The organism is Marinobacter sp. CP1 (assembly GCF_001266795.1).
Lineage (GTDB): Bacteria > Pseudomonadota > Gammaproteobacteria > Pseudomonadales > Oleiphilaceae > Marinobacter > Marinobacter flavimaris.
This window is the reverse complement of the sequence record NZ_CP011929.1, coordinates 2,854,457-2,912,127: the sequence shown is the minus strand read 5'-3', so window position 1 is coordinate 2,912,127 and position 57,671 is coordinate 2,854,457. Positions and strand designations below refer to the sequence as shown.

Here is a 57,671-nt window from a genome sequence, read left to right as displayed (position 1 = left end):
CTATTACCAGCATCCGCTCGGCGAATGCCTGTTCACTGCCCTGCCCCCAGCACTCAGACGAGGGCGCATTGCAGAGGAAAAAAAGGATCAGTGGTGGCTGGCAATCGACAGCGGCTCGACGATTCCCGCGAATGCGCATAAACAAAAAGCCCTTTGGGATTGGCTGAACCAGCGATCCAACGGCGCCCCGACAACCGATATTCTGAGGGCGGGATTCAACCGGGCGCAACTCAAGGCACTGCAGGAGAAGCAACTGATCGAGGTTGTCTCGCCAGCCCGACCGGCGGATTTCAATGAAGCCCCCGAGCTGCTGGCCCGCCGACCCAGATTATCCGAGGCGCAGACATCTGCCGCCGAGCAGCTGGCTACCCCGGACGAAGGGTTTTCCGCCTTCCTTCTGTACGGCATCACCGGTAGCGGAAAAACCGAGATCTACCTTCATTACCTGAAAGAACACCTGGGAAATCAGGATCAGGCCCTGGTACTGGTTCCGGAGATCAATCTGACGCCCCAAACGGTCGCCCGATTCCAGCGCTATTTTGGCGCACGGATTGTCGTATGGCACTCAGCGCTGAACGACAGTGAACGTCTGACGACATGGCTGAAAGTGCGGAACGGCGAGCCCGTTATCCTTGTAGGTACGCGATCGGCTGCTTTGCTACCGTTCACCAACCTGCGAACGATCATTGTCGATGAAGAACATGACAGCTCTTACAAGCAGGGTGAAGGTTTTCGGTACTCCGGCCGGGACCTGGCCGTCTACCGCGCGCACCTGAACAAGTGTCCCGTCATTCTGGGATCCGCCACTCCGTCGCTGGAATCCGTTCATAACGCGAAGCAGGCCAAATACCATCTGGTGAAGCTTGAAGAGCGCGCCGGCAATGCTGCGCCTCCGGTCATCAGCTTGCTGGATATCCGGAGTCGCCCATTGGAGGGCGGCCTCTCCCGCCCCGCCTTGAATGCCATCGAACAGATTCTGGCAAAAGGGGAGCAGGCGCTGGTTTTCGTCAATCGGCGAGGATTTGCCCCGGTCATGATGTGCTTTGACTGCGGCCACATGGTTGAATGCCCGCGCTGTGACACTCGCCTAACCTACCACCGCCGGGACCGGGCGATGAGATGCCACCACTGCGACTACCAGACGGCGGCGACCGAGCAGTGCCCAAAGTGCAAGAGTGAGGCCTTCAAACCGGTTGGGCAGGGCACCGAGAGAACGGAGGACATTCTTGCCACGGCTTTCCCGGATACACCAGTGGTGCGAGTGGATCGCGACAGTACGCAGCGCAAAGGCAGCATCCAGGGCATCCTGAACCAGGTAAACACCGGCAAACCGTGCGTGCTTGTGGGCACCCAGATGCTGGCGAAAGGACACGACTTCCCGAATGTCACACTCGTGGTGGTGGTAAACGCGGATGGTGGGCTGTTTAGCGTGGACTTTCGCGCCCCCGAGCAACTCATACAGACTCTTCTGCAGGTCAGTGGCCGTGCCGGACGGGGCACAAAGCCCGGCAAAGTGCTTGTGCAAACCTGCCACAGCGACCACCCGCTGTTAAAGACACTGTGCGAGGGCCACTACCTCGACATCGCCGACCAACTCCTGAAAGAGCGGGAAGAAGGCCAATTCCCGCCATTCCGCGCCATGGCTATCTTCAGGGCAGAAGGCGACACCATGGAGAAAAGCTTGCAAGCGCTGGATACAATTAAGCCCCTCGCGAATACCACAGGCATCGAAACCTGGGGGCCGTTGCCAGCCATGATTGCCCGGCGCGCTGACAAGCACCGTGCGCAACTGATTCTCAACGCCCGCAACCGGAAAAAGCTGAACAGCCTGCTGACCGGAATCTGTCAGGAACTGGACCAGAGAAAGCTGCCTGCCGGGGTCAAATGGATGATTGATGTTGATCCGCAGGAGACAGGATAATTTGAGCCGAGACTGCGGAATCCCGAGCCTTTTGCTTGCAGCCAAACTTTCCGCGATAATAGCCGCCTTCTGTTTTCAACGGGCCTCCTGCCCCGAATCCAATTCTCCTGTAAACCGAGTCATCTGACAGCATGAAAGAGACCGTTTCCGATCTGCTCCAGTCTGCACTGGCAGCACTCCAAGCCGATGGCACGCTGCCTGCGGACCAGTCCTTCACTCCACAGGTGGGCAATACCAAGGACAAGTCCCACGGCGATTATGCCTGCAACATTGCCCTGGTTGCCTCGAAAGCGGCTGGCTGCGCGCCCCGCAAACTGGCGGAGGCTCTGATCGAGAACCTGCCTGAGAGCAGTGCGGTGGAGAAGGTGGAGATTGCCGGGCCCGGTTTTATCAACTTCTTTATGAGCACTGCGAGTGCCTTCGAAGTGGTCAATACCATACTGGATGAAGGCGATCGTTTCGGCCGCAACAATCAGGGCCAGGGCGAAAAAGTTCAGGTGGAGTTTGTCTCGGCCAACCCCACAGGCCCCCTCCACGTTGGCCACGGCCGTGGCGCTGCGATCGGCGACTGCCTTTGCCGGCTGTTGGAAGCAAACGGTTACGATGTAACCCGGGAGTTCTACTACAACGACGCCGGGGCGCAGATTGATAACCTGGCGCTCTCAGTCCAGTCGCGGGTGAAAGGTCTGACGCCGGACGACGAAAGCTGGCCGGCGGACGGCTACCGGGGCGATTACATTGTTGATGTTGCCAAGGCCTACCTTGCCGGCGACACCGTTACTGCAGACGATCGGGAAGTGACCGCCAAGGCGGATCCGGAGGACCGCGATGCCATCCGCGAATTCGCCGTCGCCTACCTGCGGCGGGAGCAGGATCTGGACCTGAAAGCCTTCGGGGTTCAGTTCGATGTCTATTTCCTGGAATCCTCCCTGTACGAAGACGGCAAGGTCGAAGCCACGGTCAAACGCCTGCAGGAAAATGGCTACACCTACGAGCAGGATGGCGCCATGTGGCTGAAGACCACCGAGTTCGGCGATGACAAGGACCGGGTCATGCGCAAGAAGGATGGTGGTTACACCTACTTCCTGCCGGATGTCGCCTATCATCTGGACAAGTGGCAACGGGGCTTCACCACCGTGATTAACGAACAGGGAGCCGACCATCACTCAACCGTTACCCGCGTCCGCGCCGGCTTGCAGGCACTGAATGCTGGCATTCCTCAAGGCTGGCCTGATTACGTGCTGCACCAGATGGTAATGGTGACCCGCTCCGGCCAAGAGGTAAAAATCTCCAAACGCGCGGGCAGCTATGTCACAGTCCGGGACCTGATTGATGAAGTGGGCCGCGATGCCACCCGATTCTTCCTGGCCGCGCGCCGCGTCGATTCACAATTGACCTTCGATATCGATCTGGCTCGCTCCCAGACCAATGAAAACCCGGTCTATTACGTTCAGTATGCCCACGCGCGCATCTGCAGCGTGCTTCGAAAACTGGCCGAGCAAGGTGTAGAGCGCAGTCGCAACGAATGTATTGGCGACCTCTCCCTGCTGACGCTTGACGAGGAAAAGGACTTGGCCAACCAGCTGGCCAAGTATCCGGAGCTCATTGCCAATTCCGCCGCGCAACGTGAGCCGCACCATCTCACGCACTACCTGCGGGACCTGGCGGGCCAGTTCCATACGTATTACAACGCCCATAAGGTATTGATTGAAGATGCCGCCGTTCGTGATGCCAGGATCAGCCTCTACCTTGCCATCCGGCAGGTTATTGCCAACGGCTTGGACCTGTTGGGCGTCAGCGCACCGGAAGAGATGTAACACGAATGTCCCGAGATTACGCCCGCAAGGACAGGCCCGCCAAAGCGTCGGCCACGTCGCGCACGAAACCGGCGAGGCAGACAAAGCCAAAAGCGGCCCGCCCAAAACCCAAGGCCAGTGCCCGTGCCCAGCACGGCAGCTTGTCACTCAAGTGGATTCTGTCCCTGGCGGCCGTGGGCGGCTTTATCGGGTTTATCGTCTACCTGAACTCCTTGCCAACGAGTCCGCATTCGCAGCAGCCATCAGTCACTGAGAAACCGGTCCAGAAACCTGCGAAGACGCCCGCAGAGACCGCGAAGGAAGAGGAAAAACCCGGCTTCCGTTTCTACGAAATGCTGCCGGAATCCGAGGTGGTGCCGCCGAAAGTCGAAGAATACACGCCTGGACCGACTCAAACAGATTTCAATTATCTGCTTCAGTCCGGCTCTTTCCGCAGCAAGGAGGACGCCGAACGACAGCGGGCCCAGATTGCCTTCCAGGGTTTGCGGGCAAGTACCCAGAGGATTGACCTGGACAACGGTTCGGTCTGGTACCGCGTCAACGTTGGCCCCTTCACCTCCCGAAGCCAGATGAACTCCGCCATCGACAAACTGGTTTCCCTGAATATCCAGCCACTGGTCCGGAAGATCCCCAAGGAAGGCTGATCTTTCGGGCCTGTTGCGAACACCTTGAATTCGCACCAGAAGCCTCCATAACAACGGGATACCAATTTCAATCAGGCAATTGGAGCCCAAATGACTACCATTCTTTCCGTCAGGCGCGATGACGAAGTTGCCATGGGTGGCGACGGCCAGGTTTCCCTCGGCAATACCGTAATGAAAGGCAATGCCCGGAAGGTTCGCCGCCTCTACAACGGCCAGGTGATCGCCGGCTTCGCGGGCGGTACCGCCGATGCCTTCACCCTGTTCGAGCGATTCGAAGCCCAGCTTGAAAAACACCAGGGCAACCTCACCAGGGCTGCGGTGGAATTGGCGAAAGACTGGCGAACTGACCGTGCGCTGCGCCGGCTCGAGGCCTTGCTGGCTGTAGCGGACAAAACCGCCTCGCTGATCATCACCGGCAACGGGGATGTGATCGAGCCGGAACAGGGCCTGATTGCCATCGGGTCTGGCGGGCCCTTTGCCCAGGCTTCAGCCCGGGCCTTGCTGGAAAACACAGACCTGTCCGCCCACGAGATAGTCGAGAAAGGTCTGGATATCGCCGCCGATATTTGTATCTACACCAACCACAATCGCACCCTTGAAGTGCTCTCCAAAAACGACTGATCCGGAGCGACCATGTCTGCAATGACTCCCCGTGAGATTGTCCACGAGCTCAACAAACACATCGTGGGCCAGGAAGAAGCCAAGCGGGCGGTGGCTATCGCCCTGAGAAATCGCTGGCGCCGGATGCAGCTGGACAGCAGCCTGCGCGATGAGATCACTCCCAAGAACATCCTGATGATCGGTCCCACGGGTGTGGGTAAAACCGAGATTGCCCGGCGCCTCGCAAAATTGGCCGATGCCCCGTTTCTGAAAGTGGAGGCCACCAAATTCACCGAAGTCGGCTACGTCGGCCGCGACGTGGAATCCATCATTCGTGATCTGGCGGATATGGCCGTCAAGATGCTGCGCGAAGCAGAAATGAAGCGTCACGAAGAACGGGCATTGGACGCGGCGGAAGAGCGCATCCTTGATGCACTGATCCCGCCGCCCCGGGATTTCGGTGAAGACAGCCAACGCAGTTCCGACTCCTCCACTCGCCAGCTGTTCCGGAAAAAACTCCGGGAGGGCGAACTGGATGACAAGGAAATCGAGATCGACCTGCGTAATTCCAGCGCCGGAGTCGAAATTATGGCGCCCCCGGGCATGGAGGAGATGACCAACCAGCTGCAGAGCATGTTCTCCAACCTGTCTTCCGACAAGCGAAAAACACGGAAGATGAAGGTTTCAGACGCCCTCAAGCGGGCCAAGGAAGAAGAGGCTGCGAAGCTGGTCAACGAAGAAGAGATCAAACAGAAAGCCATTCAGGCCGTCGAGCAGAATGGCATCGTGTTCGTGGATGAGATCGACAAGGTCGCCAAGCGATCCGAGAATACCTCGTCGGATGTTTCCCGCGAAGGCGTCCAACGCGATCTGCTCCCGTTAATCGAGGGCAGCACCGTGAGCACGAAATACGGTTCTGTGCGCACCGATCATATTCTGTTTATTGCCTCCGGCGCGTTCCATCTGTCCAAGCCCTCGGACCTGATTCCGGAGCTGCAGGGCCGCTTGCCGATCCGCGTTGAGCTTCAGGCACTGACACCCGAAGATTTCAAGCGCATCCTGACAGAACCGGATGCCTCCCTGGTACAGCAATACGAAGCCCTGATGCTGACCGAAGGAGTAAAACTGACGTTCCGGGAGGATGCCATTGCCCGTATCGCCGAGGTTGCCTGGAAGGTGAACGAGAGCACTGAAAACATCGGTGCCCGGCGGCTGCACACCGTCCTTGAGCGGTTGCTTGAAACCCTGTCCTTCGATGCCGGCGACAAGGTTACCGATGGCTTCGAGGTAACCGCCGAATACGTGGATGAAAAACTTGGAGAGTTGTCCGAAGACGAGGATCTGAGCCGGTACATCCTGTAGGCGTGAGCGAGACGGGGCAGATGACACAGTCATCTGCCCCCCTCACCTACTGAACATTACTGCGCCTTTGAAAAGAGGTGCGACACGTTAGTCAAGCCACCCGCCAACCGGCCCTTCTCGGCTTTTTTCTTCCTGCCCTTGGCCACATACAGTGGCAGCATTTCGCCATATAGACTGGTACTGATCGTCCGCTGCTCGTCTTCAAGGCGATCCCGGCGAAGCTTGATGCCATATTTCGCCAGCTTGGGCTCCAGCTGATCTGCGCGACTCAGAAGATCCCGCCGTGTCATCTGATAGGCGTGCTCACACACCATTCTACGGGACTGGAAGCTGAATACGTTGGAGAAGAACAGCTTGGCGTCGTCTCGGGTGGGTTCAAACAGCAGAATATCCTTGTCGGGATAATCCCGGGCATACTGGGCAATGCCCGACTGCATCCTTGAGTACACCATGGTCCTGAAGGTCTGTGACAGAACGTTTGGCATACCTGAGCGGGTCAGCTCGCCCGGCTTCATGGAGCCGGCCCGGACCGCTGCACTGGCATCAATCGGCACCTGGGGATTCACGGCGAAAACCAGGTCGGCACCGTCTTCAAAAGCCACGGAGGCGTGCAAACCCTTGCGCAGTGTACCGTCCACATAATACCGCCCATCGATTTCCACTGGCACATACAACCCCGGCGAGGCAGTGCTGGCCTGAATCGCCTTGGAAATGGGCACATGGTCAAAACCGGGAGCGCCAAAACAGACCGCTTCGGTACTCTCAACATCGGCAGCCACGATGTAGAGGCTGCGCTTGAGCTGACGGAAATCGTTGGTGCGGCCAAGCATGGTAAAGGCCCGCTTGAGATACTCATGCAGGCCCTCGTTATCAAACAAGCCGGCAGGGGCTGCCTGGGCCAGGATGGTCATGGCTTCCAGCAGACTCTGATCGTAGGGGTTGTTGACGAAGCGACTCACTGCCGTCGAAACCAACCCGGGAATTGCCAGCAATCGACTGCCAATCTCCCGGAAAGCCGGGCGATAGAATACTTCCGGATGGAACGGGTGTACTTCCGCCTCGTTACGCACGAAAATCCGGCAAAGTTGCGCCGTGGTCATCTGGTTGGCGAGATTCGCCGCCACAAAAGAGCCGCCATTAACACCAACATAGACATCGATGTTGTTGAAATCGAGACCATCAAGTGCCTCATCCAGCGCCCGGAGCGCTCCGATTTCATAAATGCCGCCCAGAGGACCACCGCCACCAAGGGCAAGCCCGATGCGGGGAGCGGGTTTATGGTCAATTGGCGAGCTCATAGCCTTCCCTTTTCCGGATTAAGAATGCGGGTCCTTCAGGCAGACCGCCGGATAATTCCAGTTTCAAGATAACAACCGTATTTAGAGTGCGCACCCTATATTGCCCAAACCCGTACCTGCGATCAGGAAACGGCGGCCTCTGATACCACCATAGCCGTCGACTTGCCGGGGCGCAGGTAACGGCCGAAGCCGGCATTACGCAACGCCAGGTCGACACAGCTCTTGATCACGTGAGGCGAGTCCAGTAACAACACATCCTCCAATAGCTGAATGGCCCACTCACGGCTGACACTGCGAATCACCGATTTGACCTTGGGCAAGCTGGCGGCGTTCATGGACAGGGAATCGTAACCCATGGCCATCAACAGCAGCGCACCGCCGGGATCACCCGCCAGTTCACCGCAGATGCCAACAGGCTTGCCCACCGAGTGAGCGTCCTGGGCGATTCGCACCAGCGCCTGGAGCACCGCCGGGTGATACGAGTGATAGAGCTGGGCAACCCGGGGATTGTTACGATCCACCGCCAGCAGATACTGGGTCAGGTCGTTGGAACCAACAGAGAGGAAGTCCACCCTGTCCGCCAGTTCCCGAATCTGGTAAACGGCAGCGGGGATTTCGACCATCACGCCCACCTTGGGCATGTGAATGTCGTAACCCTCTTCCCGAACTTCGTGGTACACCCGGTAAATCAGGTGCAGGGACTCCTCCACCTCCGAGATGTTGGAGATCATTGGCAGCATGATCTGGAGGTTGTTCAACCCCTCGCTGGCCTTGAGCATGGCCCGAACCTGAACCAGGAAGATCTCCGGGTGGTCGAGGGTAACGCGGATACCCCGCCAGCCCAGGAACGGGTTTTCCTCCTGGATCGGGAAATAGGTCAGCGCCTTGTCGCCGCCAATATCCAGCGTACGCATGGTAACGGGGCTCGGCGCGAAGGCTTCGAGCTGCTCCCGGTAATACTCTCGCTGCTCCTGCTCTGAGGGGAAGCGGTCCTTGATCATGAAGGGCACTTCGGTCCGGTAAAGACCGATACCCTCGGCACCGTGCGAGAGCGAGCGCACCACATCGGTCATCAACCCGGTGTTCACCAGCAGTGAGACCCGATGGTGATCGGTGGTTTCACAGGGCTTGTCCTTGAGAACTTCAAGCCCGCGAATAAGTTCGTCTTCTTCGTCGCAGATCGCCTGGTAGTAGGAGCGGAGGTCTGCCGATGGCGAAGCAAAAATCTGGCCCTCAAAGCCGTCTACGATCAGCTCCTTGCCGTCGAGCTGATTTACGGGAATATCGACCAGCCCCATAACAGTCGGCACGCCCATGGCGCGTGCCAGAATGGCGACATGAGAGTTACTGGAGCCTTTGACCGACACCAGACCCACCAGCTGCCCCTTGGGGACCTCGCCAAGCATGGCCGGTGTCAGCTCTTCGCTGACCAGGACCGTGCGCTCGGGGTAGTTCAGGTGTTTCTGCTCGCCTTCCTGCAGATGAGACAGCAGACGGCGGCCCAGGTCCCGGATATCAACAGCGCGTTCCTGCAGGTAATGATCGTCCATCATCTCGAAATGACGGATGTACTGCTGGACCACCTGCTTGAGAGCGCCCTGGGCCCAGATCCCTTCCCTGATCTTGTTCGACACCTCACCAGGCATGGCATCGTCGCCCAGCATTCTCAGATAGACATCGAACAGGGCCTGCTCTTCAGGACGCAGCTGCGAAGCCAACCGCTTGGCAACCCGCTCGATATCTTCCCTCACCGCTTTAACCGACGCTCCGAACAGGGCCAGTTCCTGATCAATATCGTCAGTCGGCTTTTCCGGAACCACATCAAGGTCAGCGGATGGATAAACGACAACGCCATTGCCGATGGCAACACCTGGAGCACCCGGCACGCCGTTAAAACTGACATCGTGTGCCTCCTCACCGGTCAGGGACAGGCCACTGATGGCGCCGGTGGCTTCACTATGGGCTATGACCCCCGCCAGCTGAGCGGAAACGGTTACCAGGAATGCCTCTTCGCCCTCATCAAAGCACCGGGAACTCTCCCTCTGCTGGACAACGAGCACACCCAACACCCGGCGATGGTGAATGATCGGAACACCCAGGAACGAGCGGAAGCGCTCCTCACCAGTCTCGGGGAAGTAACGATAGCGTGGATGGGAGGGCGCATCCTCGAGGTTGATAGGCTCCTCACGAGAGCCCACCAGGCCGACAAGACCCTCTGAATAGGCCAGGCTCACCTGGCCAACCGCCTTGCGGTAAAGGCCTTCGGTGGCCATCAAAATGTAGCGGTTGGTGGCAGGGTCAAGCAGGTAGACGGAACAGACCTCGGTTCCCATGGCTTTCTGCACCCGCGATACAATGATATCCAGCGCCTCCTGCAGATCGCGGGCGCTGTTTACCTCTTGTACTAGACTTCGCAGAATGCTCAGCATGGCGGTGTCAGTCCGTCATTTCTGGTGTTCCTGTAAACGCCGATTCTGCTCCGCCCTGTGCCACTGCTCCATGTTGTAGAACAGTCGCGGCGCAAGCTCTCTCAGCGCGCGTCGATACACTTCTCGCTTGAATGAAACCACCTGCCCCAACGGATACCAGTAGCTTACCCACTGCCAGCCGTCGAACTCCGGTGAATCCGTACCGTCCACGCAAACCTGCGCGTCCGGCGATAACATCCTCAGCAGGAACCATTTCTGTTTTTGGCCCACACAAACGGGGTGGGAGTTTTGGCGTACCATCCTCCTCGGGAGTCGATACCTCAGCCAGCCTCGCGTGCAGCTGATGATTTCCACATCGTTTGCACAGAGGCCGATTTCCTCTCCAAGCTCCCGGTACAGCGCATCCTCGGGGGATTCATCATGTTTGATGCCACCCTGGGGAAACTGCCAGGAGTCCTGCCCTATTCGCCTTGCCCAGAGAACTTCTCCTCTGTGATTGGCCAGAATGATTCCGACGTTGGGTCTGAAACCGTCTGAATCGATCACGGCACAGTCCTCTCAAAAGTCGGTTGACCGGTACAAAAATTCACCGGTCGGATTTGTCCAAGTTGCTCTCATTCTTACAGAATCCCAAGGGTTCGGCAAACGGAGCCGTTGGGGACAGGTCATGATAGACTTGGCGTTTTACTGCAAGCCCTGTGATCACCGGAGGTAGCCGCTTGACGCTCGCAATTTTTGATCTCGACAACACCCTTTTAGCCGGAGACAGCGACCACGCCTGGGGCGAATTTCTGGTGGAGGAAGGCATTGTCGATGCCGAGGAATACCGCCTTGCCAACGACCGCTTCTATCAGGAATACCTGAACGGCGAGCTGGATATTCTGCACTACCTGGGGTTTGCCCTTCAGCCTTTGGCCAGTCACAACATGGAAGAGCTACTGGCGTGGCGGGAAGCCTTTATGGAGAAAAAAGTACGCCCCATGATGCAGGCCACTGCGAATACGCTGCTGGACAGCCACCGGGAGCAGGGTCACACCCTGATGATCATCACCGCCACCAACCGTTTTGTGACTGAACCCATTGCCGAGGCCCTCGGCATCGAACATCTGATTGCCACCGAGCCCGAGCTTGTCAACGGCCGTTATACAGGCGAAGTGGCCGGCACTCCGAGCTTTCAGGATGGCAAAGTCGCGCGACTGGATGACTGGCTGAGTGCCCATAACAGGACACTCGAGGGGGCCTGGTTCTACAGCGACTCCCACAATGACTTGCCGCTGCTGAAAAAAGTGGACAACCCGGTAGCCGTCGACCCGGACCCGACCCTGGAGCAATTTGCCCGGGACAACGGCTGGAAAGTGATGTCACTGAGAGGCTGAAATGTGAATATGGGGTCAGATGAAAGCTTTCATCTGACCCCGACTTCAAATGCTTCAGAAGAAGCCTGTTAGTGAGCGTACAAAGCAGGACTTGATGTAATCGGTCTCGGGGATGCCCGGAATCACCGGGTGATCCGGAGCCTGATGCCCCTGCTCGAGCAACTGGACAAAGCGGTCGATCTTGCGGCCGCTGCCTCGAATGATGTCCACCAGCTTCTCCTGCGAGAGATGCATCGAACAGGACGCGGAAACCAGTATCCCATCGCGCTCCAGCAACCGCAGACCGAGCTGGTTCAGCCGGGCATAGGCCTCTTCACCCGCCTTCTGGTCCCTGCGCCGGGGAATCAGTGCCGGCGGATCGAGAACCACCACATCAAACTTCTCCTTCTCATCCGCCAGCGCCTTCAGGGCCTCGAAGGCATCTCCCTCAATGGTTTCCACATTGTCGAGGCCATTGAGCCTGGCGTTGTGGTGAACCGAATCAATGGCACCGGCCGAACTGTCGACACAGGTCACTTGGGTGGCCCCGGCACAAGCGGCCTGAATGCCCCAGCCACCGACATAACTGAACACATCCAACACCCGCTTGCCCGGCGCATAGGCCTGCAAACGGGCACGGTTCATCCGATGATCGTAAAACCAGCCCGTCTTCTGGCCGCCTTCCAACGGCACCTCGAACCGGACACCGTTCTCCTCCACCTCCAGCAGACTCACCGCAGCGCCATGGGCCTGCTCCACGTAGGTATCCAGCCCCTCCACCTTGCGCATCTTGCCATCGTTCTTGAGGATGATCGCCGCCGGGTGCACCAGCCGCTGAACTGCCCGAACCACCGCCTCCTTCATGGCCTCCATACCGGCCGTGGAAATCTGCACCACCACGAGGGAATCAAACCGGTCAATCACCAGCCCCGAAAGCCCATCACTGTCGCCAAACACCCAACGGTAAAACGGCTTGTCGAAAAGCCGTTCTCTGAGCGCAAGCGCAGCCTCCATCCGCTGGGTCAACCGCTGGGGCGTCATACCGTGGCCCGGATCCCGACTGATCAGCCGGCCACAAATCAGCGCATGGGGGTTCACAAACACCGTCCCCAAAGGCTTGTCATTCGAAGCCCGAAGCTCCGCCTGAGCACCGGCCTCGAATTCCGTCAGCGGACTGCGGCGGGTGTCCACCTCATTGCTGTAAACCCATAGATGGCCAGCACGGAGACGGCGCTCTGCGCCTTTTCGAAGATACAGAACCGGAAAATTCATAAAGACCACCTGGAAAGGAAAGACAGGGATTATACAAGATGAGTTGAAACTGATACCGATGTATGACGGGCTGACGGGGCGGGCCTTCCAAAACTGTGCGGAGCCAGGGATGGCGGAGCCAAGCGTACAGGGACGTATTCACAGCGTGTTTTGGAAGGCCCGCCCCGTCAGGCCAGCCTCCCAAGCGGAAGTGTTATTCCTCGGCCGCCACATGCTCCGCATAAGCTGTAGAATCCATCAGGCCATCCAGCTCACCAGCATCCTCAAGCCGCACCTTGTAAAGCCAGCCGTCACCGTAGGGATCTTCGTTGACCTTCTCCGGCTCGTCCTCAAGGCTCTCATTCACCTCGATAACCTCACCGGTCACCGGGCTGAACACATCCGAAGCCGACTTCACAGACTCAGCGACTCCGGCTTCCTCTCCACCGTTAACCGTTGCGCCCACATCCGGAACACCGATGTATACCACATCACCCAGTTGCTCCTGGGCAAAATCCGTAATACCGACAGTCGCCGTGCCATCGTCTGACACGCGAACCCATTGATGGGTCTCAATGTATTTCAGGTCTGCGGGTATCTCACTCATAGTCTGGTTTCCTGAACGAATTTTTTGCGCAGTTTAACTGAAGAGGTTAATTCCAGCGAACCTCACGTGCCAGCTTCATGAACGAATTCAGGTAATCCACCTCCCGATCCCGCTCACGAAGTCCCAAAAAGATCTGTTTCGGAATCCCCGTTTCCCCGAGCTGAACCGGCCGAACCGGAATCCGGGTACCGTAATCCTCGACCAGCCAGCGTGGGAGCGCGGCCACCCCGCGCCCTGCCGCAACCATTTGCAACATGATATCGGTGGTCTCGATGGTTTTGTGCCGCGCGGGACTGGCGTGGGCCGGAAGCAAGAACCGCGTGTAGATATCCAGACGTTCGATTTCCACCGGGTAGGTGATCAGGGTTTCTTTCTCCAGATCCCCGGGTTCAGCCCAGGCCTTGTCCGCCAGAGCATGGTCCGCGGCCACCACCAACACCTGCTCGTAGTCGAACACCGGCTCGAAAACCAGGCCCGGGCGCTGCAGGGGGTCCGGAGTTACCAGCATGTCGATGTCGTGACCGAACAGGGCGCCAATGCCGCCAAACTGGAATTTCTGTTTTACATCCACATCCACCCCGGGCCAGCCCTCCAGATAGGGCCCGACTACTTTCAACAGCCATTGATAGCAAGGATGGCACTCTATTCCGATACGCAGCGTGCCACGCTGCCCCCTGGCAAACTGGCCGATCAGCATCTCCGCGTGCTCCATCTGCGGCAGCAGCCTGTTGGCCAGCGAAAGCAGGTATTCCCCCGACTGGGTCAGTCGCAACTGCCGCCCTTCCCGCACCCAGACGTCGGTACCCAACTGGTGTTCCAGCTTACGGATGGAATGGCTGAGGGCAGATTGCGTCAAGTGCAGGCACTCGGCGGCCGCCGTCAAAGACCCCTGCTGATTCACTGCCCGGAGAATTTCCAGATGGCTTCGCTCGATCATTATCACCCTTCGCATGAGCAATATTCATTGATCTCTGAAATAATACCATTATTTTTCATTCCGCCAGGTGGATATTCTGCACTTTCTTCAAAATCACGAAATCAAGCAGAGGACACACCATGGTAACCACCCACAATCTCGGCTTCCCACGAATCGGGGCCCGCCGCGAGCTGAAGTTTGCCCAGGAAGCCTTCTGGAAAGGCCGGATAAACGAGGAGGATCTGCAGATTACCGGTGCCGATCTCCGGCGCAGGCATTGGCAGAACCAACGCCCACTGGACCGAGTGCCCGTCGGAGACTTCTCCTTTTACGATCAGATACTGGATATGAGTGTCACCCTGGGCAACCTGCCTGAGCGGGTGAACGACACCAAAGGCAGCGAACTCGACCGTTATTTCCGGGTAGCCCGGGGGCGTTCCGGGCAGGAATCAGCCTGCTGTGGTGTTCAGGCAGGGGAAATGACCAAATGGTTCGACACCAACTATCACTACATCGTGCCCGAGTTCCACCAAAACACCCGCTTTCGACTCAATGGCAACCGACTAATCGATCAGATCGACGAGGCGCGAGCCCAAGGATTAACACCAAAGCCGGTGATTATCGGCCCCGTCACCTATCTCTGGCTTGGCAAAGCCAAAGACGACAGCGACCGACTATTGCTGCTGGAGTCTTTACTGCCCGTGTACTCAGAGCTTCTGGAACTGTTAGCAGACCGTGGCGTTGAGTGGGTTCAGGTAGACGAACCCGCGCTTGTGACCGACCTGGATGCGGACTGGCGCCACGCCTTCAGCCTCGCTTATCACCACCTCAAGACAAGCACGCCGAAGTTGTTGGTAACCACTTACTTCGGTGAATTGCGAGAAAATCTGCAGCTGGCCTGTGAATTACCCGTGGCCGGATTGCACCTCGATGCCATCAGTGCGCCACAGGAAGTCCCCCGTGTGGTCGACTGGCTACCGCCCCACAAGCAACTTTCTTTGGGCGTTATCAATGGCCGGAATATCTGGCGATCGGATCTGGAGAAGACCCTCGACTGGCTCGAACCGGTCTATGAAAAGTTGGGGAATCGTCTCTGGCTCGCGCCATCCTGCTCACTGATTCATGTGCCTGTCGATCTAACGAGTGAAGACAAGCTTGACCCGGAAATCCGCAGCTGGCTGGCATTCGCCGTCCAGAAACTGGATGAACTGAAGACTCTCGCCACAGCGTTGAGTAATGGAAGAGCGGCCGTTCGCGAACAACTGGCGGAATCGACGGTAGCCGTCAACAGTCGGGCAACATCCGAACAAGTTCACAGCGCTTCTGTGCAGGCCCGTCTCGCCGACGTCAGTCCGGCACTCGGTCAGCGGCAAAGCCGTTTCCCGGACCGCATCGCCATACAGCAACGGAAGCTTGGCCTACCCCGCTTCCCGACAACCACCATCGGGTCCTTTCCCCAAACACGGGATATCCGCCAGACCCGCTTGCAGTTCCGAAAGGGTGAGCTAACGGAGCCGCAATACAACGCCCGGATTCGCGAAGAGGTTCGTCGCTGCATTGTCGAGCAGGAGGCCCTGGGGCTCGATGTGCTTGTTCACGGCGAAGCCGAGCGAAACGACATGGTCGAATATTTCGGCGAACAACTGGACGGCTATGCCTTCAGTCAGTTCGGGTGGGTTCAGTCCTACGGCTCGCGATGCGTGAAACCACCCATCCTGTTCGGAGACATATCTCGCCCGAAAGCCATGACCGTCGAATGGATCCGCTATGCCCAGTCGCTCACGAAAAAGCCTCTGAAGGGCATGCTGACCGGACCTGTCACCATCCTCAACTGGTCGTTCGTGCGGGACGACCAGCCACGGCGAGAGACCTGCCTTCAACTGGCACTGGCCATCCGGGAGGAGGTGCTGGATCTGGAGGCCTCGGGCGCCCGAATTATCCAGATCGATGAAGCCGCCCTTCGGGAGGGCTTGCCGCTGCGGCAAGCCGATTGGAAGAACTATCTGGACTGGGCCATCGAGTCATTCCGGATATCTGCCAACGGCGTTCGAGACGAAACCCAGATCCACACCCACATGTGCTATTCGGAGTTCAACGACATTATCGAAGCCATCGCCCGGATGGACGCTGATGTGATTACCATCGAGACCTCCCGGTCGGACATGGAGCTTCTCGATGCCTTCCGTGGTTTCCATTACCCGAACGACATCGGGCCCGGTGTCTATGACATACACTCGCCGAATATTCCCGACAGCGAGCAGATTCGATCATTGATGATAAAGGCGGCAGAGCGGATACCAGCAGAGCGGCTATGGGTGAACCCAGACTGTGGCCTGAAGACCCGTCAGTGGGAGGAGGTCCGCCCTGCCCTGAAAGGCATGGTCGCCGCCGCTCGGGAACTCAGAGAAAGTATTCAGTAACCGGAACTGTTCTGATCCAGCTCGAACTGGAAATCCTCGGCCCGGCGGACTTCCGTTGCGAAGTCGCCATAATCGTGGAATTCGAACCAGCGGTAACCGGGCGGTAAATCCTCAACCGAAAACTTGCTGGAACCGGAAGTAAACTGGATGCAGGTGGACGGCGTGGCCAACAGCTGCACGCCGTTGCGCTCGCGCTCGTGCTCCTGATGGATATGCCCCCACAACACGATCCTGACCTGAGGAAATCGATCTAGCACCTGCCAGAACGCATCGCGATTGGTTAGGCCAATTTTCTCCATCCAGTCGGAGCCGATATCCACCGGATGATGATGGAGTGCAATCACTGCCGGTATGTCCGGATGTTGCTCAAGCGTCTCCGAGAGGAACGCCAGTTCGGATTCAGCCAAAGCGCCGAAAACCTTGCCGGGCACAGAGGAATCCAGCATCACAAACTGCCAGCCACCCTGAATCACGTGACGATCAGAAGCGTTGTACTCGCGAGAAACCTGGAGCAGGTTATCGATATGATCGTGATTACCAGCGATCCAGACTGAGGGACAGGAGAAAGACTTCAGGCTCTCACCAAAGACTCGGTACGCTTCCACCGACCCGTCTTGAGCGAGATCCCCGGTAGCCAGAATCAGATCCGGCTGACCGTGCACTTTCAATACCTCTGCAATAACCGCCTGCAGGCTTTCCCGGGTTCTAACGCCCAACAGATCTCCGTCGGCACGCGCCATCAGGTGCGGATCAGTCAGCTGCAGTACCCGCAGTGGCCGGTTTTTTTCCTTCGTGGTCATGGCGTTCTGGATCTACTCGCTGGCAATACGTGGTCTGATAACAAGTGTACGACGCCGATTCACAGATTTATCACTTTCGAATCGAACCCGGGTCACATTCTGGCAAGGCTTAGACGATATATTGCAATTTTTGACAACTATGGCACATCGGTGCGCCATAGCCACACCACTTTAGTACAGGATAAGCGTGTATCGAACCGCCTCAGTCGACGCCTTCGCCGGCAGACCAGGCTGCATGTTCCATGGGCAGGTGACCAAACCTGAGACAGTAATCCAGCCAATCGGCGAGGAAGCCGTTGACCTGGACCTTTTCATCCGGATGGTGCATGAAGCGATTGGGGTAATCGTTGACGGGAGCAATCTGGCGATCACGGTAGCAGCTGATCACTTCCGCCATGCTGGCGTCGTGGTAGACCCGTACGGTCATTTGAGGGTTGTTTAACCAACGACCGGAATTATGGACCTGCTCAAGCAACAGGGTTTCGGTGAACTTTGCTGTCTGGAGCACCTGAATCCGGACTCGTCCCAGGTAGTGGTTCTCCCGATGCAGCTCGAACTCGCACACGGGCTTGCCGTCCACCTCCAGCTGCCTCAGCTTACGGAGCCGCTGATAGTTTCCGTCACACAAGGCGCCGAGCTGTCTGAGATCCGGAACATACCGCCTGGGTTTCATGGTCCACTCGCCCATCACTGCCACCCTTTCCTCAAACGGGCCCGATTCAGCTCGAGCCACTGCAGGGCTATAATGGCGGCCGCGTTGTTGATGCGACCATCGTGGATCATCGCTATGGCGTCGTCGGATGACACCACATGGGCACGGATATCCTCATGTTCATGTTCCATACCATACAGACCACCGGCATCCGCGGTGCTGACACACCCGCAATAAAGGTGAATCATTTCCGTGCTGCCGCCGGGTGACACCAGGTAATCGCAGATTTTTTCCAGCGGCTCAAAGGTAAGTCCGGCCTCTTCCTGGCCCTCGCGTTGAGCGACTTCTTCAGGGCTCTCGCCGTCTTCGTTCATACCAGCCACCAGCTCCAGCAGCCACGGCGACTGATCACGACCCAGGGCACCAAGACGGAACTGCTCAAGAAGGACTACCTCGTCCCGTTCCGGGTCGTAGGGAAGTACACAGGTGGCATCGCCACGAATGAAGAGTTCTCGGGTAAACACCGGCATGTCCCGGCCGTCAAAACGCGGATGGGTCAACCAGAGCTTATCCATGCGGAAGAAGCCCTGGAAGACGGTTTCACGTTTTTCGACGTTGACGTCGTCGGCGTTGAACTGGAACGGTTTGGCCATTTTTTGTCCGGTCGTTGAATCGACTTGGAACGATAGCCTTTAGTTGGGTATTACTTCAAGTTCAAACCTTGTCGTAAAGCTTACTCCCGGACTCCACGAACTCGCGGGATTTCTCCTGCATGCCGGCATCCACTGCCGACACCTCATCCAGGCCGTGCTCCTTCGCATAATCCCGAACTTCCTGGGAAATCTGCATGGAGCAGAACTTCGGTCCGCACATGGAACAGAAATGCGCCACCTTGGCGGATTCCTTCGGCAGGGTCTCATCGTGGTAGGCGCGAGCCGTATCCGGGTCCAGACCGAGGTTGAACTGGTCTTCCCAACGGAATTCGAAACGGGCCTTGGAGAGCGCATTATCGCGAATCTGGGCACCCGGGTGCCCCTTCGCCAGGTCCGCGGCGTGGGCGGCGATCTTGTAAGTGATGATGCCGGTTTTCACATCGTCCTTGTTGGGCAGCCCCAGGTGTTCCTTGGGTGTGACGTAGCAAAGCATGGCGCAGCCATACCAGCCTATCATGGCGGCACCAATACCGGACGTGATGTGATCGTAGCCCGGCGCAATATCGGTAATCAGCGGGCCCAGGGTGTAGAACGGCGCTTCGTCGCAACATTCGAGCTGCTTGTCCATATTCTCTTTCACCAGATGCATGGGCACATGGCCGGGGCCTTCAATCATGCACTGCACATCGTGTTTCCAGGCGATCTTGGTGAGCTCACCGAGGGTTTCCAGTTCGCCGAACTGGGCTGCGTCGTTGGCGTCGGCGATGGAGCCGGGGCGCAGGCCGTCGCCAAGGCTGAAAGAGACATCGTAGGCTTTCATGATTTCGCAGATGTCTTCGAAGTGCTCGTACAGGAAGCTTTCCTTGTGGTGAGCCAGGCACCATTTGGCCATGATCGAACCACCCCGGGAGACGATGCCTGTGGTGCGCTTGGCAGTCATAGGCACATGGTGCAGGCGGACGCCCGCATGGATGGTGAAGTAATCCACGCCCTGCTCGGCCTGTTCGATCAGGGTATCCCGGAAGATTTCCCAGGTCAGGTCCTCGGCCACGCCGCCGACTTTTTCCAGGGCCTGGTAAATCGGCACGGTGCCGATGGGTACCGGGGAGTTGCGGATGATCCATTCCCGGGTCTCGTGAATGTTCTTGCCGGTAGACAGGTCCATGATGGTATCGGCGCCCCAGCGGATGCCCCAGGTCAGTTTCTCGACTTCTTCCTCAATGGAGGAGCTGACCGCTGAGTTGCCAATGTTGCCGTTAATCTTCACCAGAAAGTTACGGCCAATGATCATCGGCTCGGATTCCGGGTGATTGATGTTCGCGGGGATAATGGCGCGGCCGCGAGCCACTTCGTCCCGGACGAATTCGGGGGTAATCTGGTCCGGCAGGCCCGCACCGAAGGACTGTCCGGGATGCTGGTCTTTCAGCAGACCCTGTTCCCGGGCCTCCTGCAGCTTCATGTTTTCACGGATGGCGATGTACTCCATCTCCGGGGTCACGATACCCTGCCGGGCGTAGTGCATCTGGGAAACGTTTTGGCCAGGTTTGGCCCGTAGCGGTTTTCGCTCGTCCATGAACCTCAGCGGGTCAAGCTGGGGGTCTTTCATGCGGCGGCGGGTGAACCCGGAAGAGTAGTCCGGAAGCTGCTCCACATCACCGCGTTCGGCGATCCAGGCGGCGCGGACTTGTTTGAGACCTTTACGAAGATCAATAGCAGCTTCAGGATCTGTGTACGGGCCGGACGTATCGTACACAACCACCGGAGGGTTCGGCTCGCCGCCCATCTCCGTGGGCGTGTCCTGCACGGTAATTTCCCGCATAGGTACCCGCAGATCGGATCGGCTACCCTGCACGTATACTTTTCGTGAGCCTGATAATGGTTTGATGGCGGCGGAATCCGCCGCTGCGGATTCACTGAGATAGGCTGGCAAGTCCGTCATGGTCTGCTCCCGGTATTGGAGGGTTGTCGGGTCGCGTATGACGGGCCTTCCGGTACGGAAGAGGCTGGAACCAGCACGTTTTGAATGGTCTTAATCCCTACGCCGGCATTATCCGGATCAGGTTGCGGGTTCCGCACTGCAATCTCAGCCAACCACCGGTTTTCGGTGTATCAGCACCCCGTCAAGACGCGAACTGCTCACAAAATGAGTGAACTCTGCAAGTGTAGAGGCGGAGGCGTTTATTGTCCATAATGAGCAACCAATACCTTTGGGTCACCGTCGGCACCGGCCCATACCTTGAATACATGCCTTCCGAACCCCCTATCCAGATCAGGGATACCCGGAGATAGTTTGTCAGGAGAAGCAATGAATAAGCGTTTACTTCCAGGATTGATCAGCCTGCTCGCAGCCCAGCCTGCGTTCTCTCTGGATCTGATGGAAACCTATGAAAAGGCACTGTCCTATGACTCCGGCATTGCCTCGTCCCTGGCGCAGTTCCAGGCACAGCAGGCAACCAGCGATGTCAGCAAGAGCGCCCTGCTGCCCAAAATCTCGGCGGTTGGGTCAGCAAGCTACACAAGTTTCGAGCCCAGGAATATACCCGGGGGGGCAAACGCCGATGAACTGACGCGGCAACTCTTCTCGGGAGACAGTTATCGCACCTACCGCTACGGAATCGAACTGACTCAGCCACTGTTCCGGGCTCAAGACTGGTTCAGCTATGAGGCCAGCCAGTTCCAGACCGAGGCGGCCGAGGCCCAGTACAACCTGGCCCAGCAACAGCTGATTCTTGATGTAGCAACCGCCTACTTCGATGTCTTGCGCGCCAAAGACACCGTCACAACCGCCAAAGCAACTGAAACGGCCATCCAGCGCCAGTACGAACAGGCCCAGGAACGGTTTGACGTGGGGCTCATTGCCATCACCGAAGTCTATGAGGCGCGTGCCAGCTACGACGATGCCAGAAGCCAGCGCATCGCCGCCGACAACGACCTCAATGTGGCCAAAGAACAACTGGCCCGGTTAACCGGAGAATATCCGGACGCCATGGAAAATCTCAGGCAGAATTTTCCGCTCGGGCGCCCGGAGCCTATGGATCCAACTTCCTGGGAAACAACCGCCGTGGAGCAGAACTGGTCCATTCAGGCGGCCCAGAGACAGTTCAGTGCCAGCGAAGCCAGCCTGAAAGCGGCAAAGTCTGATCATTTACCAACTCTTGAGCTGAGCGCCTCCTACCAGGAAACCAGTCTGGAGAACGCCCTTTTTACTCAGCAAGAAGGCAACCAATCGATTGTCTCACTGTCACTGACCATCCCGTTCTACACGGGCGGCGGCACCCAGGCCGGCGTCCGGGAACAGCGCTCGCTGCTCACCGCCGCCGAACAGGACCTGAATACGGTGCGCCGGGACGTACGGGTGAATACCCGGAGCCTGTTCCTGACGGTCAACAACAATATAGAGACCGCTTCCGCCCTGGAACAGACCATCATCTCTCGCCGCAGCGCCCTCGACGCCACCCGCGCCGGCTATGAGGTTGGAACGCGCAATATTGTGGAAGTACTGGATGCGGAACGGGCCTACTACGTAGCCCTGAGAGATTACGCCAACGCCCGCTATGATTACCTGATCAACTCGCTTCAGCTCAAACAGGCCGCCGGAACCCTGACCCCTCGGGACCTGATCGACCTGAACAACTGGCTGAGCGCCGCTGCACCCGGCATCGGGGCGCTGGCCAACGAGAAGAAAACCTTGGACGATCCTACCCAGTAACCACCAGGGCGGGCCCGAAGGCTCGCCCGCATCTTTTGGGCGGATGTATCACACCCGCTCAATAATCCCATCAACCACCTTGTCTAACGCCCCGCGGTTCTTGTTCACCACTTCCAGGGCTCGCTGACCAATCGCTTCACGTTCCTGACCGTCACTAAAAAGAGACGACACGTGAGCGGCCAGATCATCTGCATCGGTAACCAGTTTAACGCCCCGGTCATTCAGCAGGCTCTGGTATATAGTTTCGAAATTAAAGATATGCGGGCCTGAAAACACCGGAATACCCCATCCGGCGGGTTCGAGGGGGTTGTGGCCGCCGCGCTCGATCAGTGAGCCGCCTACAAAGGCCAGGTCACTGGCGCCGTAAAGCATCATCAGCTCCCCCATGGTATCTCCGAGATACACCTGGGCCTGGGCAGGGCCCTCTCCAAGGGAGCGACGGGCCAGAGTCAGCCCCTCCTTGACCGCTTTTTCTGCCACAGGCTCAAAGCGGTCGGGGTGTCTCGGAACCAGGATCAGCAGAGCGCCTGGATGTTCTGCCAAAACTTTTCCATGAGCCGCCAGCAGTTGATCGTTTTCGCTGCCGTGGGTGCTGCCGGCAATCCAGACTGGCCGCCCCGCCAGCTCCTGTCGGAGCGCCATAGCCGCAGCTCGCACATCTTCAGGGATATCAACGTCAAATTTGACACTACCCGTTACGGCCACTTTCTCAGGCGCAACGCCAATTCGCCGAAACCTCTCGGCGTCTTTCTCTGCCTGGGCCGCCACCCAACTGATACTGCGCATGATTGGGGCTGCGAGGCCGCGAATACGCTCATAGCCCCGGGCGGATCGTTCTGACAGGCGGGCGTTGATCAAAAACACCGGAACCCGGCGAGCCCGGCACTGACGAATCATGTTCGGCCAGATTTCGGTTTCCATGATGACCAGTATTCGCGGGCTGGCGCGATCCAGGAAACGCCGGATGGCGCCCGGCGTATCATAGGGTGCGTAGGCGTACTGCACCTGATCACCAAACATCTTGCGTGCCTGGGCCAGGCCGGTGTCGGTCATGGCTGTCATCAGGATGGTGATACCCGGGTTCCGGGCCAGCAATCGTCGAACCATGGGCGCTGCCGCTATGGTTTCACCCACCGAGACAGCATGAACCCACACAACCCTGCCGCTAGCCCGGGGCACAATGCCCAAGCGCTGGTACCAGTTGCGCCTGAGTTCCGGAGCTCGACGTCCGTTCCACCACAGGCGCAGCAGAATGAACGGCAGAATCAGCCTAATAAGCTGGGAATAGATAAATTGCAGCACACAGGACTCCGGGCAAAACAGTGCGCTATCATAGCGCAAAACCTATTGATTTGCTTCCGATTGATGGCTCGGGCCATTGTGCCACCATCAATCGATTCAGACTTTGCAGGACCGGCTTTACGTGAAAACGAAATACCGCAAAATACCGCGAAACACGGATTACTCGGCCTACCGCCATCCCCGATGGTGGCCCACCTGGCTGGGAGTCTTTTTGATGTGGTGTGTGTCCCGGCTGCCAATACGCGTTCAGTGGTGGCTGGGCAAACTGGCGGGACTGCTGGCGTTCCGCCTTGCCCGGGAACGTCGGCACATCGCCGAGGTGAACATTCGGCTGTGCTTCCCGGAACTCACGGCCGCTCAGCAATCTGCGCTGGTTCGGAAAGCGTTTATTGCCAATGGTATTGGCTTGCTGGAAATTGGCATCGCCTGGTTCCGCGATCCAGCCAAACTGACAGGCATCACACAGGTCCATGGCCTTGAGCATTTCGAGCATGCTCTGGCGCAGGGCAAAGGCGTTTTATTACTGGGAGGCCATTACAGCACTCTGGATCTGGGCGGGAGCCTGGTGACCGAGTTCATTGAAGCAGACGTGATGCAGCGGGACCATAACAACCCTTTGATGAACGCCGTGATGACGAGAGCCCGTGAACGCCGGTATGGCAACGTGCTCGGCGCCAAGGACCTCCGGGGCCTGTTTCGCAGCCTTAAGAAAAACCGGGCCGTCTGGTATGCCACCGATCAGGATTACGGCCGCAAGGATATTGTCTTTGCGCCCTTCTTCGGAATACCGGCGGGCACGATTACCGCTACGTCCAGGATCGCGGAGCGCAGCGGCTGCAAGGTCGTCCCGTTCAGTCATTTCCGACGTGACGATGGTCCGGGTTACGACATCTACTTCCATCCTGCCCTTGAGAGCTTTCCCAGCGGGGACGATCTTCAGGATGCAACATTGATCAACCAGACTATCGAGCGAGAAGTGCGGCGCGCCCCGGATCAATATCTGTGGATGCACCGGCGCTTCAAGACCCGCCCTGATGAGAACGATCCGGGATTCTACAAACGCCGGTAATAACGAACTCAGGCAACACGGAGGCCGGCAATACATGCCGGAACACCATGGCCAAACCCGAGCCCAGAACGCAGGATGCATCCACTCCGGTGGTGTGGCTTCTGACCGACAACAAGCCGGGTCACCGGAATCAGCTGAAGGGGCTTGGCAACCGGCTTCGCGTCCTGGCGGGAGCAAGCACCTACTGGGTTGATGCCTCCACCGTAGAGGTACCTCTGTGGCGGGCATTGCTGGCCTCTTCGCCACGTATGGAGGCGTCACTGCCTCGCCCCGATCTTGTCGTCGCGGCAGGGTCCGGCACGCATCGATTACTGCTTGCGCTGCGAAAACGTCGCGGGACCCGAACGCTGGTCATCATGAAGCCCGCGTTTCCGCTGTCTCTGGTCAGCGGCGCCCTGATTCCAGCCCATGATCGCGTCCAACCAGGCCCGCGGGTGCTGTTAACCGAAGGCGTTCTGAACACCATCACACCCCTGGCCAGAATCACCGAGAAACGGGAAGCGTTATTACTCATAGGCGGGCCTTCGCCGCACTTCGACTGGGACGACGATGTCGTCCTGGGCCAGATATCCCACCTGATCGGTCAGTACCCTGACTGGCGCTGGACCATCAGCACCTCACGGCGAACACCGGAGCCCCTGCAGGACCGCCTCGACGACATGGCCGGAGTGCGGATCACCGTTGTTCACCCCCAGCAGACCCACGAGGATTGGCTAAGCCATCAACTTTCCGCCTCACGGGCGGTCTGGGTGACTCCCGACAGCATGTCCATGGTTTGCGAGGCGGCAACCTCCGGAGTGCCAACGGGCCTTTTCGAGTTGGCGGCGAGACCCGGCAGCCGGGTCGTGGACGGAGTGGAACGGCTGGTCCGGGACGGCTATGTTGCCAAGTGGACGGATCACGCCAGCGTCATGGCCGGCAGGGCCGACCACAACCAGTCGCTCTGGGAAGCCAATCGCGCAGCCCTATGGGTCATCGAAAACGGGTTACTGCCAAAGAGCCACAAAACCAATCAACGCCTGCCCAAGGGGGCCCAGCCTTGAGAATTCTTCAGGCACTTCCAGCGCTGTACAGCGGCGGTGTAGAAAGAGGTACCGTAGAGTTCGCTGCAGACCTCGTCAAACGCGGCCACGAATCCTTTGTCGTCTCCAAGGGCGGACCCATGGCGGAACAACTGCGGGGACAGGGTTCAAAGCATATTTTCATGCCGATTCACCGGAAAAATCCGGCGTCCTTCGGGCAAATCCTGCCGATGCGAAAACTGCTTCTTGAACTGAAGCCGGACATCGTTCATGTCCGCTCGCGCATGCCCGCCTGGATTATCTTCCTGGCTCTGAAAAGCATCCCGAAACGGGAACGCCCGGCGGTTGTGTCCACATTCCACGGCATGTATTCGGTAACACCCTACAGCGCCATCATGACCCGCGCCGATCACATCATTGCTGTGTCCCAGTGTGTGCGGGACTACGTGATGAACAACTACCCCGTTCCGGCGGAGAAGCTGACGGTTATTCAGCGTGGTGTCGATGTGGATGCGTTCCACCAACGTGAACTTAGCCAGCAATGGCTGGACCGCTGGTTCCGTCAGTATCCGCAGCTTGCCGGCAAGAAAATCATCATGATGCCCGGACGGATTTCCCGCTGGAAAGGCCAACTGGATTTCCTGGCCATGATGGCGAAGCTGGTGCGCGAGCGGCCCGATTGCCATGGCATCATTGTCGGTGGCGCGGAGCCCGGCAAAGAGCACTTCCTGGATGAACTGGAAAAGGAGCGGGCACGCCTGGACCTGACCGACAAGGTCAGCTTTCTCGGCCAGCGCAATGACATGACCACGCTGTACCTGCTCGCCGATGTGGTCTGCCATATGAGCACCAAACCGGAACCCTTTGGCCGGACAGTGACCGAAGCCCTGGCTTCGGGAACACCGGTCGTGGCCTATAATCGTGGCGGGGCGGCGGAAACACTGCAGGCGTGCTTCCGGGAAGGCCTGGTGGCGCCGGATAACGTGGAGGAGTTCGCAAAGGCCGTTTCCCGGATGTTGGATGCCGGGCCTCCGGCCATTGAGATCCCCTACCGGTTCCGCCTGGAGGCACAAACAGAAGCGAGCCTGGCCGTTTACGAGACGGTGCTTCAGAATGCCGCAAGTCGATCATGACCTCACCGCCCCGATTTACGATCGCCCTTCTGATTGCCACGCCCGGCACAACCTGGGGCGGCATGGAAAAACACACCGCCGATCTGGCAGCCAACCTGGCCAGACGGGGGCATTGCGTCCATGTAGTGGCTCACAAAGACTACCGGGATAGATTTCATTCCGGCATCCACTTTCATGCGCTGCCCGTTCAACTGGGGCGACGGAACCTCTGGCTCCAACTGGCCCTCCGCCGGCGACTTCGAGAAATAGCACCTGATATTCTGCACGCCCAAGGCAACAAGGCTGCACAACTCGCGGCGAAAACCGGAAACCTTGTCCGCGTGCGAATCGGCACGGTGCACGGCACCAAGTCCAACCATAAGGCATTTGATCGACTTGATGAGGTCATTGCCGTAAGCCCCAGGATTCTGGCTACTCTGCGACACCCCCGAAAACACCTTATCTACAACGGCGTGGATTCCGGGAGCGAACGAACAACAACAGACGACGGCCCGGAGCTACCGCCGGGAGTCACCAATGTAATCGCCGTCGGACGACTCGAATCCGTCAAAGGTTTTGATGCGCTGATCAGAGCCTGGGCCATGCTCGGCGATTCGGCACATCGCTACCATCTGACCATTTTTGGCGAAGGCAGCCAGCGATCACGGCTTGAGCACTTGATTCGCCAGTTGAAACTGGAAACCTCGGTAACCCTCGCAGGGTTCCGGGAGAATCTGGCGCCCATCTACGACAGGGCCGAATTGACGGTGATCAGCTCCGAACGGGAAGGCTTTCCCTACGTACTGGCGGAGTCCCTTCTCAATGGTTGCCCCGTGGTCTCCACTCCGGTGTCCGGACCGCGGGATATTCTTCCAGAAACGTCTCTCAGTGCAGGCCACCGGGATCAGGACCTTGCCGAACTGATAGCGCGAGCGCTCGCTGATCTGGAGACACTGAAACAGAGTGAGCAGCCCGCAATAGCATTTGCCCGTAAAACTCTCACGATCAACGCCATGGCGGAGCAAACGGAAGCGCTATACCTGAGGGCAATGGGCGAGCAACGAGGCACCTGATGTCCGCTGTATTGGGCTGAGAGCTAGCGTGTATTTTCCCTCTCAAATTCGGATAGCATCTGCATCTCGCGAGCCTTGGCCAGGCGCATGAAATTCCTGTTGGCTGCGGTAATGGCAACGCTCAGACCAAACCAACCGTTCAGGATCTGGCGGTGAAGCAGGTAATATTTCAGGAACTTCAAGGGAAACTCGGCAAACAGGCGGGGGCTGGAAATTCGCCGTCCCTTTGCGGCGATAAAGCGGGCCTGCTCCGTCGACAACTGGCAGTACTTGCGCTCCATCTGCTCCAGAGAAATCAGCGTGCGGTGCAACACATCGCCCTTTAAATCCACAACCCGGCCAGCCTTCACCTGCGGCCGGTCATTGTTGCTGTCTTTTTCGGGCTCAATCACTGCCTTGTTACGATTGTAGAGCCTGAGGATCTTCTTCGATTTATCATGGCGGAACGGATGCCGGGGATCCGGCTGGGACAGCACCCAGCGCATCCGGAATCCCGCAATGGCCGGGTCAATCGGCTTTGAAAACAGGTCCTGGATGTTGGCCACAAGCTCGTCCGATAGCACCTCATCCGCATCCAGGTCCAGCACCCAGTCATTACGACAAAGGCTTGCAGCAAAGGCTTTCTGGCAGGCAAACCCCTGCCAGTCGTTATGAACAAACCGAGCTCCCGCCGCTTCTGCAATTTCGCGGGTTCGGTCAGTGCTCCCGGAATCAACTACGATAATCTCATCGACCCAGCCGGAAACCTTTGCCAGGGACTCTGGCAGTCGCAGTTCTTCGTCCTGGGTGATGTAATAAACAGATAACGGTAACTTCATCAAAATTCCTGTTATCAGGGCCATCGGTTTAGGGTCTGATCAGAACAATATCATGGTTGCCTTATGATAAGATGACGCGCCTGATTTCGATGTTTTTCTTGGCATTCTCTAACTCAAGCCCGGAGTGTACAGATGATTCACCCCGTCATTATGGCTGGCGGTACCGGCTCACGCCTTTGGCCGATGTCGCGCCAGCTGAATCCGAAGCAGTTCCTGAAACTGACCAACGGCCCCCTGTCGATGTTGCAGGCCACCGTTGCGCGGCTTGAGGGCATGGACGCAGCAAACCCTCTTCTGATCTGCAACGAGGAACACCGGTTCCTGGCTGCGGAACAGATGCGGCAATCCGGCCACGAGGATACGCGGATCATTCTGGAGCCCTGTGGCCGGAATACGGCGCCGGCGATTGCCTTGGCAGCGCTGCAGCTGACCGAGGCTGCAGAAAACGGTGCCGATGATCCCCTGATGCTGGTGCTGGCAGCCGACCACCTGATCAAGGACGTCACCGCCTTTCAGGAAGGGGTGAAGAAAGCCATTCCGCTGGCGCGGGAAGGGAAGCTGGTCACCTTCGGCATTGTCCCTAACCATCCTGAAACTGGCTACGGCTACATTCATCGTGGCACCGAGCTGGGCCCTGACAGCTACCTGGTGGACAAGTTTGTCGAAAAGCCGGACCAGGCGACCGCCAATGGTTACCTCGATTCCGGAGAGTACCTCTGGAACAGCGGAATGTTCCTGTTTGGTGCCCGTCAGTACCTCGAGGAGCTGGAAGCCCATCGCCCTGATATCCTGGCCGCGTGCCGTGCCGCCATCGCAGACACCGCCGATGACCTGCACTTCACGCGAATCAACGCCGAACGCTTCGCCGAATGCCCGTCAGACTCGGTGGACTACGCCGTCATGGAGAAGACCGACAAGGCCGCCGTGGTTTCCCTGGATGCCGGCTGGAGCGATATTGGCTCCTGGTCCGCGCTATGGGAAGTCAGTGACAAGGACGCGGCCGGCAACAGCCTGACCGGCGACGTGATCACCCATAACACCGCCAACACGCTGATCCGTGCCGATAGCCGGCTGGTGGCCACCGTTGGTGTGGACAACCTGGTGGTTATCGAAACCAAGGATGCCCTGCTGGTCGCCCATAAAGACAGTGTTCAGGACGTCAAAACCGTGGTGGAACGGATAAAAACCGATGGCCGCCACGAACACATGAACCATCGGGAAGTCTACCGCCCCTGGGGCGTCTACGATTCCATCGACAACGGTGCCCGCTATCAGGTCAAACGCATCACTGTGAAACCCGGCGCCAAGCTCTCCGTGCAGATGCATCACCATCGCGCCGAGCACTGGATCGTGGTAAGCGGCACGGCCCGGGTCACCAACGGCGAGAAAACCTACCTGGTCACCGAGAACCAGTCCACCTACATTCCGGTTGGTCAGGTGCACTCGTTGGAGAATCCGGGCGTCATCGACCTGGAACTGATCGAAGTTCAGTCCGGCTCTTACCTGGGTGAAGACGACATTGTTCGTTACGAGGATCGGTACGGTAGGAAATGAGCAAGCTCAAGTATTTCATCATCGCCGGGCTGCTCAGGATTGCCGGCTGGCTATCCCTTGCCGGTGCCCAGAGGGTAGGTCGTTTCGTCGGTTATCTGGTATGGCGATTGCCCACCAAATCTCGCCAGGTAACCGACATTAACCTGTCCATTTGCTTCCCCGAACTTTCAGACACCGAACGCGCGGTTATGTCAAAGAGATCCCTGGCCCAGACCGGCATGACCATGCTCGAGGTGCCCTTGATGTGGGAGTGGCCGGTGGAGAAATGCCTTGGCCTGATCCGGGAAACCGAAGGCCTGGATCTTATCGACGAGGCCATGGCCGGCGACAAAGGCCTGATTCTCCTGGCGCCGCACCTCGGTAACTGGGAGCTGGCCGGGTTGTTCTTTTCCTCACGCTACAAAATGGCAGCGCTCTATAGTCCGCCGAATATGCCCGAGTTCGAGGACTACATGATCAAGGTACGCGGGCGACTTGGCTCGGAGCTGGTCCGGGGCGACCGCCGCGGCCTGGCCAGGCTCGCCTCGATTCTTCGGGAAGGCGGGGTTGCCGGAATCCTGCCGGACCAGTCGCCCCGCGGAAAGGGCAACGCCTTTGCGCCTTTCTTCGGCATGGAAGTGAAAACCATGACTCTCGTATCCAAGCTGATTCAGCGCACCGGTGCCAACGTGCTGATTACTTATGCCGAGCGCCTGCACGACGCTTCCGGGTTCCGGATCGTTGTACGTGAGACCGGCCCGGGCCTCGGTGACAAGGATCCTGTTGCCGCGACCAGTGCCATGAATCAGGCGATTGAGCAATGCGTGCGAGAGATCCCCGAGCAGTATCAATGGGAATACAAGCGTATGCGCCATCGGCCGCCCGGCGAAATCAACCCCTATAATCCGGACCGAGTATGTTGAACCCCAGACTCGCCTTTCATGCGCTGCTGATCATCGGGCTCGGCGGCGCGCTCCTGTCCTCAAGCATCCTGGCCGGCGCGACTCTCTTGCTTGCGATTGCCGGAATGGTGCTCAGTGCCCGCAAATCTTTGTATAAAGACGGCTGGGACAAACCCAAAGAGCTCAGGCTGCTTCACTTTTCCTTCTGGTTCTTCGTGCTGGTGAGTTTTCTGTCCTGGGCCCTTGAAGGGTTTGATTACGAGGGTGGAAAAACCCTTGGCACGCACGCCCGGTTCATCCTGTTCTGGCCCCTGATTGTTGCCATCAGCTATGCACGGATTGGCGCCCGCACGACTTTCGCCGCCATCGGACTGGTGGCCGTGTCTGTCATCGGGATTTTTCTGGTGACCATTGCTGCCCGCCAGGGCGCGCTTGGTCAGGTCTTGAATTCCCGTTTTGGCGGTGGAATCAACCCTATCAGCTTTGGCAATCTCGCCCTCCTGGGGGGCATGTTGACGATCGTCGCTGCCATGTTTTTTGTCCGGGAAAAACGGGGGGGCCTGGCGGTACTGTTCTTTATCGGTGGAACGGCGGCCGTTCTCATTTCCATGTTGTCGGAAACCCGCAGCAATCTGGTCGCTCTACCCTTCCTTCTGATTGCGCTGGTACCACTAGTCGGTAAAAGACTTCGAATTGCCGGATTGATTGTTGTGCCAATGCTCGTCGCCGGCGCGATTATTACCAGCGACCGCATGTCCAGCTCGCTCAATGGACTGCTACATGATGGCCAACTGGACTCCGGCATGGAAATTCGCCTGGAGGTCTGGGGGCAGGCGCTGAACATGCTCAGAGAAAGCCCCTGGTCGGGCGCTGGCCTTGGTGGCTATACCCACCGCATAGAATCGGAAGTTGCCGCGGGCAATCTGCCAGAGCATTTCCTGGACTGTTGCACGGGGCATGCGCATAACGATCTGCTGAACAATGCCGCAACCAGCGGTATTCCCGGCATTCTCAGCTGGGCCCTGCTTATTTTCATTCCGCTGGCCATCTTTGGCAGAAACCTGTCCAGCCGCCACGCAGCCACGGCGCACCTTGCGGCGGCTGGCTGCATGGTATCCCTTGGATACTTTTTCTTTGGCCTGACCGAAGCCACCTTCAATCGGACTTTGTTCCTCACCTTCTATCTGCTGGCTGTTAGCTCCATCGCCTCGGCCATGTTTACAGAGCTGAGTGCGTCCTATGTTCGAAACAGGGCCCGCAAGGTGTCTGCCACTATCATCACGAAAAACGAAGAAGACCACATCACCGACTGCTTGAAGTCCGCAAGGCTGGTTGCCGACGAAATTATCGTTCTGGATAGCGGCAGTACTGACAGAACGGTGGAACTGGCCAGAGAGCTTGCAGATGTTGTCGAAGTCACAGACTGGCCTGGCTTTGGCATCCAGAAACAGCGAGCTCTCGAGAAAGCGACAGGAGAGTGGGTGCTGTCACTGGATGCCGATGAGCGTGTCACACCCGAGCTGGCAAGGGAGATCAACGATCACCTGGTAGATCCTGACGCGGACGCGTACAAGCTTCCCTGGGCCGTAACGATCTACGGCAGCCGCCTGGATTTCGGGCGCAGCGGCCGAGCCCCCCTCCGGCTGTTCCGTCGCGAGGGAGTAAGCTTTTCGGACGCCCTCGTACACGAGCGGATACTGATTCCGTCCGGACGCAAGATCAAAACCCTAAGGGGCCGCCTGACACATTATACACACAGGGATTTCGGCCACTCGCTGGAAAAAAGCGCCAAGTACGCCTGGCTTGGCTCACTGGAGAAACATCGCAAAGGCAAGAAGACCCGCACCATGATCTACCCCACCCTGCGGGGCCTGATGACATTCGTGCAGGTGTACTTTATTCGGTTCGGGTTTCTGGACGGTGCTGTGGGCTATCTTACCGCTGTGACGTACGCACAGGTAACGTTCAACAAGTATGCCGGATTATGGACGCTGGACCGGCCGGCCCGCTTTGAAAAGTCCTGACCTACGAAGGAACGTCGTTTCGACGCCGACGCTCCTGAACATACGCCTTATTTCGTCGTAGTATGGGAGCCGGGCACCCATAGAGGTATCATCGATCTGGAATACCTGGATTTCCGGGAATATCTTTTTCAGGGTAAAAAGAGCGGTTGAAGTAAAGCTGTAGAAAGCGAGATAGATTTCCCCGGACAGAGCCACTTCGACCTCGATCGGACGACCGGCCTGCCGTATCTCGAGCGGAAATTCTGCCAACAATGCCTCCAACTCTTCCCGGCTTTCCTTTCGGTGCATGAAGTACACCACGCGGCTATTAGGATGACGTTCCACCACGTGCTGAATCTGCAGTGTCAATTGCTGAGGCCGATCCTCACCACCAAAGGGCTGTCCAAGAAAACCGACCACAGGGGCCTGAGTATTATCACGGTCAGAGGTTTTGAAGGTGCTGCGAAACACCGGAAAATCATGAACCTGTACCTGAACAAGCTCTGAGCTCGGTAGCGGAAAAAACGTGAAGAAAGCGATCACCTCCGGAACCACGCGATGAATCCGGATTCCCATGGTTCTCAGAAGCCGTTTTTTTGCTGGTGAAATCCGGGAGGCAATACCCTCGTCGTGAATGGCATGGTAGTACGTCACTGTCGCCAGGCCGTCATCCACGAAAATCAGCTGCTCGCTATCGAACCCCCGATAAAATACTTCGTGGATCCAACTGGATTTGTTCCCGATAAATAGCCGTTCAATGTGGCGTCGTGAAAGGCTCTTGGCAACCGCACCCAGACGAAGGTAAAAGGAACTTTTTTTCAGATAGATAGTTTCAATGCCTTGCCAGCCAAGAGCCTCGGCCAGGAAGGCCATCTGTTCCTCGGTCTCCCGGTTATCAGGCCTGGCAATGACAAGAAGTGTTGTTTCAGCGCTGCAGCCATAGAGGTAACGAGCCTCGGAGCAATTGATCAGTTGCAGGGGCGTACTCGCAACAAAGACATTGGTTGGGCTTGCGGCGCTGATCAAATCGTTCGCTTCCTAGTCGGGATCTTCACTTGGTCTACCCTGAGCTTTCCGGTGCCATGCGTGCAAGTTCCTTCCGCAACCGGCGCCGGACTTTCAGTTTGCGCAAAAGGTTTATCGGCTTTGGCTTGAGTTGGCTACGCTTGTTGATCAGGAAATCCTCGACCGCATCAAGAACCCGCTTGCTGGAACGACCATCCCGGAAACTGTGCAACTGGTCGCAAAGAGCTCGCGTTTCTTTCATCAGCGGATCGGGATACTGCACCGCCTCTTCCAGAGCTTTCTCAACGCCCGCCACTTCCTGGACATCGATCAGATAAGGCCCCGGCATTTTGGTTCTGAATGTGACCACCGGGCGATCCAGGAACATGAACTCGAACATGATGGACGAGGTGTCGCAGAGCATCACATCAGCCTGCGGCAGCAGAGGCAGCAGATCTTCATCGCTCTCGACAAAACGAAGGTTCTCGCCACTCAGCTTGCGATACTGATCCACTACCGCGGGATCCATTTTCGGATGAAGCGTTACAATGAACTTCCAGCGACCACTTCTGGAGAGCTCGCCGATCTTCTCCACCAAATCCGGAGCTGACGTAACGGACCGGCTGAACGTTGAAGCGTAAAAAACAACCGGCAACTCATTTTCCAGACGGTTTCTCTTCCCGATTTCATTCCGCGACAGCAATGGATCGAGCTTTGGCCAACCTGTGTGAGCAACCCCGAAATGCTGGTACCGCTCGGCCAGTTCACGGAACTTTTCCGTGTCTTTAAGGGCATGCGTACAGTAAAGATCAAACCATCCCCGAATTCGGTAATGGTCACTTTCATCTTCGCTGCTATGGCCCCTTTTGTTGCGCGCCATGCCATGGAATACCTCAACCTTGATTCCGGGAAAAAAGTAAGGCACCCAATCACCGGGAACGAAGGTCGCATCCGCGTTGTAATCCATGACCTCTTTTACGGAAACGAGACGGCGCTCATCGGCCTGAAGTGGAGCTGTTGAGCACCCGGCGACGAACCAGGCAGCCTCATCGCCCCGGCGCCGTATCTCTTCCTGCAGCGGTCGCAGTATTGAATAGGAATAGGGTTGGTTTACAAAAAACAGGTACCGGCGCATTCAAGCCCTGCCCGTCAGCGATTTGTATAGCTCACCCGTCTCAGTGACGGTCTGTGAGGTGTGAAAATGCCGGGCTATCCGTTGCCTCGCAGCCTGCCCAAGAGAGGCCGCCAATTCACGATCGCGGTAAAGCCGCTCAATAGCCGCTGAAAGCCCGGGAGCATTTTTCGGTTCAACCACAATACCGCTGACGCCATCTTCCACCAGCTCCGGCATACCGCCAACACTGGTCACTACCGGCGTCACTCCGTAGACCATCGCCTCGATGACCGCACGGGGCAGACCTTCCCTTTCCTTCGAGGGAAGCACAAACACATCACTGGCCGCCGCTATGGCCGGCGCATCGTTGCGGTAACCCGTAAAGTGAATCCGCTCGGGGTGAGAGGTGGCAGCGGCCTGCGCCTGAATCTCTTTGTTATCAATAACGTCTCCCACCAGCAGCAAATGTATATCTACATCCTCAGGCAGCTTATCGATCGCTTCAATCAGGTCATCGAAGCCTTTTCTCGGGGTATTTCTCCCGGTGCAGCACACCACGAAGGCATCTTCCGGAACACCAAACTGTGTCAGGTCGGCCTTGGGCGATTGATACCAGTCCAGGTCGTGCCCTTTGTAGATTCTCTGAAGCTTCCGTTCAGGAATGTGCATCCACAGAAACCGGAGGCTGGCCAGGTAATCCTTGATGGCATCAGCGACACAGACAATCTTGCTGACGCGAGGATGCAGGAAGGTAATCCAGGATTCCGGATTGAGAAAACTGATGTTACCGATCACACCGCGATAGGCGACGATCTTGATATCCGTGCCCCGGGAAGCCCGTAATCCGCAGGCCAGGGCCCGGGGATTATAAGCGTGAATGACCTCGTAGTTTTTCTTGGCCAGTTGTTGGCGGATGGACTCGGTGCCCTCTTTGTCAAAGCGGTTCTTCAAGGCCATGGGGCAGGCAACCATGCCCTCGTCGACAAGACGCTGATAGTTCCGACCCTTGGGGTTACACATGACGTCGACGTCGAACCCGGCCTTTCTGAGCCCGATAAAGAGTTCAGTCTCCGGACGATCACAGGCATCCGTAAGACAAAGTATCGACGGAAGCGATCCGCCCTGTTGTGGATTGGTCAAGTGGCCATTCCCCTGTTGTATCCGTTCATGAAATAACTCCAGGCTTTTGCCCGTGCGTCTTCTCCGGCCACCTTTACCAGCGATCGCGAGAAGCGATCAAGATTGGCCTCTTTCCAGCGCGCCGGGGCACTGCCAGTCATCAACCTGCTCTTGTCGAAATCAATCAGAAAGTATTCGTTGCCCCGGACCAGTACATTGAAGCAGTTCAGGTCCGCATGCATGACGCCGGCGTCGTGAAATCGACGAATGGTTTCTCCAATGGACGTCCACGCCTCATTGCCCAGCTCCGAGATAAGGTCAGCCAGGGGCGTGGTGTTCTCCAACCGTTCAATGATGATGGCGGCCCGATACTGAATTGGCGACAGTTTCCGATACCAGGCCGCAACAGGACAGGGTACGGGAAGCCCCTGGCTAACCAGCTTGTTGAGCAACCGGAACTCTGCAAAGGACCGCACATGCTCCTCGCCGGTGAAGGCATAGGCGTATCGCGCAAATTTCGCCATCAACCCGCCCCGGCGATATTCTCGAAGCACCAGTCTGTCCTCTCCGGCCTGCAAAAACCAGGCGCCGCCGCGGCCCCCGCTGCTTACCGGGCGGGCTTGATTGCCCCAAGAGGCGGAATTGAACCAGTCCTCGGTAACCCTGCCCTCGTAATCCGGGTGAATCAGCATTGCCGAAGCCCTTTCCCGGATACAGATTTCAGACTCCACCATGCTGGGTCCCCGGTCACCGAAATTGAAAGAAGGCACGTACTACCCACTCACGCCGGGACGGAAACGCGCGAGTAAGTTAGAATGGCGGCCAGTTTACCAATGATTGCCGACAAAGCTCCACAGCACCAGGCCACAACCTGAACCGGATCAATATCTGATGAACTCCATCTGCATTCTTCGCCTGTCCGCCATCGGCGACGTGACTCACGTAATACCTGTCGTACTGAGCCTCCAGGAGCAGCTTCCCGGCGTGAAGATTACCTGGGTTATCGGCAAGATCGAAGCCAAGCTGGTTGGCGATCTGCCCGGCGTTGAGTTCATTATTTTCGACAAAAAGACTGGTCGCAAAGGCTACGCTGAGCTTCGCAGACAAATGACGGATCGCAAGTTTGACGCGCTGCTTCACATGCAGGTGGCTTTCCGAGCCAACCTCGCCGCTGCCTGCATTCCGGCCAGAGTCAGGATTGGCTATGACAAGGCCCGCAGCAAGGATCTTCACAGCCTGTTTATCAACCACCGGATCAAACCGGCACCGAAACAGCACGTGCGAGACTGCCTTGCCAGCTTCCTCGAACCTTTGGACCTCAAGGCCGCGCCGCCGCGCTGGCAGATTCCGTTGAACAATTCAGACCATGCGTTTGCGCGCGAGCAACTGGCTAATGACCGCAAGAACCTTGTAATAAGTCCGTGTGCCAGCCACACACTGCGTAACTGGCCCGCTGAGCGTTACGCACAGCTGGCTGATCACGCGATTCAGAAGCACGGTATGAAGGTGATTCTGGTGGGCAGCCCCGCCCCGTTCGAGGCCGAGTACTGCGCCGCCATCGAAGCCGCAATGAAGGAAAAAGCGCACAACATCTGCGGCAAGGACACCCTGAAGCAACTGACAGCGTTAATGACCCATGCCGACCTCGTGGTAGCGCCCGATACTGGGCCGGCACATATCGCCAGTGCGGTGGGCACCGATGTCCTTGGGTTGTTTGCCGCAAGCAATCCTTACCGCTCCGGGCCCTATAATTCTCTGGACTGGTGTGTGAACCGGTATCCTGAAGCACTGGAGAAGTTTACCGGCAAAACGGTGGAACAGGCCCGGTGGGGGGCGAAAGCAGAGTTCGAGGGGGCGATGGACCTGATCACGGTTGCAGATGCCACGAATATGCTGGATCGGTGGGTTGAAGTTAACCCGGTGGCCAAAGCTGAAAGCTGGGTCAGATGAAAGCGTTCATCTGACCCAAAATTTCACTTCCGTGCGGTGTAGTCCTGGTAGGACTTCTCTTCCACGAAACGAGACCCCAGGGCCAGGTTGACCTCTTTTTTGATCGCAGCGCGCTTGTCATTGGTGACGTATACAGCGCGTGCCAGCTCAATAAATCTCGCGCCAAAGTCCTGGGCGGCTTCCTGATCCCGAATATCGTCTTCAATCACCCACAGCTCTTCGTTGACCGCTTTCAGCTGCTTGCGGAGATCGGCGATTTCAGCAGCCTTGTCCTTTACCGCCTCGTCCCAGGTAGCGCTCAGCTCATCAAGCTCAAGCCGGACATTCTTGACCTTCGTTTCATCCTTGATGCGCTCGGACTTGATTTCGAGAATGGTGATTTTGTCCAGCACCTCGCCAAAAGATACCGGTACCTTGATAACGTCTGCCATTTGCTCGTCCCGCCAGTAAACAGGGTGTGTTAAACAACAAAGCCGCCGGGCTGAAACAGCAAACGGCGGCCTGTAATTATTCTGGAATCAGCCTTTAACGTGCGTCAGCCAACCGCTGTGCTCAGCCAGCTTGCCCTTGACTGCATCAAAGTACATAGCCTGAAGCTTCTCGGTCACCGGGCCACGCTTGCCGGCACCGATCACACGGCCATCCAGTTCGCGGATCGGCAGCACCTCGGCCGCTGTGCCTGTGAAGAAGGCTTCATCGGCGATGTAGACCTCATCGCGGGTAATCCGGCGCTCCTTGATCGGAATGTTGAGCTCGCGCGCAAAATCCATGATCGTGGCACGGGTAATACCCTCCAGGCAGGAGGTGAGTTCAGGCGTATGCAGCACACCATCACGCATGATGAAAATGTTTTCTCCGGAGCCTTCGGCAACGTAACCTTCGTTGTCCAGCAGCAGGGCTTCCTCGGCACCACCGGAAATGGCCTCGTTCAGGGCCAGCATCGAGTTAATGTAGTTGCCGTTCGCCTTGGCCTTGCACATGGTGATATTGACGTGGTGACGCGTGTAGGAGGACGTGCGCACCTTGATCCCCATTTCCTTCGCTTCCGGTGACATGTAGGAAGGCCAGCTCCAGGCCGCAACCATTACGTGCACCTTCAGGTTATCAGCCCTGAGCCCCATACCCTCGGAACCGAGAAACGCCATTGGGCGCAGGTAGGCTTCGTCAAGATTGTTTTCCCGGACCGCCGCACGCTGGGCTTCGTTGATCTCGTCCTTACTGAACGGCATTTTCATGTTCAGGATGTGGGCGGAACGGAAAAGACGATCCGTGTGCTCTTTCAGGCGGAAAATGGCCGGGCCATTCGCGGTGTTGTAGGCCCGCACACCTTCAAAACAGCCCAGGCCGTAATGCAGGGTGTGAGTCAGGACGTGGGTCTTGGCATCCCGCCAGGGAACCATTTCACCATCCATCCAGATAACGCCATCGCGATCAGCCATCGACATTCTTCATTGCTCCTAAAAAAGCGTTTTTCGGGGGAACCGGCATTCTAGCAGGAAAATCTGCCGGAATTGAATTTGCCTCAGGCCTCAATCATCACTTTTTTCCACATGGCGCGGATGTAGTCACGCTCTTGTGAGAAGGCATCACCCTCCACCTGACTATTGAGGTTCTGAAGCGCCCGCCGGTGAATCGTGGAACGCAGGGCGATGAAGGTTTCCCTGAGTTTTTCGGCATCTTCGACCGCCATCACCCCGGCGCGCCCCAGCTCCTCCATCTGGCGAATGTTATCGGACCACTGGGTCAGCTCCGGGTGCTCAGCGGACCACGCCAGCATCAGGTACTGGACGATAAACTCGATATCAACGATGCCGCCGGTATCATGCTTGATATGAAACACCTCGTCCTGCCGGCTTTCCGGCGTGGCCAGACTGGCCCGCATCTTCTCCCTCATTTCGACCACCTCGTTCCGGAGTTTCTCACGGTCACGGGGCTGACAAAGGATCTCGTGGCGTATGGATTCAAAAGCTTCAAGGGTCTCCGTGCATCCGGCAACACCCCGGGCCCGGGCAAGCGCCTGATGCTCCCAGGTCCAGGCGTCCTCGCGCTGATATTTTTCGAAGGCCTGCAGAGTACTGACCAGCAGCCCGGAGTTACCGGACGGCCTCAAGCGCATATCAACCTCATAAAGCTGCCCCGAGGGCGTCTGGGTGTTGAGGATGTGGACGATCCTTTGCCCAAGCCGCGTGTAAAAAACCGCATTGTCGATGGGCTTTTCACCGTCGGTGGCCAGCTCCGGATCAGCTTTGTGCACAAACACCAGGTCAAGATCGGAGGTATAGCCCAGTTCGATCCCGCCCAGCTTGCCATAGCCAATGATGGCAAAATCGGTTTCACAGGCGGAGCCATCTTCCCGGCGCGGATAGCCGTGGCGGCTGACCAGGTTGGCGAAGGCTACGTCCACCACATGATCCAGAACAACCTCGGCGATCCAGGTGAGGTAGTCACTGACCTTCATCAACGGTAATGTGCCTTTCAGTTCGGACGCCGCAACCCGCAGGATATGGGCTTTCTTGAAATGCCGCAGTGACTCCATCTGCTCTTCCAGATCCTCAAACGGAATCCGAAGCATCTGCTGGCGCAAATCATCCTGCAATTCTGCTTTCGCGGGTGGGCTGTACAGGCTCTCGGCGTTCAACAGCTCATCCAGCAGGAGCGGTGTTTCCGCCAGCTGCCTGGCAATCCAGGGGCTCTCACTGCACAACCGCACCAGTTGGGTACAGGCGCCCGGATTTTCCAGCAGCAACACCATGTAGGCCGTGCGACGCAGTATGGCTTCCACCAGCTGCAACACCCTGGACAGGGTCTCGGACGGGTTATCAACCTGGGTGAGCGCCTCAAGCAGCATGGGCATGAACTGATTGAGTCGCCGGCGCCCCTGGGTCTGTAGATTCTGAACAGTCCTGTTTTCACGAAGTTCAGCCAGCTCCGCCAACGTAGCACCGGGGTCTTCATAGCCCCGTGATTTGAGCCAGTCGGCGGCGGCCGCCTCTTCCATTTCGGAAAGCCAGAGCTCGAACCACCCTTCTTCGAGGGCCCCCTGCCCCTCATCTTCGTCATCTTCCGTGGTAATAATGTTGGAAAAATGCGTGGCGACCCGCTCCCGGTGTTCTCTGAGGCACTGTTCGCACGCCTGCCAGTTCTCGAAATCCATAATTGTGGCGACCCGTGCCCGGGACAGCTCATCTTCCGGCAGCAACTGGGTTTGCTTGTCTTCCATACCCTGGAGCGCATGCTCCAGGTTTCTGAGAAACACATAGGCGTCGCGAAGCTCACCAACCACCGGCGACGGCAACAGCTCGAGCTCTTCCAGCTCTTTCAGGATGACCAGCAGCTCCCGCTGCTGAAGCTCCCTGTCCCGGCCACCGCGAATGAGCTGGAATGCCTGAACCACAAACTCGATCTCTCGGATACCGCCGCTACCCAGCTTGATATTGTTTTCGAGCCCCTTTCTGCGCACCTCCCGGCCAATCATGGCCTTCATGCTACGCAGGGACTCGAACGCGCTGAAATCGATGTACTTGCGGTACACGAAGGGGCGCAGCGTCTCCATGAGCACCTGACCCGCCCTTTGATCGCCCGCCACCACCCGGGCCTTGACCATGGCGTACCGCTCCCAATCCCGCCCCTGGTCCTGATAGTAGGTTTCCAGAGCAGCAAAACTCAGCGCCAGCGCGCCACTCTGGCCATAAGGCCGGAGACGCATGTCCACCCGGAACACAAAACCATCTGCCGTAATCTGGTCCAGAGCCTGGATCAGCCGCTGGCCAAGGCGAACGAAGAACTGCTGATTATCCAGTGAGCGCCGCCCGCCAACGGTTTCCCCCTTGCTCGGAAAGGCAAAGATAAGATCAATGTCCGAGGAGACGTTCAGCTCCCGACCACCCAGCTTACCCATACCCAGAACCACCATTTTCTGGTCGGTTTCCTGGCCGGTTACCGGGTCAGCCCCTCGAGGCGTACCGTATTGCTCGCAGGCGTCCTGGTATAGCCAGCTGAGCGCTCCATCAATACAGATATCGGCAAATACACTCGTCGCCGACATGGTCTCAGCCAGGTCTGCCCATCGCATCAGATCCCGCCATATAATCCGGAACTGGGTCTCCATGCGGAATTGTCTGAGGGCCGAGTGCAGGCCAGGCTCACCATCAACTTCAGAGAGATACTCTTGCCATCGACTTTCCAGATAATCCGGAGTGGTTGGCTCAGACAACGAACGAGAGGCCATCAATGCCTCTACCTGATCGGCATGGCGTTCCAGAGTCTGGCGAAGGAACAAACTGCGGGAGATCGCCGTAGCCACTAAGGTGTCATCCATACCCTCCGGTGAGGTCAACCAGGCCGGAACCCCTTCCGGGAACACTGATTCCCAGCACCCGGCGACATCATCCGCCAGCGGTTTCGGAAGGCTGTGCCATGGCTCGGACATAATGCAAACCCCTGTCTCTCTGTTATATTTCGGGTACTGTATAACGAACTTACCCGCAACTGAACAGGCCGCAGACACGGATGCAACGAAACCGCCGCCCACTGAATCCGGAGCATCAGCAAACTCACCTGCCCATGGGCGGGATGATTCGGAGCCGGATGAAGCGCCTCTTTGCGATCCTGGGAACACTGCTATTGGTGCAGGTCCTGATCATCTGGGCGGTCGAGGACCTGGAACTATTCGAAGCCGCCTGGCTGACCATGACCACGCTGGTAACGGTCGGCTATGGCGATTACGCACCCCAGACGATGATCGGGCGGTTCAGCACCATTGTGCTGATGTTTATCTCCTCAATTACGCTGCTGACACTGATCGTCAGCGACTATATCGAATACCGGTTCTACCGCCGGGAACGTATTTTGTCGGGAAGGTGGATCTACAAAATGAATAACCACATCATCATCATTAACACGCCCCAGCACGGCGGCGACCAGTATTTTATGAGATTTGCTTCCCAGATTCGGGAGATTCCAGGGTACGAAACCATTCCAATCATGATTCTGACCCGGAAGTTTCCAATGGGGCTACCCACCGAGCTCTCGGACATCGGGGTGGTGCATCACCACGGAGCAGGCTTTGATCCAGAGGCGCTGAAGGCCGTCCATGCAGGCAGCGCGAGGCATATCATTGTGCTGGCCGCAGACGAAGCGGACCCATTTTCAGACAGCCTGACGTTCGATATTGCCCACCGCCTCACAGAAATCAATCTGGGCCATCGCACCATTGTCGAGTGTGTAAACGACCAGAACCGTGGGCGCTTCAAATCCCTCGGAGTGCGCATTGTGCTCCGCCCAGTGAGAACATACCCGGAGATTATGGTTCGTTCTGTGGTTGCACCCGGTTCCGAGAAAGTGCTGGAAGATATGTTCAACTACGAGCATGACCACCCTCATCGTTATGACTTGCAGCTGGACGACCTGAATTGGGCCGACATCGTAAGCGCTCTGGTACGCCACGGCATTGGCACCGCTCTCGCCTACATTGATGAAGATGACGAGGTTATCTGTCATCCGCCAACCAACGAAGAAATCGAAGGCAAGGGGCTGATAGTACTGGTTAAATCTTCTGAAACACCGGAGGTCTCTGTGGTGCAGGAAGCACTGGAGCGGTACCGGGCATTCCTGAAGCAGTGGCGCGCCCATTCCGCGGATCAGGAAACCGGCGATTACTGACCGGCAGTGGCAAGCTGTAACTGGAGGACACCCAACGTCGTGGAGCCTTCAGCGAGATCACGAATTGCAGCGCCCGTGGCCAGATCAGACATCACACACTCCCAGAGTTCACCGCACCCTGCGGCGCCAGCCGCATTTGCGACGCGCGACAGGTCGTATTCCTGTGCAGGAAACGGCTGATCCAGCAACCAACAGACACTCAAGGCCTGAAGGAATTCGGTAATGGAAAGCGCCTCGCTTTTACGCGCCGGCTCCGGGTGATACAGGCCCGCCAGAAAATAGCCCTGCTCGGCCTTACTGACCAGATTCAGGAAAACCGGCACTTCCCTGGCCAGCTCGAGCGCCCAAGCCACCAGCTTGCTGTCGTCCCCACTCTTGAGCTCAAACTCCACCTCGTGGAGCGGCCACCTGGCATCATTGCCGGCCACAGTGCCGGAATCGACTGCTATCTCAATGGAAGTCTGCCCTTCTTCCAGCCAGAGCACCTGGCGCTGAAAGTTGGTTGCAAACACAATCTGGAGCCGGCTGAGGTCCAACCCGGCATTCAGCGGTGTGTCTTCCAGTAACGACAAAGCCAGTTCAGGACTGGATACAGGCCACTCCCACTCCTCGCGTCGGTGGGCGCCATCAACGAATTCGCCCCGGGTTTTCAGGGTCTGGATATAGTCATCACCTGCTTTGCGAACCCTCAGCGCAGCTTTGGCTCGATTCAGATCGGCATTGGGCGTGTCGAAATAGTGATTGATCAGGGATTTGGTTTTTCCAGCTCGGACTTCAGGAAGTGAGGAAAGCCACTTTAAAGCCTGTGCCTGTGCGGCCTCAGAAACACTGAGCTTGATTTCCAGTTCGGTTGCCATGCCAATGCCTTATTTTTCGGGATTCATAAACGCAAAAAACCGGCGACCCTGAGGTCGCCGGTTTTCATACTACAGGATTAGCCGATTGGCTGATCAGAAGTAGTAAACACCACCAACGGAAGCGATAGAACGCTCGCTTTCGTCAGCAACGCCGTATACACCGTCGTCACCGCCACCGAGGTAGCCTTCGAAGTACACATACATGTGGTCAGACAGGTTGTGCAGAGCCTGGAAGGTTACGGTAGAAGTTTCAGTGTCGTTGGCGTCGTCAGCCAGGGGCGAATTCGTGGTCGTGCTAAACACCGATGGTGGAACCGTTGTCAGCGTGCTCAACTTCAGAGCTTCCGCCTTTGACGCTGTCATGGTACAGAACGTACTGGATGTTACCTTACACGGTCGGCATGGAATCCATTTTGGCTGCCAGCTCGGAAGCAGACATGGTTTCCTGGGCCAGCGCGGAGCCAGAGAACGTTGCGACTGCGATAGCAGATGCGAGGAGCGTTTTTTTCATGTTGCGCCTTCCTTTTTGAGTTAACTCAGGTTTTAGCGACGGGTTCTTATCCCGATTTTGTAAGGCTTCACCAGTCAGGCTGGATGAGGCCGATTCTGCATCACCCTATGTCAGTTTTATGACAAAGGAGTAACTTTTCTTCTTTTTCGAATAAATCTTGCAGATTCCAGATCTATACAGCTCAATCACTTATCGAACTTTCTTAAAGTTCTGGATGATGAAAATGCTTTAATACAATCATTCTCATTTTGCAAATTAACTGCAGTGCGTTTTTAGCTCTTTTGGCACCAGAAACGCAATCATTTATGCAATTTTGTGCTCGTGAGCTGCGTTACAGTTGCATATCAAATCCGAGGCCAGATTTTAACAAACCCCTTATCAACAAAACTTAGACTGAAAAAACCCTTGGATCGCAACGACTCCGAGGACATTTCCGCACCATTAAAGGCCGGCATGACCACCCGCGCACTACAATAGCGCAAATACTTATACACTCTGTTATCGAGTCTCGAGCATGAACGTGACGGGCCCGTCATTCACCAACCCGACCTTCATATCTGCGCCAAATCTGCCCTCACCCACCTTTTCCGGCCCCAAACCGGAACGTGCTTCTACCACAAACCGTTCATACAGCGTGTTGGCGGCATCCGGCCCCGCTGCATGAGAGAAGCCCGGCCTGGTTCCGGAGGACGTATCCGCCGCCAAAGTAAACTGGGAAACAACAAGAAGGGAACCACCGATATCCAGCAGGCTACGATTCATCCGGCCAGTCTCATCGGGAAACACACGATAAGTGAGAATTTTTCGGCAAAGCTCCCTTGCCTCGTGCTCGCTATCTCCCTTTTCCACACCCAGCAACAGCAAAAGGCCTGTGTCGATCGAGGCTATCTGCTCACCGTCCACGGTAACACTGGCTTGCGACACTCGCTGGATCAATCCTTTCATTCACTGCCTTGAGGACGTTTGAACAGGCGAACATTAAGATCGGGCAAGAGTGTATCCGTGGCCATTACGGGCCGCAACCCTGAAAACGGGATTCAGCCAGCACTTTTTTCAGTTTTCGCGACAACGGACTCAACACCGCGAATGAGGGCATCAACAATCGCCGGCTCGGAAGCCGAGTGGCCGGCGTCGCGAATGATCTGGAATTCCGCTTCCGGCCAGGCCTTGCTGAGTGCCAGCGCATTCTCCAGAGGGCAGACCATATCGTATCTGCCGTGGACGATTATTCCGGGAATGTCCGCCAGGCGGCCTGCATCGCGAATGATCTGGTCCGGCTCGAGAAAGGCCGAATTCATGAAATAGTGGCATTCAATGCGGGCCAGGGCGATGGCCACATGAGGATGGCCAAAGTGCTCAACGACCCTCGGGTTCGGGTGCAGCGTCGCACACCTGCCCTCCCAGACCGACCAGGCCTTGGCCGCCTGGATCTGCTCCAGCTCGTTGGAACTGGTCAGCTTGCGATAGTAGGCCGAAACCATGTCAGCCCGGTCGGCTTCCGGAATCTGCGCCTCGAAGTCAGACCAGTAATCCGGGAACACCCGGCTCGCCCCCTCCTGATAAAACCAGTGAATATCCCGCGGGCGACAGAGAAAAATCCCACGAAGAACCAGTCCCGACACCCTTTCCGGATGGGCCTGGGCGTATACCAGGCTGAGAGTCGATCCCCAACTGCCACCAAACAGAAGCCACTTGTCGATACCGAGAAACGAACGCACCACTTCCATGTCTTCAACCAGCTTGTCCGTGCTGTTGCCTTCGAGCTCTGCCAGGGGGCTGGACCGCCCGGCACCGCGCTGATCCATCAGAATGATCCGGAATCTCTCGGCGTCGAAAAAGCGCCGATGGTAGTCTTCACAGCCGCCACCGGGGCCGCCGTGGACCACCAGAACAGGTATCCCGTCCGGGTTCCCGCTTTCCTCAACGTAGAGTTCATGGGGAGGATCAACGGCTATGCGATGCTGGGCATTGGGCTTGATTTCCGGGTAGAGGGTGAGCATGAAACGCTCCGCGTGAAGGATTTAACCGGAGTTTAGCTTAACCCCATAAAAAAAGGGCCAGATGAAACATTCATCCAGCCCTTGTTACCCATGCTCGATAAGAGCCGGGCGATTACTTCTTGTTGGCGCGCTTGCGCTCGTTTTCGGTCAGAAGCTTCTTGCGCAGCCGGATGGACTTCGGGGTTACCTCAACCAGCTCGTCGTCATCAATAAACTCAAGCGCCTGCTCAAGGGTAAATTTGATGGGCGGCACGAGCCCGATCACTTCATCCTTGCCAGAGGCACGCATGTTATCCAGCTTTTTGCCCTTGGTGGGGTTAACCACCAGGTCGTTGTCACGGCTGTGGATGCCACACAACTGCCCCTCATAGATTTCCTGCCCCGGATCGAGGAAGAGCTTGCCCCGGCTCTGCAGGGTTTCCAGCGAGTAGGTCAGTGCGGTACCTGTGGCCATAGACACGATGACACCGTTCTGGCGGCTGGTGACATCGCCCACCTTGATCGGACCGTAATGGCTGAAGGTAGAGGTCAGGATGCCGGTACCCGAGGTCATGGTCAGGAAGGTGTTCCGGAAACCAATGAGGCCGCGGGCGGGAATGGTGTACTCAAGGCGCATACGCCCCTTTCCATCCGGCACCATATTGGTCAGATCGCCCCGGCGCAGGCCCATCTGCTCCATGATCGGCCCCTGGTGCTGCTCCTCAATATCAACGATGACGCTCTCGTACGGCTCCTGCTTGACACCGTCAATCTCGCGGATCACAACTTCAGGCCGCCCTACGGCCAGCTCGAAATTCTCGCGGCGCATGTTTTCGATCAACACTGACAGGTGCAGCTCCCCACGACCGGACACCTTGAACTTGTCAGCCGAATCGCCTTCTTCAACGCGCAGCGCAACGTTGTGCAGCAACTCCTTTTCCAGACGTTCCTTGATATTCCGGCTGGTAACGTATTTGCCTTCCTTTCCGGCGAAGGGCGAATCGTTCACCTGGAACGTCATGGATACCGTCGGCTGATCCACCGTCAGCGGCGGAAGCGCTTCAACGTTGGCCTGGTCACAGAGGGTGTCGGAGATGAACAGCTCGTCCATGCCGCTGACACAGACAATATCGCCAGCCTGGGCTTCGTCGACTTCAACACGCTGAAGACCGGAGTGGCCCATGATCTTGAGAATACGACCGTTACGCTTCTTGCCGTTGGCGCCGATGGCGGTCACCGGCGAATTGGTCTTCACCTTGCCGCGCATGATGCGGCCAATGCCGATTACGCCCAGGAAGCTGTTGTAGTCCAACTGGGAGATCTGCATCTGGAACGGGCCGTCCGGATCAACATTCGGAGCAGGTACGTGATCAACGATCGCCTGGAACACGGCATCCATGTTGTCATCCAGATTCTCGTGATCCATTCCGGCAATGCCGTTCAACGCACTGGCAAACACAATCGGGAAGTCCAGCTGCTCATCGGTGGCACCGAGGTTATCGAACAGGTCGAACACCTGATCCACCACCCAATCAGGGCGCGCACCCGGGCGGTCAATCTTGTTTACCACCACAATCGGGCGAAGCCCCGCAGCAAATGCTTTCTGGGTAACGAAACGGGTCTGAGGCATGGGGCCGTCGATGGAGTCGACCACCAGCAGCACACAGTCCACCATGCTCATGACACGCTCAACCTCACCACCAAAATCAGCGTGGCCCGGGGTGTCGACAATATTAATGTCGTAGCCATTCCATTTCAGGGCGGTGTTTTTCGCCAGAATGGTAATACCCCGCTCTTTTTCCTGGTCATTGGAATCCATGACCCGCTCGTTCTCGAGTTCTTTCCGATCCAGCGTACCGGACTGGCGAAGAAGCTTGTCGACAAGCGTGGTTTTACCATGGTCAACGTGGGCGATAATGGCGATATTACGAAGTTTTTCAATCACAAAAATATTCCTGCGGCATGCACTCAATGACCTGAGAAGGTCGTTCGCAGGGGGAATCCCAGCACATGCCGTCTCAAATCCGTAAAATGAACTCATTCACCGGAGCTGGCTGCCCGGCACCCTGCACGGTGCTTTCCGATCCGGGATCTGGAAATGACAGGGTAAAAAATGAAGCGGCGCGCATTATAGCGAAAAGTCTGTGTCGTTAATATGAAGAAAAACGCCTATTCTCTACACTAAGCACTCGCACTCATTTAGGGCGCATAGCCAATAAATGCACCAACGCGGTGCACCAATTAAGTGCAAGCGACCAGCCCAGAGCTACTAATTTCTCGTGAACATGCCCCAAACCCTTGCAGTTGCGCTGTTCTGGAGCATGCCCTAAAAATTGGCAAGCGCCTTGCTTTATCGAAATCAGCCGAAATTTGCAGGTAAGACGCAACGGCATTTGCTAAGCTGCGCGAACCTGAGAAACAGATCGGAACCCGTTTATCCGGGCGATCCGGCACCACGAACATGAATACAGCCGCCTGTGCGGTATAACTTACGGAGCATGCACAATGTCCAAGACAGTTGATTTGATCAAAGAACACGAAGTCAAATGGGTTGACCTGCGCTTCACCGACAGCCGCGGTAAAGAGCAGCACGTTACACTGCCTGCCACCGAAGTGGATGAAGACTTTTTCGCAGACGGCAAGATGTTTGACGGCTCCTCAATCGCGGGCTGGAAAGGCATCAACGAATCCGACATGATCCTGATGCCGGACGACGAAACCTCCGTTCTTGATCCCTTCACCGAAGAAACCACTGTCAACATCACCTGCAACATCGTAGAGCCTTCTACCATGCAGGGTTATGAGCGTGACCCGCGTTCCGTTGCTCGCCGTGCCGAGGAATACCTGAAGTCCACCGGCATCGCCGATGGCGCGCTGTTCGGCCCGGAGCCGGAGTTCTTCGTGTTTGATTCCGTGAAGTGGAATGTAGACATGCAGGGCGCTTCTTACCATATCCACTCTGAGGAAGCCGCCTGGGTATCCGGCGAAGATTTCGACCGCAACAACATCGGTCACCGCCCGGGCGTTAAAGGCGGCTACTTCCCGGTTCCGCCGGTGGACAGCCTGCACGACCTGCGTGGCGCCATGTGTGCCGCCATGGAATCCATGGGCCTGGAAATTGAAGTACACCACCACGAAGTCGGTACTGCCGGCCAGTGTGAAATCGGCGTTGGCGCCAACACCCTGACCCGCAAGGCTGACGAAGTACAGATTCTCAAGTACTGCGTACACAACGTGGCCCACGCCTACGGCAAAACCGCCACCTTCATGCCCAAGCCGGTGGTTGGTGACAACGGTTCCGGCATGCACGTACACATGTCCCTGAGCAAAGACGGCAAGAACCTGTTCGCAGGCGACAGCTATGCCGGCCTGAGCGAAGCGGCACTGTACTATGTTGGTGGTGTTATCAAGCACGCCAAGGCCATCAACGCCTTCACCAACCCGGCAACCAACAGCTACAAGCGCCTGGTTCCGGGCTACGAAGCACCGGTTATGCTGGCCTACTCCGCCCGCAACCGTTCGGCCTCCATCCGTATCCCGTACGTGAACAGCCCGAAGGCGCGTCGTATCGAAGTTCGCTTCCCTGACCCGGCGGCCAACCCGTACCTGGCGTTCGCGGCGCTGATGATGGCCGGCCTGGACGGCATCCAGAACAAGATCCACCCTGGCGATGCCATGGACAAGGATCTGTACGACCTGCCGAAGGAAGAGGCGCTGAGCATTCCGAAGGTTGCCGAAACCCTGTCTGAAGCCCTGGACTGCCTGGAAGCGGACCACGAGTTCCTGACCCGTGGCGGCGTATTCACCGAGGACATGATCGCGGGCTACGTGGATCTGAAGCGCGGTGAAGTCGAGAAGCTGAACATGACCACTCACCCGGTCGAGTTCGATCTGTACTACTCCTGCTAATATCTCTCTTTAGAGAGAAAGCAGACAAGCCCCGCCCTCGTGCGGGGCTTTTTTTGAGCAAAAGCACAGTGCCTGCAGCCCTTAACGATATGTAACCAACATCCGGGGCTGCAGACGTTGAAAAGACCCCGGGCGCCACCGATAATCGGGGAAACCCAATAACAGGTGAGCTTATGAATCCAAAGTCTGGATTGGTTACCGGCCTTCTGTTTTTTCTGGCGATTCCGGTCTCGGCCGAGGTTTATCGCAACGTTGATGCCTACGGCAACGTCACCTATTCTGACGAGCCCAGCGAAGGCGCTGAAGCGGTAGAGGTCAAGCCGGTCACGACGATCACCCTGCCCAAGCCAGAGGCTGTGCAGGAAACCGAAAAGCTTCGTGAAGAAGTTCAGCGAGAAGGCGCTGCCTACGAAAGTCTGTCCTTCGCCTATCCGGATAACAACCAGGCGTTCTACAGTGGCAGCGGCGATGTCCAGTTCGAGGTGCGCAGCACCCCCGGCCTCCAGCCCGGCCACAAATACGAAGTGACCCTGGACGGGCAGCCTGTCGGGCAAAGCACCTCCGGCTCAATCACCGTCAACAACGTGTTTCGTGGAACCCATGAAGCCCGGGTCCATATCGTGGATGAAAACGGGGTTCAGGTAAAAACCGGCTCACCGATTACCTTCACGGTTCACCGTCCTTCCGCTCTGAACTAGCCAAGCCGCCCACATATCCGCACCATTTTGGTGCGATCGCACCAAAAAGCAGCCATACTCTGATCAGCAACGGGGCGCATTTTCCGGACTGATCAGAGGCTTTCTTTCCATTTGCACCAGCTTACGGCACTTTTCCGCGCCAATGTCCCCTTTTGCCCGCACTTTGCTCATTCATTTGTGAACCTGGCTAAAGTGGTTCGCTTTTTGCAAAACTCCGGAGGTCACACTTTGTCGAACCAACGGGATTCACGCATGGCATTGCCTTCGGCCCAGCAAAACGGATACAAGAGCATTCTCGACAGCCTGACTACGGCCGTCCTGGTGCTCGAGGATAATCTGAGCATTCAGTATCTTAATCCGGCCGCCGAAAGCCTGTTCGAAACCAGCATGACCCGAAGCCAGGGCCAGCCCTTCCAGGACATTCTGGTCGAGTCCGAAGACGCCCTGAAAACCCTGTTTGCCGCCGTCCGTAACGGGCAATCCTACACTCGCCGCGAAGCCGAGTTTCTGCTCGCCAGCGGCTCCCGACTCACTGTGGATTATTCCGTAACGCCTATCAGCCTGGAGCCGACGGAACTGCTGATCGAAATCCAGCCCAGGGACAGGCTGATGCGGATCAGCCGTGAGGAAGACATCATCTCCCAGCAGGAGACCACCCGTATCCTGGTGCGGGGCATGGCCCACGAGATCAAGAATCCGCTGGGCGGCATCCGTGGCGCGGCCCAGCTGCTTGATCGTGAACTCAGCAGTGAAGACCAGCGGGAATACACTCGGGTCATCATTGACGAGGCAGACCGCCTCAGAAGCCTTGTTGACCGGATGCTGGGCCCCAACAAGGCACTGAAGCTGGCGCCGACCAACATCCATGAAATACTGGAAAGAGTTGGCACACTGCTCGAGGCTGAGAGCAAAGGGCGACTGAATTTCAAACGGGATTACGACCCCAGCATTCCGGAGTTCAAGGGTGACAAGGAACAACTGATCCAGGCGTTTCTAAACATCGCCCGGAACGCAATGGAAGCGGCCTTCGAAAACCAGGCGGGGCATAGTTCCGAGGAACCGCCGACTATTACCTTCCGCACCCGCACCCTGCGTCAGTTCACCATTGGCAACCGCCGCCACAAACTGGTGTGTCGGGTCGACGTGATCGACAACGGACCCGGAATTCCGCCGGAGCTGGTGCAGAACATTTTCTATCCGATGATCAGTGGCCGTGCCAGTGGCACCGGTCTGGGGCTTTCCATCACCCAGAGCATCATCGGTCAACACCGCGGACTGGTTGAATGCGAAAGCGAACCAGGCCGAACCGACTTCATCATCTTCCTGCCTCTGGAGGACACCCCATGAGCCAACCGGCGAACGTCTGGATCATAGACGACGACCGCAGTATTCGCTGGGTGCTGGAGCGCGCCCTTAACCAGGCCGGTATGCAGCCCCGAGTTTTTGACAGTGGTGAAAGCATCATGATGCGGCTGGAGCACGAACAGCCGGATGCCATCGTCAGCGATATCCGCATGCCCGGCGTTGACGGCATCACCCTGCTTTCCCAGATTGTGGACGTTCACCCGGACGTGCCCGTGATCATAATGACCGCCCACTCGGACCTCGAGAGCGCGGTGACCAGCTACCAGACCGGCGCGTTTGAATACCTTCCCAAGCCCTTCGATGTGGATGACGCCGTGGCGCTGGTCAAACGCGCTGTGGCCCATAGCCACGAGAAGCGGGCCAGTGGTGAGCCTCAGGCCGAGATGGCCCAGCGAAACGCCGAAATTATTGGTGAAGCACCGGCCATGCAGGAAGTTTTCCGCGCCATTGGCAGGCTGTCCCACTCCAATATTACCGTGCTGATCAACGGCGAGAGCGGCACAGGCAAGGAGCTGGTGGCTCAGGCACTGCATAACCACAGCCCCAGGGCCAACCACCCGTTCATTGCCCTGAACATGGCCGCTATTCCAAAGGACCTGATTGAATCCGAACTGTTTGGCCACGAAAAAGGCGCCTTTACCGGTGCCGGCGCCGCCCGACAGGGTCGTTTTGAACAGGCCAACGGCGGCACCCTTTTCCTCGATGAAATCGGCGACATGCCCGCGGACACCCAGACCCGACTATTGCGGGTTCTGGCCGATGGCGAGTTCTACCGCGTAGGTGGCACCACCCCGATAAAGGTGGATGTGCGCATCATCGCGGCAACGCACCAGGATCTGGAAAAGCTGGTCCAGGCGGGCACCTTCCGTGAAGACCTCTTCCACCGCCTGAACGTTATTCGCGTGCATCTGCCAAAGCTGGCCGAGCGGCGGGAAGACATCCCCCGCCTGATGCAGCACTTCCTGAAACGGGCCGCAAAAGAGCTGGCCGTAGAGCCGAAGATCCTGCGTGAAGAAGCGGAAGAATACCTGACCACCCTGCCCTGGCCGGGCAACGTCCGCCAGCTGGAGAACACCTGCCGCTGGCTGACCGTCATGGCCAGCGGTCGCGAGATCCACATTGATGACTTGCCCCCGGAATTGCTGCACCAGGCAGAAACACCGACCACCGGGACAACCTGGCAGGAAGGCCTGAAAAACTGGGCCGAACAGGAACTCAAGCGGGGCAAGAAAGGCATTCTCGATACGGCCGTGCCCGAGTTCGAGAAAATCATGATCGAGACCGCCCTGAAGCACACCGGCGGCAGACGCCGTGATGCGTCAATACTTCTGGGCTGGGGACGGAATACGCTGACCCGGAAGATCAACGAACTGGGGATGGACCATCCGGAACACGAAGACGACTGACGATTGGCGAACCGCCGGGGTTCGTTGATGTTTTGGGGCAGGACTCAGGTCCTGCCCTTTTTTATCGTTCCTGCCAGTAGATCACTCTGTCGTGGCCCCGATAGACGCCGAATGTCGCGGTTGCTTGCGGATTTTCCTCAACACCGTCGCCGTCGAAGTCAGACTGCCAATATAGAGGCACGGGATATTCAACCTGAACATTACCGGTGTTACCTTCTCCCGGCGCAGTGAGACGGATCGGCGCTCCAGCGGCAGGCCGACCGCTATTGATTGTCCCTGAATTGGCATCCACGGAGGTGTTCGGAGGTATGTCCGTTATCACCGCATCAGCGGTATTGTAAGCCCAGCAAATTTCATCACTGTGCAGCTCAAAATCAGTCCCGTTCCAGATCTGGACTTCAAACGGCATCGCCAGATCGAGGGTTTCAGGGCCATAAGCGTTCTCTAAAACCATTCGACCATAACGAATTGAAGCGGTTGGGTAGGGCACGTGCGCCTCACAAAGAGGTTAGCCGTTGCCCCCCCACCGAACCGTACGTGCACATTTCTATGCATACGGCTCTCCAACAAGCTTTTTCCGGAAAGCGCGTAGGTCGGGTAGTGTCCCCTTGTGCAGATCACGGTGGCAGTCAAAGCATAGGACCAGGGTCTTTCTGCGTCTTGCCATCATGAGCCTTTTCCATGGCTCCGTACCCTTCGAGATGTCCTTCAGTTTGCGCACATGGTGCACTTCCAGACGACCCGAGGGTTGGGTGCAGTATTCACAGACACTAGCATTCAACCGGTCAAGCAGCTCCGTTCGCCCCGAGTATTTATAGGGGTTGGGGAGGATATCCACCTGACCTGGCCTAGGTGCAGCCCGGTTTTTCAGCTTAAACACCGTTGTTTCGAAGACTTTATCCCCTCGCCACTCCTTGAGAACAAAGGAGCCGTCCCCTCTTTTGAGTTGACTGGCGATTTTGGCCCTGCTCGTCTTGTGCTTTGCAGCAAGCGTTTTGAAGAGACTGTTCTGCCATATCCACTCTACCTTATTCAGGTAGAATTGCGGCGCGAGGTTGTAGTAGTTCGCAAAGCCTCTCAGCTCTGCGTTGTACTGACCAACAATCTCGGTGTCGCTATGGAATAGGAGCGCCTTCTTGGCCAACGCCTTTCCTGAGTCATAGAGACCGTAGCCCTTAAGCTCCACGAACTTCTGCGCTTTTTCCCGAGGAACCCCAAGATGTACGTGCTCGGTAATGGTACGTTTAGTTCCATGCACCTTGCTTCCATCAGCCTTATGACTGACCACGCACTTTACCCTCTTGCTTTCGCGCCGACAGACGACGGAATAGCCTAGAAAGGTAAATCCTTGTTTTGGGTCCACGATGCCAGATTTCTCTTGCGAGATTTCCAGCCTCAACTCCGTTTCCACGAAGCGGGTGACGTCTGCCATGATTGCTTTCGCTTCCTGCTTAGTGCCAATGACACCAATCAAAAAGTCGTCCGCATATCTGACATACCTCAGACGCTTGAAGCCGGGGTCGTCCATCAGCACACTGCTCATGTTGCCGAGTCTTTCCCCCCATTCCTGAATCTCACGCCGCCATATAGCAGCCTTTTCTTCAGTTATGTCGCTTCGCTCTTTGAGCCATTTTATCCGATTACTCCGATTGCACAGAAGTTTTCGGTATTCAGGGTTGGGTCTTCTCCGGCTGCCCATGCTGAACTCCTTGACCTTACTCACCATGAACTCATCGAGTTCGTGCAGGTAAATGTTGGCCAGAATTGGAGAGATAATCCCTCCTTGAGGTGTCCCGCTGTGCGTGCCGTAGTATCGCCAGTCTTCCATGTATCCGGCCTTCAGAAATCTCCGAACCAGGTTCAGAAACTTTCGGTCATCAACACGTTTGCTCATAAAATGCAGCAAGCGATCATGGTCGATATTGTCGAAGTACCCTTTGATGTCTACGTCACAGACCCATTTGGTTCCCTTCCAGCTATCCCTTATCTCATTGAGGGCGGTATGACATGATCGGTTTGGCCGAAAGCCAAAGCTCCAATCTGAGAAGACCGGTTCATAGATCTCCTCCAACAACATCCGCATTACTTCTTGGATGAGTTTGTCATCACCATTTGGCACCCCCAGAGGTCTGGTTTTGCCTTTTGGGTTCCTCGGGTCTTTCGGTATCTCCACTCTGCGGCAAGGACTTGGTTTGTAAACTCCGGTCTGGATCAAGTAGATCAGATGAGTCACCCGGTCTTCCCCGAATCCATCCAGCGTGTTTCCATTTACCCCTCGGGTCAAAGCCCCTTTATTGGCGTAAATGTTCGCATACGCTTGAGTCCACAAGTCCCTGTTGCTACACATGATCTTGTGCAGCTTCCTTACCTTGGCTCCACTTTTACTCGCTTTGCCTATACCACCTAGCGCATTGAGTGTTCTTTGAGATAGCACTGACTATCGAACCTCGCTCTATTGGCATGTTCTTGTCTGACTCCCTTCCCCCTTACGGTTGGACTTTCATTACTATTGCTAGAAACTTATATCCAGCTTTCAGGTCAGGTTGGTTACTGACTGCTAGACCCGTTACAGGTCAACATTGGGTACTACGAAGTCTCCGTTGCCGTGCAGGCCCATAGTTGAGACCTGTTTAGGCAATCCCGCATTTCTAGGTAGTCAAGGTGCGTCCCACTTAGGTTCCACTTACGTCCCCTTAACACTCTCACCGAGCGCGTGTCACGTGGTTGGTTAGCCGGGTGTTCTAATCATCTCCCCGACTACACGTGAAGTGACCTCTCAAGAGTCATAGGTCACTGATATCCCGAAACCCACAAAGGACTATGGTTCAA

48 protein-coding genes and 1 riboswitch (1 of these 49 cut by a window edge) are annotated in these 57,671 nt (G+C 57.0%); of the genes, 21 read left to right on the top strand and 27 right to left on the bottom strand.

Annotation, left to right across the window (positions count from 1 at the left end):
* The 5 genes from ACP86_RS13460 to hslU form a co-directional block, all read left to right on the top strand.
* Positions 1-1,921: the 3' portion of a primosomal protein N' gene (locus tag ACP86_RS13460; protein WP_094182549.1), read on the top strand. 254 nt of this gene lie to the left of the window's left edge; only the last 1,921 of its 2,175 coding nucleotides appear in the window; the start codon falls outside the window, past its left edge; it ends in the stop codon at positions 1,919-1,921.
* A 131-nt stretch (positions 1,922-2,052) separates the two neighbouring features.
* Positions 2,053-3,738 carry an arginine--tRNA ligase gene (argS, locus tag ACP86_RS13455; protein ID WP_053114363.1) on the top strand — a complete coding sequence of 562 codons (1,686 nt, stop codon included), beginning with the start codon at positions 2,053-2,055 and terminating at the stop codon, positions 3,736-3,738.
* Between the two features lie 5 nt (positions 3,739-3,743).
* Positions 3,744-4,382: an SPOR domain-containing protein gene (locus ACP86_RS13450; protein ID WP_053114361.1), complete on the top strand. Its 639-nt coding sequence runs from the start codon at positions 3,744-3,746 to the stop codon at positions 4,380-4,382.
* Between the two features lie 90 nt (positions 4,383-4,472).
* Complete coding sequence (gene hslV, locus ACP86_RS13445; RefSeq protein ID WP_008170810.1) at positions 4,473-5,003, top strand: ATP-dependent protease subunit HslV; 531 nt, start codon at positions 4,473-4,475, stop codon at positions 5,001-5,003.
* A 12-nt stretch (positions 5,004-5,015) separates the two neighbouring features.
* Positions 5,016-6,344, top strand: coding sequence for an HslU--HslV peptidase ATPase subunit (gene hslU, locus ACP86_RS13440; RefSeq protein ID WP_008170812.1), 1,329 nt, complete (start codon positions 5,016-5,018; stop codon positions 6,342-6,344).
* A gap of 56 nt (positions 6,345-6,400) precedes the next feature.
* Here the strand turns inward: hslU and ACP86_RS13435 are convergent, their stop codons facing one another.
* From ACP86_RS13435 to ACP86_RS13425, 3 genes are all read right to left on the bottom strand, one after another.
* Entirely contained in the window at positions 6,401-7,642 is a 1,242-nt protein-coding gene (locus tag ACP86_RS13435) for a patatin-like phospholipase family protein (protein WP_008170814.1), read from the bottom strand.
* 122 nt (positions 7,643-7,764) lie between these two features.
* Positions 7,765-10,071: a phosphoenolpyruvate--protein phosphotransferase gene (gene ptsP, locus ACP86_RS13430; RefSeq protein ID WP_053114359.1), complete on the bottom strand. Its 2,307-nt coding sequence runs from the start codon at positions 10,069-10,071 to the stop codon at positions 7,765-7,767.
* A gap of 15 nt (positions 10,072-10,086) precedes the next feature.
* A complete protein-coding gene (locus ACP86_RS13425; RefSeq protein WP_041644941.1) occupies positions 10,087-10,617 on the bottom strand; it encodes an RNA pyrophosphohydrolase in 531 nt (176 codons plus the stop codon).
* Between the two features lie 173 nt (positions 10,618-10,790).
* Here ACP86_RS13425 and ACP86_RS13420 point away from each other — a divergent pair, with 173 nt between their 5' ends.
* On the top strand, positions 10,791-11,447 hold the full coding sequence (locus tag ACP86_RS13420) for an HAD family hydrolase (RefSeq protein ID WP_053114358.1): 657 nt from the start codon (positions 10,791-10,793) through the stop codon (positions 11,445-11,447).
* A 54-nt stretch (positions 11,448-11,501) separates the two neighbouring features.
* On the opposite strand, the gene ACP86_RS13415 is transcribed toward ACP86_RS13420, so the two are convergent.
* The 3 genes from ACP86_RS13415 to ACP86_RS13405 form a co-directional block, all read right to left on the bottom strand.
* Positions 11,502-12,698 (bottom strand): class I SAM-dependent rRNA methyltransferase, encoded by a 1,197-nt coding sequence (locus ACP86_RS13415; protein WP_053114356.1) that lies wholly within the window; start codon positions 12,696-12,698, stop codon positions 11,502-11,504.
* Positions 12,699-12,891: 193 nt separating this feature from the next.
* Entirely contained in the window at positions 12,892-13,284 is a 393-nt protein-coding gene (gcvH, locus tag ACP86_RS13410) for a glycine cleavage system protein GcvH (RefSeq protein ID WP_008170823.1), read from the bottom strand.
* A 46-nt stretch (positions 13,285-13,330) separates the two neighbouring features.
* The gene (locus ACP86_RS13405; RefSeq protein ID WP_053114354.1) at positions 13,331-14,221 is read right to left on the bottom strand and encodes a LysR family transcriptional regulator; all 891 of its coding nucleotides are present in this window, start codon (positions 14,219-14,221) and stop codon (positions 13,331-13,333) included.
* Positions 14,222-14,340: 119 nt separating this feature from the next.
* Between ACP86_RS13405 and metE the strand changes: the two genes are divergently transcribed.
* A complete protein-coding gene (gene metE, locus ACP86_RS13400; RefSeq protein ID WP_008170826.1) occupies positions 14,341-16,620 on the top strand; it encodes a 5-methyltetrahydropteroyltriglutamate--homocysteine S-methyltransferase in 2,280 nt (759 codons plus the stop codon).
* Here the strand turns inward: metE and cpdA are convergent.
* The 4 genes from cpdA to thiC all read right to left on the bottom strand — a co-directional run bounded on the left by cpdA (position 16,614) and on the right by thiC (position 20,664).
* On the bottom strand, positions 16,614-17,420 hold the full coding sequence (gene cpdA / locus ACP86_RS13395; RefSeq protein ID WP_008170828.1) for a 3',5'-cyclic-AMP phosphodiesterase: 807 nt from the start codon (positions 17,418-17,420) through the stop codon (positions 16,614-16,616). The genes metE and cpdA overlap by 7 nt on opposite strands.
* Before the next feature lie 202 nt (positions 17,421-17,622).
* Positions 17,623-18,108, bottom strand: a complete 486-nt coding sequence (locus tag ACP86_RS13390; RefSeq protein WP_008170830.1) for a DUF1249 domain-containing protein — start codon at positions 18,106-18,108, stop codon at positions 17,623-17,625.
* Positions 18,108-18,725 (bottom strand): NUDIX domain-containing protein, encoded by a 618-nt coding sequence (locus ACP86_RS13385; RefSeq protein ID WP_008170832.1) that lies wholly within the window; start codon positions 18,723-18,725, stop codon positions 18,108-18,110. The genes ACP86_RS13390 and ACP86_RS13385 overlap by 1 nt, the downstream gene beginning before the upstream one ends.
* Positions 18,726-18,786: 61 nt before the next feature.
* Positions 18,787-20,664 (bottom strand): phosphomethylpyrimidine synthase ThiC, encoded by a 1,878-nt coding sequence (thiC, locus tag ACP86_RS13380; RefSeq protein WP_053114352.1) that lies wholly within the window; start codon positions 20,662-20,664, stop codon positions 18,787-18,789.
* Positions 20,665-20,741: 77 nt separating this feature from the next.
* Positions 20,742-20,855, bottom strand: a riboswitch (TPP riboswitch).
* A 175-nt stretch (positions 20,856-21,030) separates the two neighbouring features.
* Here thiC and ACP86_RS13375 point away from each other — a divergent pair.
* Entirely contained in the window at positions 21,031-22,434 is a 1,404-nt protein-coding gene (locus ACP86_RS13375; RefSeq protein WP_053114350.1) for a TolC family outer membrane protein, read from the top strand.
* 48 nt (positions 22,435-22,482) lie between these two features.
* Here ACP86_RS13375 and waaA read toward each other — a convergent pair whose 3' ends face one another.
* Positions 22,483-23,736 carry a lipid IV(A) 3-deoxy-D-manno-octulosonic acid transferase gene (waaA, locus tag ACP86_RS13370; protein ID WP_053114348.1) on the bottom strand — a complete coding sequence of 418 codons (1,254 nt, stop codon included), beginning with the start codon at positions 23,734-23,736 and terminating at the stop codon, positions 22,483-22,485.
* Between the two features lie 121 nt (positions 23,737-23,857).
* Here waaA and lpxL point away from each other — a divergent pair, with 121 nt between their 5' ends.
* From lpxL to ACP86_RS13350, 4 genes are read left to right on the top strand one after another with little or no spacing between them, the layout of a single operon-like run.
* Complete coding sequence (gene lpxL / locus ACP86_RS13365; protein ID WP_075267653.1) at positions 23,858-24,805, top strand: LpxL/LpxP family Kdo(2)-lipid IV(A) lauroyl/palmitoleoyl acyltransferase; 948 nt, start codon at positions 23,858-23,860, stop codon at positions 24,803-24,805.
* Positions 24,806-24,852: 47 nt separating this feature from the next.
* Positions 24,853-25,848, top strand: coding sequence for a mitochondrial fission ELM1 family protein (locus ACP86_RS13360; RefSeq protein ID WP_053114346.1), 996 nt, complete (start codon positions 24,853-24,855; stop codon positions 25,846-25,848).
* Entirely contained in the window at positions 25,845-26,960 is a 1,116-nt protein-coding gene (locus ACP86_RS13355) for a glycosyltransferase family 4 protein (protein WP_053114344.1), read from the top strand. Before ACP86_RS13360 ends, ACP86_RS13355 begins: the two co-directional genes overlap by 4 nt.
* Positions 26,957-28,012 (top strand): glycosyltransferase, encoded by a 1,056-nt coding sequence (locus ACP86_RS13350; protein WP_053114343.1) that lies wholly within the window; start codon positions 26,957-26,959, stop codon positions 28,010-28,012. Before ACP86_RS13355 ends, ACP86_RS13350 begins: the two co-directional genes overlap by 4 nt.
* Positions 28,013-28,035: 23 nt before the next feature.
* Here ACP86_RS13350 and ACP86_RS13345 read toward each other — a convergent pair whose 3' ends face one another.
* Positions 28,036-28,830 carry a glycosyltransferase family 2 protein gene (locus ACP86_RS13345; RefSeq protein ID WP_053114340.1) on the bottom strand — a complete coding sequence of 265 codons (795 nt, stop codon included), beginning with the start codon at positions 28,828-28,830 and terminating at the stop codon, positions 28,036-28,038.
* A 132-nt stretch (positions 28,831-28,962) separates the two neighbouring features.
* Here ACP86_RS13345 and ACP86_RS13340 point away from each other — a divergent pair, with 132 nt between their 5' ends.
* The 3 genes from ACP86_RS13340 to ACP86_RS13330 are packed head-to-tail and all read left to right on the top strand — an operon-like array spanning position 28,963 to position 33,289.
* Positions 28,963-30,384: a mannose-1-phosphate guanylyltransferase/mannose-6-phosphate isomerase gene (locus tag ACP86_RS13340; RefSeq protein WP_053114337.1), complete on the top strand. Its 1,422-nt coding sequence runs from the start codon at positions 28,963-28,965 to the stop codon at positions 30,382-30,384.
* Positions 30,381-31,286 carry a lysophospholipid acyltransferase family protein gene (locus ACP86_RS13335; protein ID WP_053114335.1) on the top strand — a complete coding sequence of 302 codons (906 nt, stop codon included), beginning with the start codon at positions 30,381-30,383 and terminating at the stop codon, positions 31,284-31,286. The genes ACP86_RS13340 and ACP86_RS13335 overlap by 4 nt, the downstream gene beginning before the upstream one ends.
* The gene (locus tag ACP86_RS13330) at positions 31,280-33,289 is read left to right on the top strand and encodes a glycosyltransferase (RefSeq protein ID WP_053114334.1); all 2,010 of its coding nucleotides are present in this window, start codon (positions 31,280-31,282) and stop codon (positions 33,287-33,289) included. Before ACP86_RS13335 ends, ACP86_RS13330 begins: the two co-directional genes overlap by 7 nt.
* On the opposite strand, the gene ACP86_RS13325 is transcribed toward ACP86_RS13330, so the two are convergent.
* The 4 genes from ACP86_RS13325 to ACP86_RS13310 are packed head-to-tail and all read right to left on the bottom strand — an operon-like array spanning position 33,248 to position 37,240.
* Positions 33,248-34,294, bottom strand: coding sequence for a polysialyltransferase family glycosyltransferase (locus ACP86_RS13325; protein ID WP_053114332.1), 1,047 nt, complete (start codon positions 34,292-34,294; stop codon positions 33,248-33,250). The genes ACP86_RS13330 and ACP86_RS13325 overlap by 42 nt on opposite strands.
* Before the next feature lie 34 nt (positions 34,295-34,328).
* Complete coding sequence (locus tag ACP86_RS13320; RefSeq protein ID WP_053114330.1) at positions 34,329-35,408, bottom strand: CDP-glycerol glycerophosphotransferase family protein; 1,080 nt, start codon at positions 35,406-35,408, stop codon at positions 34,329-34,331.
* Positions 35,409-36,527, bottom strand: coding sequence for a glycosyltransferase family 4 protein (locus ACP86_RS13315; protein WP_050898251.1), 1,119 nt, complete (start codon positions 36,525-36,527; stop codon positions 35,409-35,411).
* Positions 36,524-37,240 (bottom strand): 3-deoxy-D-manno-octulosonic acid kinase, encoded by a 717-nt coding sequence (locus tag ACP86_RS13310; protein ID WP_053114328.1) that lies wholly within the window; start codon positions 37,238-37,240, stop codon positions 36,524-36,526. The genes ACP86_RS13315 and ACP86_RS13310 overlap by 4 nt, the downstream gene beginning before the upstream one ends.
* Before the next feature lie 157 nt (positions 37,241-37,397).
* Between ACP86_RS13310 and ACP86_RS13305 the strand changes: the two genes are divergently transcribed.
* The gene (locus tag ACP86_RS13305) at positions 37,398-38,456 is read left to right on the top strand and encodes a glycosyltransferase family 9 protein (RefSeq protein WP_053114326.1); all 1,059 of its coding nucleotides are present in this window, start codon (positions 37,398-37,400) and stop codon (positions 38,454-38,456) included.
* Between the two features lie 23 nt (positions 38,457-38,479).
* Here ACP86_RS13305 and ACP86_RS13300 read toward each other — a convergent pair whose 3' ends face one another.
* The 3 genes from ACP86_RS13300 to glnE form a co-directional block, all read right to left on the bottom strand.
* Positions 38,480-38,887: a DUF6165 family protein gene (locus ACP86_RS13300; RefSeq protein ID WP_008170872.1), complete on the bottom strand. Its 408-nt coding sequence runs from the start codon at positions 38,885-38,887 to the stop codon at positions 38,480-38,482.
* Between the two features lie 87 nt (positions 38,888-38,974).
* Positions 38,975-39,901, bottom strand: a complete 927-nt coding sequence (locus tag ACP86_RS13295; RefSeq protein WP_008170880.1) for a branched-chain amino acid transaminase — start codon at positions 39,899-39,901, stop codon at positions 38,975-38,977.
* A gap of 77 nt (positions 39,902-39,978) precedes the next feature.
* Positions 39,979-42,885, bottom strand: coding sequence for a bifunctional [glutamate--ammonia ligase]-adenylyl-L-tyrosine phosphorylase/[glutamate--ammonia-ligase] adenylyltransferase (gene glnE, locus ACP86_RS13290; protein WP_053114325.1), 2,907 nt, complete (start codon positions 42,883-42,885; stop codon positions 39,979-39,981).
* A gap of 80 nt (positions 42,886-42,965) precedes the next feature.
* On the opposite strand from glnE, the gene ACP86_RS13285 reads away from it, so the two are divergent.
* Positions 42,966-44,117 (top strand): potassium channel family protein, encoded by a 1,152-nt coding sequence (locus tag ACP86_RS13285; protein ID WP_008170884.1) that lies wholly within the window; start codon positions 42,966-42,968, stop codon positions 44,115-44,117.
* On the opposite strand, the gene ACP86_RS13280 is transcribed toward ACP86_RS13285, so the two are convergent.
* From ACP86_RS13280 to typA, 6 genes are all read right to left on the bottom strand, one after another.
* Positions 44,111-44,974 (bottom strand): CYTH domain-containing protein, encoded by an 864-nt coding sequence (locus tag ACP86_RS13280; protein ID WP_053114324.1) that lies wholly within the window; start codon positions 44,972-44,974, stop codon positions 44,111-44,113. The two genes, ACP86_RS13285 and ACP86_RS13280, sit on opposite strands and share 7 nt — an antisense overlap.
* A 93-nt stretch (positions 44,975-45,067) precedes the next feature.
* Positions 45,068-45,337: a hypothetical protein gene (locus ACP86_RS23265; RefSeq protein WP_008170887.1), complete on the bottom strand. Its 270-nt coding sequence runs from the start codon at positions 45,335-45,337 to the stop codon at positions 45,068-45,070.
* 25 nt (positions 45,338-45,362) lie between these two features.
* A complete protein-coding gene (locus tag ACP86_RS23495; RefSeq protein ID WP_008170889.1) occupies positions 45,363-45,485 on the bottom strand; it encodes a hypothetical protein in 123 nt (40 codons plus the stop codon).
* A gap of 498 nt (positions 45,486-45,983) precedes the next feature.
* Positions 45,984-46,430: a D-aminoacyl-tRNA deacylase gene (gene dtd, locus ACP86_RS13270; RefSeq protein ID WP_053114323.1), complete on the bottom strand. Its 447-nt coding sequence runs from the start codon at positions 46,428-46,430 to the stop codon at positions 45,984-45,986.
* Positions 46,431-46,522: 92 nt separating this feature from the next.
* Entirely contained in the window at positions 46,523-47,485 is a 963-nt protein-coding gene (pip, locus tag ACP86_RS13265; RefSeq protein ID WP_053114320.1) for a prolyl aminopeptidase, read from the bottom strand.
* A 112-nt stretch (positions 47,486-47,597) separates the two neighbouring features.
* On the bottom strand, positions 47,598-49,409 hold the full coding sequence (typA, locus tag ACP86_RS13260) for a translational GTPase TypA (protein ID WP_053114317.1): 1,812 nt from the start codon (positions 49,407-49,409) through the stop codon (positions 47,598-47,600).
* A gap of 560 nt (positions 49,410-49,969) precedes the next feature.
* On the opposite strand from typA, the gene glnA reads away from it, so the two are divergent.
* From glnA to ntrC, 4 genes are all read left to right on the top strand, one after another.
* The gene (gene glnA / locus ACP86_RS13255) at positions 49,970-51,373 is read left to right on the top strand and encodes a glutamate--ammonia ligase (protein ID WP_053114316.1); all 1,404 of its coding nucleotides are present in this window, start codon (positions 49,970-49,972) and stop codon (positions 51,371-51,373) included.
* 173 nt (positions 51,374-51,546) lie between these two features.
* Positions 51,547-52,071: a DUF4124 domain-containing protein gene (locus ACP86_RS13250; protein ID WP_053114314.1), complete on the top strand. Its 525-nt coding sequence runs from the start codon at positions 51,547-51,549 to the stop codon at positions 52,069-52,071.
* A gap of 252 nt (positions 52,072-52,323) precedes the next feature.
* A complete protein-coding gene (glnL, locus tag ACP86_RS13245) occupies positions 52,324-53,418 on the top strand; it encodes a nitrogen regulation protein NR(II) (protein ID WP_053114311.1) in 1,095 nt (364 codons plus the stop codon).
* On the top strand, positions 53,415-54,842 hold the full coding sequence (gene ntrC, locus ACP86_RS13240; protein ID WP_014575986.1) for a nitrogen regulation protein NR(I): 1,428 nt from the start codon (positions 53,415-53,417) through the stop codon (positions 54,840-54,842). The genes glnL and ntrC overlap by 4 nt, the downstream gene beginning before the upstream one ends.
* A gap of 61 nt (positions 54,843-54,903) precedes the next feature.
* Here the strand turns inward: ntrC and ACP86_RS13235 are convergent, their stop codons facing one another.
* Together ACP86_RS13235 and ACP86_RS13230 are read right to left on the bottom strand one after the other, a co-directional pair.
* Complete coding sequence (locus ACP86_RS13235) at positions 54,904-55,332, bottom strand: DUF6701 domain-containing protein (protein WP_139216055.1); 429 nt, start codon at positions 55,330-55,332, stop codon at positions 54,904-54,906.
* Between the two features lie 57 nt (positions 55,333-55,389).
* The gene (locus ACP86_RS13230) at positions 55,390-57,075 is read right to left on the bottom strand and encodes a reverse transcriptase domain-containing protein (protein ID WP_200905067.1); all 1,686 of its coding nucleotides are present in this window, start codon (positions 57,073-57,075) and stop codon (positions 55,390-55,392) included.
* Between the last annotated feature and the right edge of the window lie 596 nt (positions 57,076-57,671).

What these genes read in the sequence shown, in the direction of transcription:
- ACP86_RS13280 (WP_053114324.1), bottom strand. Translation starts at nt 44,974, where the DNA reads ATGGCAACCGAACTGGAAATCAAGCTCAGTGTTTCTGAGGCCGCACAG.
- cpdA (WP_008170828.1), bottom strand. Translation starts at nt 17,420, where the DNA reads ATGACCACGAAGGAAAAAAACCGGCCACTGCGGGTACTGCAGCTGACT.
- ACP86_RS13360 (WP_053114346.1), top strand. Translation starts at nt 24,853, where the DNA reads ATGGCCAAACCCGAGCCCAGAACGCAGGATGCATCCACTCCGGTGGTG.
- ptsP (WP_053114359.1), bottom strand. Translation starts at nt 10,071, where the DNA reads ATGCTGAGCATTCTGCGAAGTCTAGTACAAGAGGTAAACAGCGCCCGC.
- ACP86_RS13345 (WP_053114340.1), bottom strand. Translation starts at nt 28,830, where the DNA reads ATGAAGTTACCGTTATCTGTTTATTACATCACCCAGGACGAAGAACTG.
- ACP86_RS13300 (WP_008170872.1), bottom strand. Translation starts at nt 38,887, where the DNA reads ATGGCAGACGTTATCAAGGTACCGGTATCTTTTGGCGAGGTGCTGGAC.
- hslV (WP_008170810.1), top strand. Translation starts at nt 4,473, where the DNA reads ATGACTACCATTCTTTCCGTCAGGCGCGATGACGAAGTTGCCATGGGT.
- ACP86_RS13435 (WP_008170814.1), bottom strand. Translation starts at nt 7,642, where the DNA reads ATGAGCTCGCCAATTGACCATAAACCCGCTCCCCGCATCGGGCTTGCC.
- glnL (WP_053114311.1), top strand. Translation starts at nt 52,324, where the DNA reads ATGGCATTGCCTTCGGCCCAGCAAAACGGATACAAGAGCATTCTCGAC.
- ACP86_RS13335 (WP_053114335.1), top strand. Translation starts at nt 30,381, where the DNA reads ATGAGCAAGCTCAAGTATTTCATCATCGCCGGGCTGCTCAGGATTGCC.
- ACP86_RS13375 (WP_053114350.1), top strand. Translation starts at nt 21,031, where the DNA reads ATGAATAAGCGTTTACTTCCAGGATTGATCAGCCTGCTCGCAGCCCAG.
- ACP86_RS13450 (WP_053114361.1), top strand. Translation starts at nt 3,744, where the DNA reads ATGTCCCGAGATTACGCCCGCAAGGACAGGCCCGCCAAAGCGTCGGCC.
- gcvH (WP_008170823.1), bottom strand. Translation starts at nt 13,284, where the DNA reads ATGAGTGAGATACCCGCAGACCTGAAATACATTGAGACCCATCAATGG.
- ACP86_RS13415 (WP_053114356.1), bottom strand. Translation starts at nt 12,698, where the DNA reads ATGAATTTTCCGGTTCTGTATCTTCGAAAAGGCGCAGAGCGCCGTCTC.
- ACP86_RS13350 (WP_053114343.1), top strand. Translation starts at nt 26,957, where the DNA reads ATGACCTCACCGCCCCGATTTACGATCGCCCTTCTGATTGCCACGCCC.
- ACP86_RS23495 (WP_008170889.1), bottom strand. Translation starts at nt 45,485, where the DNA reads ATGAAAAAAACGCTCCTCGCATCTGCTATCGCAGTCGCAACGTTCTCT.
- hslU (WP_008170812.1), top strand. Translation starts at nt 5,016, where the DNA reads ATGTCTGCAATGACTCCCCGTGAGATTGTCCACGAGCTCAACAAACAC.
- ACP86_RS13320 (WP_053114330.1), bottom strand. Translation starts at nt 35,408, where the DNA reads ATGCGCCGGTACCTGTTTTTTGTAAACCAACCCTATTCCTATTCAATA.
- ACP86_RS13250 (WP_053114314.1), top strand. Translation starts at nt 51,547, where the DNA reads ATGAATCCAAAGTCTGGATTGGTTACCGGCCTTCTGTTTTTTCTGGCG.
- pip (WP_053114320.1), bottom strand. Translation starts at nt 47,485, where the DNA reads ATGCTCACCCTCTACCCGGAAATCAAGCCCAATGCCCAGCATCGCATA.
- metE (WP_008170826.1), top strand. Translation starts at nt 14,341, where the DNA reads ATGGTAACCACCCACAATCTCGGCTTCCCACGAATCGGGGCCCGCCGC.
- argS (WP_053114363.1), top strand. Translation starts at nt 2,053, where the DNA reads ATGAAAGAGACCGTTTCCGATCTGCTCCAGTCTGCACTGGCAGCACTC.
- ACP86_RS13330 (WP_053114334.1), top strand. Translation starts at nt 31,280, where the DNA reads ATGTTGAACCCCAGACTCGCCTTTCATGCGCTGCTGATCATCGGGCTC.
- ACP86_RS13285 (WP_008170884.1), top strand. Translation starts at nt 42,966, where the DNA reads ATGCAACGAAACCGCCGCCCACTGAATCCGGAGCATCAGCAAACTCAC.
- thiC (WP_053114352.1), bottom strand. Translation starts at nt 20,664, where the DNA reads ATGACGGACTTGCCAGCCTATCTCAGTGAATCCGCAGCGGCGGATTCC.
- glnE (WP_053114325.1), bottom strand. Translation starts at nt 42,885, where the DNA reads ATGTCCGAGCCATGGCACAGCCTTCCGAAACCGCTGGCGGATGATGTC.
- ACP86_RS13405 (WP_053114354.1), bottom strand. Translation starts at nt 14,221, where the DNA reads ATGATCGAGCGAAGCCATCTGGAAATTCTCCGGGCAGTGAATCAGCAG.
- glnA (WP_053114316.1), top strand. Translation starts at nt 49,970, where the DNA reads ATGTCCAAGACAGTTGATTTGATCAAAGAACACGAAGTCAAATGGGTT.
- dtd (WP_053114323.1), bottom strand. Translation starts at nt 46,430, where the DNA reads ATGAAAGGATTGATCCAGCGAGTGTCGCAAGCCAGTGTTACCGTGGAC.
- ntrC (WP_014575986.1), top strand. Translation starts at nt 53,415, where the DNA reads ATGAGCCAACCGGCGAACGTCTGGATCATAGACGACGACCGCAGTATT.
- ACP86_RS13295 (WP_008170880.1), bottom strand. Translation starts at nt 39,901, where the DNA reads ATGTCGATGGCTGATCGCGATGGCGTTATCTGGATGGATGGTGAAATG.
- ACP86_RS23265 (WP_008170887.1), bottom strand. Translation starts at nt 45,337, where the DNA reads ATGACAGCGTCAAAGGCGGAAGCTCTGAAGTTGAGCACGCTGACAACG.
- ACP86_RS13390 (WP_008170830.1), bottom strand. Translation starts at nt 18,108, where the DNA reads ATGGGCGAGTGGACCATGAAACCCAGGCGGTATGTTCCGGATCTCAGA.
- ACP86_RS13310 (WP_053114328.1), bottom strand. Translation starts at nt 37,240, where the DNA reads ATGGTGGAGTCTGAAATCTGTATCCGGGAAAGGGCTTCGGCAATGCTG.
- ACP86_RS13305 (WP_053114326.1), top strand. Translation starts at nt 37,398, where the DNA reads ATGAACTCCATCTGCATTCTTCGCCTGTCCGCCATCGGCGACGTGACT.
- ACP86_RS13385 (WP_008170832.1), bottom strand. Translation starts at nt 18,725, where the DNA reads ATGGCCAAACCGTTCCAGTTCAACGCCGACGACGTCAACGTCGAAAAA.
- ACP86_RS13340 (WP_053114337.1), top strand. Translation starts at nt 28,963, where the DNA reads ATGATTCACCCCGTCATTATGGCTGGCGGTACCGGCTCACGCCTTTGG.